A 57,671-nucleotide genomic window follows, 5' to 3' on the forward strand; every position below is an offset into this window, starting at 1 on the left:
CTTTTGATCGATTTGCCGCTTTCAAAATCGGCGGAGGCTGAAGTTAGCCAGAAATACATGACTACTTCAGACCATCCCTAGCCGCCTTGTTTATCGGTGAAGTCATGGGCAAAACCCCATGCGTGCTGTGCTGGTTCCAGCGCATCTTCATGTTTCCTTTGGGGGTAATGCTGACGGTCGCCTGTTATCGCGCGGACTTCGCCGTTTGGCTTTACGCCTTGCCCCTGGCCGTTATCGGTTGGGCAATCGCCCTGTATCACTCCCTGCTGTTCATGGGCATACTTCCAGAAAACCTCAAGCCGTGTAGCGCCGGAACCTCCTGTTCCGGGGCCGATATGCTGATCTTTGGTAGCGTGCCGCTGCCGCTGCTTTCCCTGGCGGCTTTCACCGCCATCGTCTTGCTTCTTGCCCTGATTCGCCGGAGAACCCTTGTATGAATAGACGTGCCATCGTACTGACCATCAGCGCTGTAACCATTGCCGGCTTTATCGCTGCGGCAGTGCTCTATCAGCGTTTTTCAGCACCTCAGGAGACTCAAGCAGTCACCCAGGCGAGCAGTTCGTTGGTACGTTTCCACTCGCCAACCCTTGGGCCAATCAAGGCGCCGGTCACCATCGTCGAGTTCTTCGACCCATCGTGCGAAAGCTGCCGGGCGTTCTTCCCCTACGTAAAGCAAATCATGGCGCAGTACCCACAGGACGTGCGTCTGGTCGTGCGCTATGTGTTGTTCCACAAAGGTTCAGAAGAGGCCGTGCGCCTGCTGGAGACGGCGCGAATGCAGGGGCTTTACGAGCCTGTGCTAGCAGCCGTGCTGGAGGCCCAGCCGCTGTGGCATGACGACGCGAAAGCGCAGAAGGCCTGGGAAGCCGCAGCAGCAGTTGGCCTGGATGTCGAGAAGGCCCGCGCCACGATGAACTCGCCGGCTATCGACGACATCCTGGCTAAAGACGCAGCGGACGTTAAGAAAGTGGGGATTCAAGGCACGCCAACTTTCTTCGTCAACGGCACGCTGCTGACGAAGTTCGGCCCGGAGCCGCTGCTAGAACTAGTGCAGAGCGAACTGCAAAAAGTACGCTAAACATAGCGACTGGCGCAAACGCTGTGGCTGCGTTATCGAGCACTTTTATGCGAACACTGGAAAACAGGATACCTCCGCCGATTGTGGCCAGTATTTTCGGGTTACTTATGTGGTTGGCAGCCTGCTATGTGCCAGGTCTCGCCTCGAAAACCTCTGGCCTGATCATCAAGGGCGGCCAGGAGGAGTTATCGAGGTTGGCGGTAAACGAGTACCGTTGTATGTCCGCGGCAAGGGCGGCGGGAATTGCGGTGCCGGAACTCTATCTCTCCGCCAACGCCAAGTAGTTAGTTATGCGCCGCATCGACCGAGATGAGAAGCTCAACCCCATCGGTTTCGAGGACAGGGTGGCATTGAGGGGCTGGCCGCGGAGCAAAAGTACAGCAAGAGCTATTTGGCCTTAAATGCCAGTACAAAGCCAGATGATGGCACCCGACTTGGCTAGTGCCCCTTTGATGGCAGCTTGACCACCGAGCCGCCTTTGGCAGGCTTACGAAACACTGGGCTCTCATCTAAGAATTCCGCAGGATCGATATTCTTACGGCGAGCAATCATAGAGGCGTATATGAGTCTTTCGCGCTCCCTATTTAATTGCTTCGTCAACTCCTGGACCTGTGCCTTGAGCACCTCGATCTGGTGATCTCGATCACGATCTCTGGCCGCTTTCAGTGAAACCTCTTGATCGAACTGTTTCTCACCACGAGCATAACTTTTGACAACTTCCTTAATACGTTGAAACTCTTTTTCAAATTCCTTGTTTCGCCAAAGGGTCGGCTTAGATACACCAGACTTATCGGTAATATACTTCCACCCAAAGTTTGAAGGATCTATCAGCTGTCTTTCAAATTGTTGCAATACCGAAAAAGCTTTACCCCATTGCTCAGTAGACGTAGTCACAATCAAGCTACTCCACATTGGAATACACAGTCGCTTGGAACAGAGCCATTGGTCCTAAATGGCTGATAGTCCTTACTCTTTTCAACTTGAATTTCGTTAAGCACCACCTCAGAATTATCTAAAATATAAGAAGCATTTCTAAAAATCGCCATTTGATGTTCGATATGCATTTCAACAGACTCTACCGGGATACCGGGTCTATTCAAGGCTTCAAAAAGCCGCGCCAACTCAATTTCTGATCTATTACGCTCTGACTCGACTTGCTTTATTTGAACTGGATCTAAAAGATCTACAACGAACTCTCTACAGCCTTTTCCTGAATTGCCGGTCAGACACTTCAGATGAAATTCGCAGGGCTTCAAATTAATATCACGAAAACAATGCCCAAGCGGACCGTAATGTACGGTTTGCAGCATATCAGTCAAAAAGGTCTGCACATTCTGGGTCGGAATATCATTGTCAGTCCAAGCCTTGACCTTATTCGCCAGATCACCAATAAAGCGGGACTGCTCAGAGAGCATAAGCTCACCGACTTTCTCAGCACGTTCTTTAGCAGTCTGATGATCGTAATGATCACCTTGACTATCAGATCTTCCCATCCACTTATTCACAATACTTGCAGCCAAGCCCGCCCGAAAAAGTGAATTAGTTTGCCAATGTCGTCCCTTGTGGGTCTGAAACGTACTTACAATCTCTTCATTGGCTACAACACCGTAACGGACAAACGCTGACTGCCCCTGCTTAGCTGGTTTTATCGCATATAGAACAGAAAAATAGCCAAGGATAGATGGAATGTGTTCGTTATACACACCGCCAAGATTGCTTGGGACAACAAATAAATAATCAGAGACTTTTTGATTTATCCCAAATGTAGCCGAACCAATCTCTACTCCATCCGCTAGAAGTTCCTCTTTAATTCCCTGGATTAGTTCTGACTTAACTTTTGTATTAACTGATACAAAAGCATCTACAACGGCACTTTTAATGCTGGCCTGTTCAACCAAGAACCCAGATACGGCAGAATGCTTAACTCTATTGCTTTTCGCGACTGGCCTATAAAAATTGATTCGTTCTTCCGAGACTCTAAGAAACGAGTAGAACCCAGCCGCATTTGCATTAGCAATGTAGGTCATGGTCTTCTGGTTGAACAGCTCTGGATAAAGTTCCTCAGCATCTAATATCGGAATGTAAGCGCGATAATCATACCCACCACTGACAATATTTCTTATTGCGGCAACTGCATCGTCACGACTAAGATATACTATCCTCGCACCATAAAGACACGACTCCCCCGTCAAGACAAAGGCTTCCAAAGAAGCCAGGCTTTGCGACTGCAACCTATCTTTTAGAGCGTGTACATCCTTAGACCGACTTCCTGCAGGTGGTCGTTTATGGAGCACCTCAAAAAACTCAGAATATAAAACAATATTGCGGCGAAACTCTATCAATTGAGCAAGTCGCTGCTTAACATCAGATCCTCGTACATAATAAACGCACTTTACCTTTCCGAGTGATTTTGAAGTTATCTTAAATCCGTTTTTTTTGTAGAATTTAAGGAGTGAAGTAGAGTCGTGCGAATTCGAGGCAAATGGTAAGTACTCACGCAAATTCTTGAGCTCAACAAGTTCTTCATCCGGCAGATACTTCAGGAGGCGCAACTGTCTTTCAGACGCTGAAACATTAGACTCTATTTTCTTAGATAGACAGTTTAGGGTAGACTCAATATGCCGATCAATTGCTTCTGTTCTTCCCTGAAAGCGATAATCGAGAGTCTCGGCATAGGAACCATCTTCAATGCTCAAAGCCCTTTTTCTGTAGGGTTCGCAGATGGCATCAATTCGGAGAACCGCTTCACAGAGGGCGGCTCTCCAGATAGTAGGGACATACCTGGCGATTGGCTCCGCACCTTTTTCTGTCCATACTCGACAATATAACTCACTGTTTATTGTAACTAAGCAGTTCTTAGGTAACCGCAGAACCTCCCCGATTCTTAGGCCTAATCCATATTGAAATGCCTGAGTCAGAACCGACAACATATCCATCTGAGCACGAAAGCTGCCATCCCACTGGTCTTGCACTGCCCACTTCAACGCTATGATTGCTTTGACCAATTCTGGAAGCGGCAGTTTATCTCCAAGGGCAACACGGCCATACTTATCTTTCTCTTGAAGATCCTGCGTACCGATGAGGTCAAAATTGCTAACGGTCAAGGAAGAATTAAAGATGAATCTGATAAAATAATTTAGCGATCTACATGCACTAGCAGGTGATTTATAGCGTGTTTGAATATATTTAAACGTTGTCATGTAGGAAGATTGATCAAGCCCTCTAAGGTTAACAACACCCTGAGCAGCCATATACTTTACCGCAGCCGATAAGTCCATAACGCGACCAGCTGATACCACCTTGTGGTCCGCCCTTCTGTCCCAGAGATAACTTACCAAGAAGACCTTATTAAGTAGCATTAACTCTGCATTAGTTTCTCCGCGAGCCAGCAAATAAACATTATGCCTTCCGTTATATAACCAGGAGAGATCCTCCCACTTTGACCCATTGAAACAACTGAGTTTTGAGAATCTCTCCTCGGCTTTGCTGGCAAGGCGGTTTAGCTTAATCCGAAGCTCCTCATGCAAAATATCCTGTGCCATTATATTTTGCACTCAGACTTCCTTCACATTAATTAGAACCACGTCCTGCCCTTCAGAGTAGGCGATTGCAGCACGGCAACCAGCTATGGCCTGGTCTATAACTGAAACTACATTAGCGGTGCTGACGGTTAGCAAGCGATCTTTTCGCTCTACCAAACCCTCCAAAGCACTTTCATGTGCTACAACATCTTTATTAGGACAAAATCTGTCACACGAATAGCAAGATACCGCCGGCTCCTCGAAGCATATAGATTGAGACGCACACTTTCCTATGACATTGAAATTTCTTGGTTCACATACGTGACTATATATATTATTTACAAGGTCACCTTCTCTCATCCAAGCAGCTGTGAATTGCTTCTGTTCAATGCGACTCAACGTAGCATTTTCTAGAATCTCCCACATTTCATGAGTGAATCTGAAGTAGTGTTTAATGCTATTCGTATCATTGTGATCGAGTAAATCGGCAAGCTCTTCTGGCGAACAACCGGACATTACTGCTTGCGTGCCAACCGTGTAACGAAATCTATATGCACACAAACTGAATTTCTTTCCGGTACGAGGGGAAAATGGCAGCCTATGTTCATTTCCCCAAAGGATATAATTAATTTTGCCACTCGACTTTTGGTAGAGTATGGCCCGCTTTGACTCATCTGAGAAATAGTCACTTGACAACCGCTCTGCATCTTCCCAGTAGTGACTTCCTAAGGTATTTCCGTCTCGTTCTAAATTTATCGATTTTGAGTTAATAAAAAGTGGTAGCTCTGCAGGATCAATACCATCGGGATTTTTTGCAGAATCTATGTAAGACTGAATAAGACTTGCAGTTCTTTCCGTGAGTATTCGAGAGCTGAATTGAACTCGCCGATTGCGCGAATCTTGCTTCACGCGCGGCACGTTAAGATAATACAATCCGCTCCTACTATCTTTAATAAAATCTTTTCTTTTCAATAAAGAAATTTGTATTGGTCTCAACCCAAAACACAAACACAGATCTAACACCAAGCGAAATTCCAACGGAAGTGCCTGGTTATTAACCTGACCTGACAGTACGGAAACTTCCTCTCTAGTAAATGGCCCTCTGGCATCATCCATTACAAATAGAGCTAAATAGGCATTTTCTTTACCTGAATAATTTCGAAGTTTATGGAAATCCTCATACACTTCAAGTGAAAGATCTTCATAGCCGCAAAGCAATAGAAACTTCAAAAATTCCTTACAAGCAGAGATATATGCTGCCTTTTCTTTATTTTCAAGCACAGAAAGACTTTCCAAGAAGTCATTGATATGAACTCCTTTGGACATCTCACGGGCAAACAAATCAAGAAATTTATATTTAATTCTAACAGTTGAAGCGTGATATCTCTCCAAGATATATCTTAGATAACTCCTCGCAATCTCTCTTAACTCAAAATCCAACAGATTAAGATAATGTGATGTAAGATAAACAAACTCACCCGTATCATCCGGCAATTTTATTGCAGATCGAAAGCCACCATACTCATCAAATAATTCGATGTCATAGCCCAATCGACTTTTTACAAAAGTGCCTCCCGGCAAAAAATCTGAAAGTTCATCGTTGCCGGACAACACCCTCTGACTCTGGAGTTCTTTCATTTAATCAACCAGTTGTGGCTTAAGGGCTTCTTGCTGGAGTAGGGCTTGTAACTCGGCTACTTTGGCTTGTATCGATCCTTTAGCATAATGCTCAGGCATATTACTATTCTTAGCCCAACCGCCTGCCGCTTCCTGAATAGGTGCTTTCAAAATCTTACGACTTAAACCACTTTCACCCTTAAACTTTCTATCCAGTGCCTGATTCAAAAGATCATGAAACGTATTGCGAAGGCGATGGGGGCTGAGAAGACCCACAAACTCTGGATATTGTTTTATAAGTTCATTCAGGATTGAATTAGGAGTCTGCACTGAAAGAGGACGCCCATCCCGGTAAGACAGGAAGACATAGCTTGTTGACTGCCAGCCGATGAATTCTTTTCTGACATTCACAATGTAGTGTTCAACTAATGCGGCCAGTTGATCATGCAACACCACCTGCCGACCGAGTGTTTTAACTGAGGGGGACTCAGCGCGAGGATAATCAATCACATCTTTGTTCTTGACGATGTCGTAATACTTTCGCATTCCTGTAAGCTGGAAATTATTCAGCTTCAACAGTAACGTCTCACCTTTACGATTTCCGCCCAACATCAATAGAAGCAGGAGAATATAATTTCTCCATCGCACCTTATAAATCTTCCAAGGATTTAAATTATTGCTCTCATCAGGGTCAATAATAGCAATGAACTTAGCCTGAAGTGCAGGAGTAAGGCCGATCCTGTCTTTTTTATCGCCCCTGTAAGGAGCTTTCATATACAACTTGAAGCCGGCAGTCATCCTCTCATACGAACGCTTAGCAATTTTAAGTTGCTCCAAGTTTCGAGCGCACCGCCCCTCATAGAACAGCCATAGGTAATCTATAAATTTTTTAGCGCCTCGCATGCGGGCACCATACCAATTCGGATTAACCTGCTCGCCGCTCTGTTGAGCAAAGCCGCAATACGATGAGAAAGATTCAATTTCACCGATAGTAAGCGGATTAAGATTTGCGATGCGCTCGATCAAATCTACTTTTTGAATTTCACAGAACCGATATAGGATCAGAATTGAACTCTGATCAACTCGTATGGTATTTGGCTTCGAGCCATTGTCGAATCGTTGCAAAGCATACGCGCCGGCAAATATATCAACCTGGCTACTTTCAGTTACTAACTTTAGTTTTATACCGCCCAATTTATCGAAGACGACGGTAGTGAGCGAAAAGACTGAATTCTTCAAATGAAACACCGCGCTTTTTTCACGAGCACGGAAGCCTATAGACAGGCTAAATGGGCGTCAATAATGAAACGCTACTGCTTCAATGCGGTCACTTTTTCTTTTAAATACTTAATGAAACACTGTTTCGATATTTTCACTTACCCCAGATAGTGCAAAGCCCCGATTCTCGGGGCTTTGCAGAACTTATCCACAGAAAATGAAACACTCTCTGTTTAATTTACAGCATCTTTCAGGGACTTACCCGGTTTGAAAGCGACGGTGTTGCTGGCCTTGATTTGGACCGGTTCACCCGTTTGAGGGTTTTTACCGGTGCGAGCACCGCGGTGGCGTTGCACGAATGTACCGAAGCCCACCAGAGTAACGCTGTCCTTACGGTTCAGGGCGTTGGTGATTTCTTCGAGTACCGCGTTAAGTACACGGTTTGCCTGATCTTTAGTCAGATCCGCCTTATCGGCGATGGCGGCGGCGAGTTCCGGTTTACGCATAAATGCCTCTTTACGGTTTTTTGTTGTTGTGTCCGGGCTGCTCTGCGCGAGCAGATACCAAGGCGCCGCAACAGCTCTAGGCTGCGGCAGACTGAGGGAGAATGGCATGGCATTGGGCCCTGCGCCAGTCTTGTCAGACAGTTAAGCCGCGCAACTTTATGGCATACCCGACAGAACAGCCGCCGTTTATGCCAATAGCGCCGGCAGGCGCTTATTCAAGGCCAATTTGTCCTGAACGGCCGCACCGGTGAGCGCGTAACCCAGCAGTGCGCCGCTGCTGTCATGGCACAGCGCTTTGATGTCCGCGCCACTGCCTTCAACGCTCCACTCGCCTTGCAGGCCGTGCGGTGGCGGCGACACGACCAATGGGCAAACCGGGGTTTTAACCGTTACCGGCATAGGGCCATAGCTCACTGCGCTGGGGTTACCGGCCAAGGTTTGGGCCAACGCACGGGCGCTGACCATCAGCGGCATGACGTAGAGCAGGTTGATCCCATCCACCTCGGCGCAGTCGCCCAAGGCATAGATATTGGCGTGGGAGGTGCGCAATTGGCGATCGACTACCACGCCGCGATTGGTTGCCAGCCCGGCAGCTGCCGCCAGGTTGATGCGTGGTCGTAAGCCCACCGCCGACAACACCAGATCACAGTTGATCAGCGTGCCATCGGACAGCTGCGCTGCCAGCCCATCGCCCTGGTGATTCAGGCTGGCCAGCACGGGGCCAAGGTGAAAGCGCGCGCCCAATCCCTCCAACCCGGCTTGCACGGCGGCGGCAGCAGCCGGATGCAGCAAACCGGGCATGACCTGCTCGCAGGGCGCCACCAGCTCAACCTGATAGCCGCCTAGGATCAGGTCATTGGCAAACTCGCAGCCGATCAGCCCGGCACCCAGCAGCAGCACCCGTTGCTTGCCGGCCGCAGCCGTGCGAAAGCGCGCGTAATCTTCCAAGTCATTGATCGAGAAGATCGAGTCATCAGCATCACCGGGCACCGGCACGCGAATCACCTCGGCGCCCAAGGCCAGCACCAGGTCGCGGTACGGTACGGCCTCTTCACCAATCCACAGCTGCTGGTGGCCGGGGTCGATCCCGCTGATGCGGGTGTGGGTGCGCACTTCCGCCTTGAGCTGCTCGGCCATGGCGCCCGGCTCAGCCATGCTCAGGCCATCGGCGTCCTTGTTTTTGGCAAAGCCGGTGGACAGCATCGGTTTGGAATACGAGCGGCCATCATCGGCAGTGATCAGCAGCAGCGGGGTTTCGCTGTCCAGCTTGCGAAATTCACGGGCCAGGTTGTAGCCGGCCAGGCCGGTACCGACGATGACGACAGGTGCGCTCATGTTGCATTCCTCACACGGGCCGGCGCAGGGCGGCGGCCATAATTGATTTTCGGACGTGCCGATCAAACTCTGCTCATGATCTGGCGAGCGAGAGTCCTGCAAGTTCGTTGTTAAGGCCGCGGGCTGACGCGCCGCGGATCATGCACGGGCTATCAGGCGATTTCGATCATCTCGAAATCCTGCTTGCCGACGCCGCAATCGGGGCACAGCCAATCGGCGGGAATATCTTCCCAGGCGGTGCCAGGGGCGATGCCTTCTGCGGGTAAACCGAGGGCTTCGTCATAGATAAAACCGCACACCACACACTGCCACTTACGCATAACCACCTCGCCGCTCATCCAGCTCGTTCGGGGTAATCAGTATGGGCACTCACTAAACAAAACGGCGACCCTTAGGTCGCCGACGCGCAGCCTTAACTTAGAACCTGCTTCAGATTTCGCGAACCCGCGCGAGGCCATTCCTAACGCTGCAGCGCCGACGCGCATCAGATCGGAGAGGGCTCTTAGCCGATTTCGATCATTTCAAAATCCAGCTTACCGACGCCGCAGTCAGGGCACAGCCAGTCTTCGGGGACATCCTGCCACAACGTACCGGCGGCGATGCCGTCATCCGGCCAACCCTGGCTCTCGTCGTAAATCAGTCCACAGACCACACATTGCCACTTCTTCATAACTACCTCAGGAGATCACACGGCTATCGCGCTGCGGAAACTACCGTATATACGCAGGTGCGCCAAGCCGCAGGACGAGAAAGGCCGCCTCGTGGGCGGCCAATCAAAATAAGCGTCTGCCCGCCACATGACGGGCAGAACATGGGGTATTAACCCGCCGCGTGCATCAGCGGATCACCAATCCCCATGCCGTACATGGCAATCATGGTGATGCTACCAGCCGCTACGAGGTAGTAGAGGGTCGGCAGAATGGTTTTGCGCAGGGTGATCCCTTCGCGACCCAGCAGACCCACAGTGGCCGAAGCCGCTACCACGTTGTGAATGGCAATCATGTTACCTGCCGCCGCACCCACCGACTGCGCGGCCACCATCATCGCGCCCGAAACCCCAAGCAAGCCTGCCGCGTTGAACTGGAACTGCGACAGCATCAGGTTGGACACGGTGTTGGAGCCGGCGATAAAGGCACCCAAGGCACCCACAGCCGGCGCGAAGAACGGATAAACCCCGCCCACGCTGTCTGCCACCAGCTGCGCCATAGCCACTGGCATGGACACCAGGTCCGCACCGTTGACGCCGGAGTTGATCAGAATCCGCACCATCGGAATGGTGAAGATCAGCACGAAGCCCGCGCCCAGCAAGGTACGGCTCGACTCATTGATCGCAGCACCCAGCTCGGACAGACGCATGCGGTGCAGCAGTGCGGTCACCAGCACCACCATGCACAGGATGCCGCCCGGCAGGTACAACGGCTCAAGTTTGCCGGAAATACCCGTCTCACCGAGGATGTCGATCCAGCCGATGCTGACCGACAGCAGGGCCGCCTTCAGCTCAGGGAAGACCCGCGACGCCACCAGGAAGATCGCCAGCAGCACGTAAGGTGCCCAGGCCATGCGCACGGAGATCGGCGTTTTACCGGCGATGTCTTCGAGCTTCATCTCGATCTTGCCCATCCACTCGGCTGGCCACTCGCTGGCCGGCGCAAAGTCCCAGGCGGTCTTAGGCAGCAGGAAGCCTGCCTTGGCGGCAGGGATGACAATCGCCAGGCCGACCATCGCACCGATCATCGACGGGAATTCCGGACCGAGGAAGACGCCGGCGGCGATGTAAGGAATGACGAAAGCCAAGCCAGTGAAAATGGCAAACGGGGCCATTTCCAAGCCTTCTTTCCACGACTGATTCTTGCCGAAGAAGCGCGTCATGATCGACAGCATGATCAGTGGCATAAAGATGCCGATCAAACCGTGAGTAATCGCCACGCGCGAGAAGATCAGGTGGAAGAACACCTCCCAGCTACTGCCCACTGTGGCCAGTTGCGCACTCATACCGGCCTGATCCAGACCGCCGGCAACGCCGACCAGGATCGGTGTACCCACCGCGCCGAAAGACACCGGCGTGGATTGCACCATCATGCCCAGTACCACTGCCGCCAGCGCTGGGAACCCCAAGGCCACCAACAGTGGCGCCGCAACGGCAGCCGGCGTACCAAAGCCCGAGGCGCCCTCGATAAAGCAGCCGAACAACCAGGCCACGATCAGCGCCTGGACCCGACGGTCCGGGGTGATGGTAGCGAAGCCACGACGGATGGCGGCAATGCCACCGGAATGTTTAAGGGTGTTGAGCAACAGGATCGCGCCGAAGATGATCCAGAGGATCGCGGCGGTGAGAATCAGGCCTTGCAGGCTGGACGCCAGCACCCGATTGAAGGACATATCCCAGGCCGTCAGGCCAATGATTGCGGTGAGCAGAAAGACCACCGGCATGGCGTACTTGGCTGGCCAGCGAAAGCCGATCAGCAGCACACCCGCCAGCACCAAAGGCACAAAGGCCAGTATCGACAGCAGTGTTTGACTCATGTGTTGGTTCCTATTTTTTATTGTGAACCAGAATATCCCGGGAAGACCCGGCGCCACGCACGTAGACCTGCCGAGTTGGTCGAGCAACACTCAGCCAACCCTAAGCAGCCCCCCTGATGCCGGTACGCAGTAACTCGTACCTGCATCAATGCTCAATCGCCCCGGCAGGTTGAGCCTGACGGGGCGGTTTATTAATCGAGTCTAGCCAGCCCTCTTATTGCTTGAAACGCAGACGCCACGCATGCAGCAGTGGTTCGGTGTAGCCACTCGGCTGCTCACGCCCTTTGAATACCAAATCACTGGCGGCCTGGAAGGCTGCAGACTGAGCATAGTTGGTTGCCATCGGCCGGTAAGCCGCATCGCCGCTATTCTGCTGATCGACCACCTTGGCCATCCGCGCCAGACTCTCACGCACCTGAGCCTCGTCGATAACCCCATGGTGCAACCAGTTGGCAATGTGCTGGCTGGAGATGCGCAGCGTCGCACGGTCTTCCATCAGGCCCACGTTGTGAATATCCGGCACTTTGGAGCAACCCACGCCCTGCTCCACCCAACGCACCACATAACCGAGGATGCCCTGGCAGTTGTTGTCCAGCTCTTCCTGAATCTCGCTGGCGCTCCAGTTACGCTCGGCGGCCACCGGCACGCTGAGTAGATCATTCAGCAGGCTGTCACGCTGGCTGTTGAGGTCGATGGCTTCCAGTTCACGCTGCACCGCTTGTACATCCACCTGGTGGTAGTGCATGGCATGCAGGGTGGCGGCTGTCGGCGACGGTACCCAGGCGGTGTTGGCACCGGCTTTGGGGTGGCCGATCTTCTGCTCCAGCATGGCGGCCATTAGGTCCGGCATGGCCCACATGCCCTTACCGATCTGTGCACGGCCACGCAGGCCGCAGCTCAAACCCACCAGCACGTTGTTGCGCTCATAGGCCTGAATCCAGGCGCTGTTTTTCATGTCGCCCTTGCGCAACATGGCGCCCGCTTCCATCGCGGTGTGCATCTCGTCACCGGTACGGTCGAGGAAGCCGGTGTTGATAAACGCGACCCGCGCGCTGGCAGCGCCGATGCAGGCTTTAAGGTTGATACTGGTGCGCCGCTCTTCGTCCATGATGCCCATTTTCAGGGTGTGACGCGGCAGCTGCAGCAGGTCTTCAATACGCCCGAACAGCTGATCGGCAAAGGCCACTTCGGCCGGGCCGTGCATCTTCGGCTTAACGATGTAGACGCTGCCGGTACGCGAGTTGCCCTTACGCTGCAGGTCATGCAGCGCGCACAGGCTGGTCATCACGCCATCGAGAATGCCCTCGGGGATCTCGTTACCCTCGCCATCGAGAATCGCCGGGTTGCTCATCAGGTGGCCGACGTTACGCACGAACAGCAACGAACGACCGTGCAGCGTCAACTCGCCACCATCGGCGGCGGTGTAGGTGCGGTCCGGGTTGAGGCGACGGACGATGCGCTTGCCGCCCTTCTCCAATTCTTCGCTGAGGTCGCCCTTCATCAGGCCGAGCCAGTTGCGGTAAATCACCACCTTATCGTCGGCGTCGACCGCTGCCACGGAGTCTTCACAGTCGAGAATGGTCGACAGCGCCGACTCGATCAGCAGGTCTTTGACCCCTGCGGCGTCGGTGGCGCCAATCTGGCTGCTGGCATCGATCTGGATTTCCACATGCAGGCCGTTGTTCTTCAGCAACACGGCGGTCGGCGCGCTGGCCTCGCCCTGATAGCCGATAAACTTAGCAGCCTGGGCCAGGCCCGTTTGGCTACCGTCTTTCAGGCTGACGTGCAGCTGACCAGCAACCACTTGATAGCCGGTCGAGTCGACGTGCGAGCCCTTGGCCAACGGCGCAGCCTGATCGAGGAAGGCACGGGCAAAGGCAATCACCTTGTCACCACGCACCTGGTTGTAGCCTGAGCCCTTCTGCGCGCCGCCGTCTTCGCTGATCGCATCGGTGCCGTACAGGGCGTCATACAGCGAACCCCAGCGCGCGTTGGCGGCGTTCAGCGCGTAGCGGGCATTCATTACCGGCACCACCAGCTGCGGGCCGGCCTGGCTGCTGATCTCGCTGTCGACGTTGGCGGTGCTGGCTTGCACGCTGTCGGGTTGCGGCAACAGGTAGCCGATGGATTCGAGGAAGGTGCGATACGCCGGCATGTCGCTAATCGGCCCTGGATGCTCGCGGTGCCAGGTGTCCAGCTGGACTTGCAGGGCATCACGCTCGGCCAGCAGTGCACGGTTCTTCGGCGCCAGGTCATGTACCAGGGCGTCGAAACCCGCCCAGAACGCCTCGCGCTCAATACCGCTGCCCGGCAGCACTTCCTCGTCGACAAAACGTTGCAGATTGGTGGCCACTTGCAGGCGCTGGCAGTTCACGCGATCGGTCATTTTCCCACTCTCCAAAAATCAGTACAGGTGAGGCGCTAGGCGCCTGGCGGCTCACTGAGGAACCGCCTCGCGAGGCGAATCAGCTCAGTGCGGCAACGCCGGCTTTGGCCACTTGTGCATCCTGGTCAGCCTTGACCCCAGACACACCGATTGCGCCAACCACTTGGCCGTCAACAATCACCGGCACGCCGCCTTCCAGCGAGGTCACCAGTGGTGCGGACAGAAAAGCCGTGCGCCCGCCATTGACCATGTCTTCAAAGCCCTTGGTCTCACGACGACCGAGGGCGGCGCTGCGGGCTTTTTCGCTGGCAATGTAGGCACCAATCGGCGCGCAACCATCGAGGCGCTCCAGGGCCAGCGGGTGACCGCCGTCATCGACCACGCTGATGGTCACGGCCCACTGGTTCTTCTCGGCCTCGCTGCGGGCAGCAGCGAGCATGCGGCTGACTTCGGTTTGGCTCAATATAGCTTTGCTAAGCATGCTGTTCTCCAATTAATTCAGGGCTTCTTCGACGAGTTCGATCCAGTGCCGCACAGGCGTGCGACCGGCGCCGTCGAGGTGGGTTTGGCAGCCGATGTTGGCGGTGACGATCACCTCCGGCTTGCCGCTTTCCAGGGCATTTAATTTGTTGTCACGCAGCTGCTTGGACAGCTCCGGCTGGGTCAGCGAGTAGCTGCCGGCAGAACCGCAGCACAGGTGGCTGTCGGGCACGGCCGTCAAGTTGAAGCCCAGGCGCGCGAGCACGCCCTCGACCGCACCGCCGAGCTTCTGCGCATGCTGCAGCGTGCAGGGGCAATGGAAGGCCAAACGCTTGTCAGCCTGCACATTGAGCTGTTCCAGGGGCTCGGCGCTGAAGACCTCAATCAGGTCCTTGGCCAGTTCACTGACGCGCTGGGCCTTCTCGGCATAGGCCGGATCCTGCGCCAGCAGGTGCCCATAATCCTTGACGAAGGCACCGCAACCGCTGGCCGTTTGCACGATGGCCTCGGCGCCCTGCTCGATGGCAGGCCACCAGGCGTCGATGTTCTGTCGGGCACGTTGCAGCCCCTGCTCTTGGGCATTCAAGTGGTAGTCCACCGCGCCGCAGCAACCGGCTTCATTGATCGGCGTAACGCTAATGCCCAAGCGATCCAGCACCCGCGCCGTGGCGGCATTGGTGTTGGGCGCCAGGCCAGGCTGTACGCAGCCTTCGAGCATCAGCACACGGCGCTCATGGCGCGGCGCAGGGCGTGGCTTCGCGGCATTTACGATGCGCGGCAGCTTGCTCTTGAGACTCGCCGGCAACATCGGACGGAACACCTGGCCGATCTGCACCAGCCCCTTGAACAGAGCCGCGTTCGGCACCACGGCGCGCAAGCTTTCACGCAGCGCGCGCTGGGCCAACGGGCGCGGTACGGCGGCATCCACCACGGCGCGGCCGATATCCAGCAGGTTGTGGTACTGCACACCCGACGGGCAGGTGGTTTCACAGTTACGGCAGGTCAGGCAGCGGTCCAGGTGCAGCTGGGTCTTGGCGGTAACTTCGTTGCCTTCCAGCACTTGCTTGATCAAGTAGATGCGCCCGCGCGGGCCGTCCAGCTCATCACCAAGCAATTGGTAAGTCGGGCAGGTGGCGTTGCAGAAACCACAATGCACGCAGCTGCGCAGGATGCGTTCGGCTTCCTCGGCGCGCGGCAGACTTTTGGCGTGTTCACTCAGATTAGTCTGCACGGCTATACCTCGGCATACATGCGGCCAGGATTGAAAATGCCCTGGGGGTCGAGCTGGGTTTTCAGCTGGCGGTGGTAGCGCAGCAACGGCGCGGCCAGCGGCTGGAAGGGGCTGTCGCAGTGACCGGCGGTAAAGCAGGTGGCATGGCCACCGACTGCGGCGACGGTCTGGCGGATCAGCGCCGCATCAGCATCGGATTTCAGCCAGCGCTGTGCGCCGCCCCAATCGATCAACTGCTCGCCAGGCAACGTCAGCACGCCAGTGCTGCTCGGCACCGACAACCGCCACAGCGGCCGTGGATCGGCGAAGAAGCTCAAACGCTGCTCGCGCAGGCCGGCCCAGTAAGCGCTGTCGAGCAGCTCACCACCCAGGCGTTCACGCGCGGCGGCGACTGAGCCTTCCCCGCCTTCCAGGCGCAGATGCAGCGCCCGGCCGTCGTGGCTGGCGGCACTCAGCGGAATCGGCTGCTGGCCCCACTCAGCGAGTTTTTGCAGGGCCAAGGCGGCGTCCATGTCCAGGCGCAGGCTGAGGCACTGGCGCGGCTTGGGCAGCACCTTGAGCGATACTTCGGTGATCACCCCCAGGCAGCCGAAGCTGCCGGCGAGCAAGCGCGACAGGTCGTAGCCGGCGACGTTCTTCATCACCTCGCCACCAAAGCGCAGGTGTTTGCCCATGCCGGTGATCAGGCGCGCACCCAGCACCAGGTCGCGTACCGCGCCGGACCAGGGCCGACGTGGCCCCGACAGGCCGGCGGCAACCATGCCGCCCAGGGTCGCCGCACCGCCGAATTGCGCAGGCTCACAGGTGAGCATCTGCCCGGCCTCGTCGAGTGCTGCTTCCAACTCAGCCAGCGGTGTGCCGGCGCGCGCGGTGATCACCAGCTCGGTCGGGTCGTAGCTGACGATGCCACGGTGGACGCGGGTATCGAGCACTTCGCCCTCAACCTTACGGCCGAGAAACGCCTTGCTGTTGCCGCCCTGAATGCGCAGTGCAGTCGAGCTGTTGAGGCTGTGATTGACTTGTTCCAGCAGCGCCGCACTGGCATCTGCGTCATGCCGCATAACCATTAAAAACGCTCCAGTTCAGGGAAAGGCAACTTGCCGTGGTGCACGTGCATGGAACCGAATTCGGCGCAGCGGTGCAGGGTCGGAATGTTCTTACCGGGGTTGAGCAGGCCGCGTGGATCAAAGGCCGCTTTCACCGCGTGGAACAACGTCAGCTCGTCACTGTTGAACTGGGAGCACATCTGGTTGATCTTCTCGCGGCCCACGCCGTGCTCGCCGGTGATGCTGCCGCCGACCTTGACGCAGAGTTCGAGAATCTTGCCGCCCAAGGTCTCGGCGCGCTCTAGCTCGCCGGGCTGGTTGGCATCAAACAGGATCAGTGGGTGCATGTTACCGTCACCGGCATGGAACACGTTGGCCACCCGCAGACCGAACTCTTCAGAGAGGTCGCTGATGCCCTTGAGCACACCCGGCAGCTCGCGGCGCGGGATGGTGCCATCCATGCAGTAGTAGTCCGGCGACAGGCGTCCCACCGCGGGGAAGGCGTTCTTGCGCCCGGCCCAGAATCGGATGCGCTCCGCCTCGTCGCGGGCCAGGCGCACTTCGGTGGCGCCGGCCTGGGTCAGCACAGCTTCAACGCGCACGCACTCGTCATGCACATCGGCTTCCACGCCATCCAGCTCACACAGCAGAATGGCCTCGGCCTCTACCGGGTAGCCGGCGTGGATAAAGTCTTCAGCGGCGCGAATCGCCAGGTTGTCCATCATTTCCAGGCCGCCGGGGATGATCCCTGCCGCGATGATTTCACCCACCGCGCGACCGGCTTTCTCCACCGAGTCGAAGCTGGCGAGCAACACTTTGGCCACCTGCGGCTTGGGCAGCAGCTTGACCGTCACCTCGGTGATGATGCCGAGCATGCCTTCGGAGCCGGTGAACAGCGCGAGCAGGTCGAAACCCGGTGAATCCAGGGCATCGCTGCCCAGGGTCATGCGCTCACCCTCGACGGTGAGAATCTCCACCTTGAGCAGGTTGTGCACGGTCAGGCCGTATTTAAGGCAGTGCACACCCCCCGCGTTCTCGGCGACGTTGCCGCCGATCGAGCAGGCGATTTGCGAGGACGGGTCCGGTGCGTAGTAGAGGTCATACGGCGCGGCGGCCTGGGAGATGGCCAGGTTGCGCACACCAGGCTGGACACGGGCAAAACGCCCCTCGGGATTCACTTCGAGGATGTGCTTGAAGCGCGCCATCACCAGCAGAATGCCTTGCGACAGCGGCAACGCACCGCCCGACAGACCGGTGCCCGCACCGCGTGCAACCACGGGTACATTGCGTTGGTAGCAGAGTTTGAGCAGCTGCTCGACCTGCTCAATGCGCTCAGGCAAGACCACCAGCATCGGCGTGGTGGTATAGGCCGAAAGGCCATCGCATTCGTAGGGTTTGAGGTCTTCTGCGATGTGCAGCACCTCCATATCGGGGAGCTGCTCACGCAATGCAGCCAGCAAAGCTGGCTTATCGACGTTGGGCAGCGGCCCATCGACGCGCTCGTCGTACAGAATACTCATGGCAGGCGTTCTCGCGTGACGTTGTCTTTTGTTTGCGCGCAGCACCGGTAGCGACCCGGTCTGCTTGTTGTGCACTAGTTGTAGAGGCCTGCACGCCCAACGTCTATCGTTCAACACGCTGGTATGACCAGTTTCTTAAGTTCGCAGCCGAGCTAAAACTGCCTAATAGGCTTACATATAGGGCGCTTTACACCTATATTGAGACGCACAGGGTTGACCCGAACCAACTGGTACTACCAGTTACTAGAGGCGCTTAGCATGCTCGAAAAGACACCTGATATTCGCCGCCAGGTCAGTGATGTGGTCGCTGAACGCATCGAGCGGTTGATCGTCGATGGCGTGCTCAAGGTCGGCCAAGCGCTGCCTTCGGAGCGCCGCCTGTGCGAGAAACTGGGGATCTCCCGTTCCGCCCTGCGCGAAGGGCTCAAGGTGCTGCGCGGTCGCGGCATCATCGAGACCGCGCAGGGCCGCGACTCGCGGGTGGCCACGCTAAACGGCCCCCGCGACGCCAGCCCGCTGATGCACCTGTTCAACTCACAGCCGCGTACCCTCTTCGACCTGCTTGAAGTGCGCGCCCTGCTCGAAGCCGAGTCGGCGCGACTGGCCGCCTTGCGCGGCACCGAGGCGGATTTCGTCCTGCTCACCCGGCGCTATGAAGAAATGCTCGCCGCCCACAGCCAGGCCGTGCCGGTCGATCCGCGCGAGCATGCGCGCCTCGACCACGCCTTCCACCTGGCGGTTTGCGAGGCGTCACACAACCCGGTGTTGCTGCACACGCTGCAATCGTTGACCGACTTGATGCTCAGCACGGTGTTTGCCTCGGTTAACAACCTCTACCACCGGCCCATGCAGAAACGCCAAATCGACCGCCAGCACACACGGCTCTACCAGGCGGTGATCGAGCGTCTGCCCGAACAAGCGCAGCGCGCGGCACGCGAGCACATTCACAGCATTCGCGACAACCTCAAGGAGATTGAAGAAGAAGAACAACGCCTGGTTCGAGCGACCATGCGCCTTGAAGGCTGGGCGTAGGAGCCGGCTCCAACAACCCCGCCAGCGCCATCAAGCCAAGCCGCTGATGACGGCCCTCTGGATGATCACTGGCATTTGCTACACTCGCGCGCTTTGATTTGTGGTGACTTCCCTACCGTGCCCGATGCCTCTCTCGCTTTTCCGCCGCACTGGCTCACCGCCAGCCAATTGCAACCGACCCCGGCGGCGGGCGTTTACGGCTGGCTGTTCGTCAACCAGGACTCACTCACCCAGCGCCTGGTCGAACTGTCGGCCAAACACTTCAGCGTCTTGCCGCTGAACGAAGGCTGGCAGACCCTGCGCAGTGATGAATGCGCCGCCTTGAATGTTGCAGAAGGCAGCCAAGGCTGGGTGCGCGAGGTGTTTCTGCGCGGCCACCAACAGCCGTGGGTGTTTGCCCGCAGCGTGGCCGCGCGCCGCGCGCTGGAAGATTCCGGGATGGGCCTCGACCAGCTTGGCAGCCGCTCCCTCGGCGAGTTGCTGTTCAGCGACCGCGCCTTCGCCCGCGGACCGCTGCAAGCCTGCCACTACCCGGCCGCCTGGTTGCCGCAGCAGGTGCGCGAAGAAAACCTATGGGCGCGCCGCTCGTGCTTTAGCCGTGGCGCGCTGAACGTGCTGGTGGCCGAGGTGTTCTTGCCGGCCTTCTGGGCGGCAGCAGCCATCGAGCCGTAGGATCGATGGGGCCGCCTAGGTCGGGCCGCAGGCGTAAACTATCAATAAACAGCGTCAGCCCTCCTACAGCTCAACCCTGGCCCCATCCCGCGCGCCGACTCCGTATAATCCGCCGCAACCCGCACGGAGACGCGCTCGATGTATACCCAGTTGCTGCACTCACTCAACCGCCTGCACCCACGCGCCTGGGACTTTATCCAGCTAATGCGCCTGGAAAAACCCATCGGCATGTACCTGCTGCTGTGGCCAACGCTGTGGGCACTCTGGGTAGCGGCTGAAGGTGTGCCGAGCGCAAAAAACCTGGTTATTTTCATCGCCGGTGTATTCCTTATGCGCGCCGCCGGCTGCGTGATCAACGACTACGCCGACCGCAACTTCGACGGCCATGTCAGCCGTACCCAGGCGCGGCCCCTGGCCAGTGGCAAGGTCAAACCGCGCGAGGCGCTGATCCTCTTCGTCGTCCTGGTGGCGGCCAGCTTTGTTTTGGTGCTGTTTACCAATGCCACCACCATCTGGCTGTCGTTTGGCGGCCTGGCACTGGCGGCCTGCTACCCCTTTATGAAGCGCTACACCTTCTATCCACAGGTGGTATTGGGGGCGGCGTTTTCCTGGGGCATGCCGATGGCGTTCAGCGCGGTGACTGGGGAGATGCCGCCGCCCGAGGCCTGGCTGTTGTACATCGCCAACCTGCTGTGGACGGTGGCCTATGACACCTACTACGCCATGGCCGACCGCGAAGACGACCTGAAAATTGGGGTGAAATCCACCGCCATTCTGTTCGGCGATGCCGACCGTTTGATCATCCTCACCCTGCAAGGCCTGGCGCTGCTTTGCCTGCTCTTGGCGGCGGCGCGCTTTGAGCTGGGGCTGTACTTCCATATCGGTTTAGTGGTGGCGGCGGGCTGCTTTGCCTGGCAATTCCACGTGACCCGCAACCGCCAACCCATGGTCTGTTTCAATGCTTTTTTGCATAACCACTGGGCCGGACTGGCGATCTTTCTTGGCCTAGTGCTCGACTACGCCTTGCGCGGCTAGGAGGCGTGTTACAAGGCAGTGCCGCGCGACTGTCATATGGCTGCAATAATTCCGTTATCTAATGCAGGCCATTACAGCGAGATGACTTGAGGTTTGATCCATGGTTGGCAAGAACATCCTGATCGTCGATGACGAAGCACCGATCCGTGAAATGATCGCCGTGGCCCTGGAGATGGCCGGCTACGAGTGCCTGGAAGCGGAGAACACCCAGCAGGCCCACGCAATCATTGTCGACCGCAAGCCCGACCTGATTCTGCTCGACTGGATGTTGCCCGGCACCAGCGGCATCGAGCTGGCGCGGCGGCTCAAGCGCGATGAGCTGACCAACGATATTCCGATCATCATGCTCACCGCCAAGGGCGAAGAGGACAACAAGATCCAGGGCCTGGAAGTCGGTGCAGATGACTACATCACCAAGCCGTTTTCCCCGCGCGAACTGGTCGCGCGCCTGAAAGCCGTGCTGCGCCGCGCCGGCCCCGTTGACAGTGAAGGGCCGATCGAAGTTGGCGGCCTGCTGCTCGACCCAATCAGCCATCGCGTGACCATCGACGGCAAACCGGCGGAAATGGGCCCCACCGAATACCGCTTGCTGCAATTTTTTATGACCCACCAAGAGCGCGCCTACACCCGCGGCCAATTGCTTGATCAGGTGTGGGGCGGCAACGTCTATGTTGAAGAACGCACGGTCGATGTGCACATTCGGCGCCTGCGCAAAGCCCTCGGCGAGGTCTACGAGAATTTGGTGCAGACTGTACGTGGCACGGGTTACCGTTTTTCCACCAAAAGCTAGGCCGCTTTTGCTACTCGCACCTGGCAACCATGGATTGATTGGCGGATGAGTTTGAATTGAATCAAGACTGGCGCGGCTCCCTGATACGTCAATTGTTAGTGCTCGGCGGTGTTTGCCTGCTGCTGGGCTTGATCACCGGCGAATACGCTTGGCCCCTGGTAATCGGCCTGGCCGGCTACCTCGGCTGGCATCTGCAGCAACTGCTGCGTCTGCACAAATGGCTGCGCACCCGCGAGGGGGATGAGGCACCGCCGGAAGGCTACGGCCTGTGGGGCGAGGTACTCGACAGCATTTATCACCTGCAGCGCCGCGACCAGAAAGTCCGCGCACGCTTGCAGGCGGTGATCGACCGCGTGCAGGAGTCCACGGCCGCGCTAAAAGACGCGGTGGTCATGCTCGACCGCGACGGCAACCTGGAGTGGTGGAACATCGCCGCCGAGAAACTCCTGGGCCTGCAAACGCCCCAGGACAGCGGCCAGCAAATCACCAATCTGCTGCGCGACCCGCGCTTTATCGACTATTTCGACAACCACAATTACAACGAGCCGCTGGAGCTGCCTTCGCCGGTGAATAACCACCTGCGCCTGCAATTTCACATCACCCGCTACGGCAACCGCGAGCACCTGATGCTGGTGCGTGATATCACCCGGCTGCATCAGCTGGAGCAAATGCGCAAAGACTTCGTGGCCAACGTTTCCCATGAACTGCGCACCCCGCTCACGGTGATCAGCGGCTATCTGGAAACCCTGTTGGATAACGTCGAAAACGTTAATCCACGCTGGCTGCGCGCCCTGCAACAGATGCAACAGCAAGGCGGGCGCATGCAAAACCTGCTCAACGACCTGCTGTTACTGGCCAAGCTGGAAGCCACCGATTACCCCTCGGATAACCAACCAGTAGCGGTTGACCTGCTGCTGCTGAGCATCAAGAACGATGCCCAGGCGCTGTCCGGCGAGCGCCACCACCGCATCAGCCTGGAGGCAGACCCGCACCTCAAGCTCAAAGGCAGCGAGGCCGAGTTGCGTAGCGCGTTCTCCAACCTGGTGTTCAACGCGGTGAAATACACCCCGGACGAAGGTGAAATCCATGTGCGTTGGTGGAGTGATGAACAGGGCGCGCACCTCAGCGTGCAGGACACCGGCCTGGGCATCGAAGCCAAACACCTGCCGCGCCTGACCGAGCGCTTCTACCGCGTCGACTCCAGCCGCGCCAGCAACACCGGCGGCACCGGCCTGGGCCTGGCCATCGTCAAGCATGTGCTGCTGCGCCACCGCGCCCGCTTGGAGATTGCCAGCCAGCTGGGCAAGGGCAGCACCTTTACCTGCCACTTCCCGCCCTTGCAGATGGTGCGCCGCGGTCAGTAGCCGCGCCCTACTTGCAAAGCCGGCAATCAACCCCCACCTTGTAGCGCTCATCCACTACCCGAACCCTGTATGGACCCCTCCCCGAGTTACACCGCTGCCACTTACTTCGCCGATTTCGGCCTGGTTTTATTTGCCCTGTTTCTGGTCTTGCTCAACGGCTTCTTCGTCGCCGCTGAGTTCGCCATCGTCAAGCTGCGAGCCACCAAGGTCGAAGCCTTGGCCGCCAAGAATGGCTGGCGCGGGCATATCCTGCGCACTGTGCACAACCAGCTCGACGCCTACCTCTCCGCCTGCCAGCTGGGTATTACCCTGGCCTCCCTCGGCCTTGGCTGGGTGGGCGAACCGGCCTTTGCTCACCTGCTCGAACCGCTGCTGGCCGCTATCGGCATCGAGTCGCCGAAGCTGGTGCATGGCATCGCCTTCTTCACCGCGTTCTTTATCATTTCCTACCTGCATATCGTGATTGGCGAACTCGCGCCCAAGTCGTGGGCCATCCGCAAACCCGAGCTGCTGTCGCTGTGGACGGCTGCGCCGCTGTACCTGTTTTACTGGGCGATGTACCCGGCGATCTTCCTGCTTAACGCCAGCGCCAACGCCATCCTGCGCGTGGCCGGTCAGGGCGAGCCAGGGCCGCACCATGAGCACCACTACAGCCGTGATGAACTCAAGCTGATCCTGCATTCCCGACGCGCCAGCGACCCTAACGATCAGGACATGCGCGTTCTCGCCTCGGCCGTCGAACTGGGCGAACTGGAAGTGGTGGACTGGGCCAACTCCCGCGAGGATCTGGTGTCCCTACCGCTAACAGCCGCGCTGGATGAGGTGTTCAGCGTGTTCCGCCGGCACAAGTACAGCCGCTACCCGATCTATGACGACACCAGCGGCGAATTTGTCGGCGTTCTGCACATCAAGGACCTGCTGCTGCACCTGTCCCTGCTGGAAATGCTGCCCTCGGCGCTGAAGCTGGCCGACCTCATGCACCCAATCGAACGTGTCGGCCGGCACATGCCGCTGTCCAACCTGCTGGAGCAGTTTCGTCAGGGCGGCTCGCACTTCGCGCTGGTCGAGGAAGCCGACGGCAAGGTGATCGGCTACCTGACCATGGAAGACGTGCTGGAAGCCCTGGTCGGCGATATTCAGGACGAACACCGCAAGGCCGAACGCGGCATCCTCGCCTACCAACCGGGCAAGCTGCTGGTGCGCGGCGACACGCCGCTGGCCAAGGTCGAGCGCCTACTCGGGGTCGACCTCGACCATGTCGAGGCAGAAACCCTGGCAGGCTTGATCTACGAAACCCTCAAGCGCATGCCTGAAGAAGAGGAAGTGCTGGAAGTCGACGGCCTGCGCATCATCGTGAAAAAGATGAAAGGCCCGAAGGTCGTGCTGGCCAAGGTGCTCAAGCTGGATTGAGGCGCAGATCATGGGTCGCGCGGCATTTAACCGACGCTGCGCGACCTGGCCTTCCGTTAGCGCGCAGAGCCAACGGCAATAAAAACCTGTTTCCACTCGACTATAAGCGGACCGGCAACAGGTTGTTTATTCGCCGCCTACCGCAAAGTTGGGCAGGCTGTTAACCGGTTTGGCGAAGTCGAAGGGGATCGATTCCAGTGCTAATCCGACGTTGCGCTGCACCACGAAGTGCAGGTGCGGGCCGGTGCTGTTGCCGGTGTTGCCGGAGCGCGCGAGCAGGCTGCCAACATTGACTCGGCTGCCCTCGCGCACGACGACCGAACCTTGCATCAAGTGTAGGTAGACGCCCATGGTGCCGTCGTCGTGCAGGATGCGCACATAGTTGCCGGACGGATTATTGCCGCGCCCACTCTGCCGATTCTCGGTTTTCACTACCATTCCGCCGCGCGCCGCGACAATTGGCGTGCCTTCAGGCATGGCGATATCCATGGCGTAACGGCCTTTGGGGGTGAAATGGCTGTACTTACCGTTAGCGCCCTGGGTCAGACGGAACGGTCCGCCGCGCCACGGCAGCGGGTAATGCTGCTGGGTCGGTAACAAGCGCGGATCGCCCATGGCGTAACGCAGCTTGGGGGTATAACGCATGGGTTTGCGGGCATCACGCGGTGCCAGAGTCACCAAGCGAATTTTACTGCGCGGCGGCAGCACCCAACTGATCGGCTCGTCCGGTATACCGGTGATGTTGTCAGTGGCTTGCAGGCGTAACTCGATCTGCACGGGGGCGAACAAGTCGTTGCGCACCAACAGCGTTTCACCGGCTTCGTGTTTCTTGGTTTCCAGCTTTACCTGGTTATCCAGGCGCTCAACCATGCGGTCGCGAAACACAAACACTTGCGCACCGGGCGCGGCCTGGTCGCTGTAAGTGACCACACCGTTGGCATCGGTGTACTTATAAATAGTTAACGCGCTGGCCTGACTGGCAAACAGCAACGCCCAAAGGATCAATAAACGCCCCAACATAACGACTCGATTTTAATTTTTGTACAATGGCAGACCTAACGAGACTAGCAGTCCAGCCTGTTCTCCGCGAGCGTCGCTGAAATGGTCTGTGGCCTAGGCCGCAGAAGCGGCCTTCGGTCTAAGCCGAGGTCCAACTGAAGTGCTCAATCAAGCACTATACGACCTTAGTCGAACTGGCCTCACGCGGTTCAGCGCCTAAACTCTTGCGCCGCTCTACACCCCCTTCCCGAGGTTCCCCATGTACCGTGATCGCATTCGCCTGCCTGCTTTACTGGGCAAAGTCATGAGTGCTGCCGACGCTGCGGCCCTGATCGAAGACGGCATGACCGTCGGCATGAGCGGTTTCACCCGCGCCGGCGAAGCCAAAGCTGTACCCCGCGCCTTGGCCGAGCGCGCCAAGACCCAACCGCTGCAGATCAGCCTGATGACTGGCGCCAGCCTGGGCAACGACCTCGACAAGCAGCTGACCGAAGCCGGTGTACTGGCGCGGCGCATGCCATTCCAGGTCGATAGCACCCTGCGCAAGGCGATCAACGCCGGCGACGTGATGTTTATCGACCAGCACCTGTCCGATACCGTCGAGCAGATCCGCAATCTGCAACTGAAGAAACCGGACATCGCGGTGATTGAAGCCGTTGCCATCACCGAAGAAGGCCACATCGTGCCGACTACCTCGGTGGGCAACTCCGCCAGTTTCGCGATCTTCGCCGACCGCGTGATCGTCGAGATCAACCTGGCACACAACCCTAATCTGGAAGGGCTGCACGACATCTATATCCCGACCTATCGGCCGACCCGCACGCCTATCCCGCTGGTTCAGACCGATCAGCGCATTGGCAGCGGCGCCATCCCGATCCCGCCGGAGAAGATTGCGGCCATCGTCATCACCAACCAGCCGGACTCCTACTCCACGGTCACCCCGCCGGACAGTGAGACCCAGGGGATTGCCGACCATCTGATCGCCTTCTTCGAGAACGAAGTGCTGCTGGGTCGCCTGCCGAAGAACCTTGGTCCGCTGCAAGCGGGCATCGGTTCGATTGCCAACGCGGTGATGTGCGGCCTGCTCAACTCGCCGTTCGAAGACCTGGTGATGTACTCCGAAGTGCTGCAGGACTCGACCTTTGATCTGATAGACGCGGGCAAGATGCGCTTCGCCTCGGGCTGCTCCATCACCCTTTCGGAGCGCTGCAACGAACGCGTGTTCGGCAACCTGGAGCATTACAAAGACAAGCTGGTCCTACGCCCGCAGGAGATTTCCAACCACCCGGAAATCGTCCGTCGCCTGGGCATCATCGGCGTCAACACGGCGCTGGAGTTCGATATCTACGGCAACGTCAACTCGACTCACGTGGGTGGCAGCAAGATGATGAACGGCATCGGTGGTTCCGGTGACTTTGCCCGCAACGCGCACCTGGCGATCTTCGTCACCAAGTCGATCGCCAAGGGCGGGGCGATTTCCAGCGTGGTGCCGATGGTCAGCCACGTCGACCACACCGAGCATGACGTTGACATCCTGGTCACCGAAATCGGCCTCGCCGACCTGCGCGGTCTGGCGCCGCGCGAACGTGCTCGGGCGGTGATCGACAACTGCGTCCACCCGGACTTCCGCGCCGAACTGAATGACTACTTCGAGCGCGCCTGTGCCAAAGGCGGCCATACCCCGCATATCCTGCGCGAAGCCATGCAGTGGCATATCAACCTGGAAGAGTGTGGGCGCATGTTGGCGAGCTGAGCAGCACCCCGGAATGCACAACGGCGCCCTAAGGCGCCGTTGTCGTTATGGCGAAGCGCTCAAGCCCCCGGGACGAAGTGCTTCTGTACGGTGCCATGAGCAATCAGCCGCGAGAGGTAATCGAGCTTCTGCGGGTCGCGGTCGACAAACTTGAAGGTCAGCTGTAGCCACTCACTGTCTGGCTTTGGCTCAAATGCAGCGACCGCATGTAAATAACCGTTGAGCCGGGCAGTTTCCGCCGCTTCGCCCTGCTCCAGATCGAGCACCGCGCTTTCCAATACCTGCGGCAGTACCTCGGTGCGCTTCACCACCAGCAGGGCCTCTTTAAGGCTAAGCGCCTTGATCACGCAACTCATGGTGCCGCTCGGCAAGCGCAACTGGCCCTGACCACGGCCACTGCTCGCGCTTGGCGCTGCGGTTTTACTGGCTGCCGGCGTGGGCACAGCTTGGGCGGCGGGGGCTGACGCAGGCTTGGGCGCATCGGCCTTGCCCCCTGTCAGAGCCGATAGAGAGTCGTTGGCGTAAGCGCCAGTACTGAGCATTTTCGGCGGTGCGCTGGCGGCAAGTGCTTGCAGTTTACCGGCGCGGCTCAGGGCCTTTTTTACCTTGGTGATCAGCTGTTCGTTGGAAAATGGCTTGCCGATAAAGTCAGAGACACCAGCCTGAATCGCCTGCACGACATTTTCCTTATCGCCACGGCTGGTGACCATGATAAACGGGACGATTTTCAGGCTGTCTTGTTCGCGGCACCAACTGAGCAGTTCCAGGCCGGACATTTCCGGCATTTCCCAGTCGCAGAGAATCAGGTCTACCGGCTTGCGTGTCAGCATTTGCAGGGCTTTGCGCCCGTTAATGGCTTCCTCGATCTGGATGCCAGGGAAGTGGTCGCGCAACCCCTTTTTCACCAGATCACGGATAAAAGTTGCGTCGTCCACTACCAGCACACTGACTTTGCTCATCGGCCACTCCCATTCTGATGCCTTTAAGCATAGTCATGGCAACTGGCCAAAGGCCAACCCAAATACAACTAATGTCGCACCAACTTGGATTGTTCAGCGCGGGCGCACCCACGCTACCCAGCGCCGCTGCACTCAGTCGTCTTTTTTAGTGCCCTGTACTTCTTCCTTCATCCGCGTCAGGCCGATGTGCTTCACGTCGGTGCCACGTACCAGGTAGATCACCAGTTCGGCGATATTGCGCGCATGGTCGCCGATGCGCTCCAGTGAGCGCAGGGCCCAGATGATGTTGAGCACGCGCGAGATCGAGCGCGGGTCTTCCATCATAAAGGTCACCAGCTCACGCAGCGCGGTCTTGTATTCGCGGTCGACGGTCTTGTCGTACTGCGCCACGGACAGCGCCAGGTCGGCGTCAAAGCGTGCGAAGGCATCCAGCGCCTCGCGCACCATGCGGCGCACCTGATCACCGATATGCCGCACTTCCACATAACCACGCGGGGCCTCGCCTTCTTCGCACAGCAGGATGGCGCGCTTGGCTATCTTGGTTGCTTCGTCGCCGATGCGCTCAAGGTCGATGACTGACTTGGAAATGCTGATGATCAAGCGCAGGTCGGACGCGGCTGGCTGACGACGAGCCAGAATGCGCACGCACTCTTCGTCGATATTGCGCTCCATTTGATTGATCTGATCATCAATCTCACGCACCTGCTGAGCCAGACCGGAGTCGGCATCGATCAGCGCGGTCACCGCGTCGTTCACCTGCTTCTCGACCAGGCCGCCCATGGCCAGCAGATGGCTGCGCACCTCCTCCAGCTCAGCGTTGAACTGTTGGGAAATGTGCTGGGTGAGGTTTTCTTTGTTGATCATGATTCGCTCCGCGAAAGCTGCCGGCTTAGGTGGCCATGGTGCGCACAGCGCACCCTACTAATTTTCAGGTGGATGGACTTTGGCGGAGGGTGCTGGCCAAGGAGGCGGAACGCAGACAGTACATATCAGTACGGCAAGTTCCGCCGACACAGGCCAGCGCACTCCGACATGGCCATCAGCCGTAACGACCGGTGATGTAGTCCTCAGTCTGCTTCTTCGCTGGGTTGGTGAACAACGTATCGGTATCACCGAACTCGATCAGCTTGCCCATGTACATAAACGCCGTGTAGTCCGAGACCCGCGCCGCCTGTTGCATGTTGTGGGTCACGATGACGATGGTGTACTTGGATTTCAGCTCGTAGATCAGCTCTTCGACCTTCAGCGTGGAAATCGGGTCGAGTGCCGAGCACGGCTCATCGAGCAGCAACACTTCCGGCTGAACCGCCACGGTACGGGCGATCACCAGGCGCTGCTGCTGACCACCGGACAGGCCGAGGGCTGAATCGTGCAGGCGGTCCTTAACTTCGTCCCACAACGCCGCGCTTTTCAGCGCCCATTCTACGGCTTCATCGAGCACACGCTTCTGGTTGATGCCCTGAATGCGCAGGCCATACACCACGTTCTCGTAGATGCTCTTGGGAAACGGGTTGGGCTTCTGGAACACCATGCCGACGCGGCGACGCAGCTCGGCGACGTCTTCGCCCTTGCGATAGATGTTCTTGCCGTCGAGGTTGATTTCGCCTTCTACGCGGCAGCCATCGACCAGGTCGTTCATGCGGTTGAAGGTGCGCAGCAGGGTCGACTTACCGCACCCGGACGGACCAATAAACGCCGTTACGCGCTGGTTGGGAATGCTCATTTTGACGTCGAACAACGCCTGTTTGTCGCCGTAAAACAGGTTCAGGCCGGGCACATCGATGGCCACCTGCTCATTGGCCATGCTCAGGCCCTGGCGCTCGCGGCCCAGGGCCGCCATGTCGATACCGTGTGTATGTGCTTCGTGCTGCATGGGATGCTCCCTACGCTAACAATTCGTACCTGCCCGCCCGGCAATGACCGGGCGGGCACAAGTGATTAATGATCCAGCGCTTTGTACTTCTCGCGCAGGTGGTTGCGGATATAAACCGCAGCGAAGTTCAGCACCACGATGACCAGCACCAGCAGCAGCGCGGTGGCGTACACCAGCGGCCGCGCAGCCTCGACGTTGGGGCTCTGGAAGCCGACGTCGTAGATATGGAAGCCCAGGTGCATGATCTTCTGGTCCAGGTGCAGGTACGGGTAGTTACCATCCAACGGCAGGCTCGGCGCCAGCTTGACTACGCCCACCAGCATCAGCGGCGCCACTTCGCCGGCCGCGCGGGCTACGGCGAGGATCAGGCCAGTCATCATCGCCGGGCTAGCCATGGGCAGCACCACACGCCAGAGAGTTTCCACCTTGGTGGCACCGAGGGCGAGCGAGCCTTCACGCACCGCACGCGGAATCCGTGCCAGGCCTTCTTCGGTGGCGACAATCACCACCGGCAACGTGAGAATCGCCAGGGTCAGCGAGGCCCACAGCAGGCCCGGCGTACCGAAGGTCGGCGCCGGGGCCGATTCCGGGAAGAACATGCGATCCAGCGAGCCGCCAAGCACATAGACAAAGAAGCCCAGACCGAACACCCCGTAAACGATGGCCGGAACACCCGCCAGGTTGTTCACCGCAATGCGGATCACCCGGGTCAACGGACCCTGCTTGGCGTATTCACGCAGATAGATGGCTGCGACCACGCCGAACGGGGTGACGATCACGGCCATGATCAGGGTCATCATCACGGTGCCGAAGATAGCCGGGAAGATGCCGCCTTCGGTGTTGGCTTCGCGCGGGTCGTCGCTGACAAATTCCCACAGCTTGGCGAAGTAGAAGCCGAGCTTGTCGCCCGTGCCCATGGCATTCGGCTGGAAGGCCCGCACCACCTTGCCGAGGCTGATAGTCACTTCGCGACCGTCGACGGTTTTCAGCGTGACGCTGTCGCGGTTGAATGCCTGATTAAGGGCAATCAGCTCGGTTTCCAGCACCTTGTACTCGGCATCCCACTGCGCGCGCTCGGCGTCCAGCTCAGCCTGGGCAACATCATCTAGCTTGCCCTGCAGCTCCAGCTTGCGGGTTTGCAGACGAATACGTTCCAGACCGGCGTTGATCCGGCCGATGTCTTTCTTCTCCAGGCGTACCAGGTTCTTGTGCAGCTGCTCGACGCGCTCAAGGCGCTCCTGCAGTGCAGGCCAGCTGGCATCGCCTTCGGCGACCAGTTCGCCGGCTTCCTTGACGTTGACCAGGTAGCCGTAGAAGTTGCCCCACTCGCGGCGCTCCAGCGCCGTAAGGTTTTCCGGGGTGCGCAGGTTGCTCAGCCATTCGCCGACCACCCAGGTGAAGTCCGCGCCATACACGTCACGGTTACCCACCTTGAACAGCTCGCGGGTCATAAACTCGCCGCCTTCAGCCTCCACCGGCAAGCCGGAAGCCGCCAGACGCGCACGCGGCACTTCTTCGATCTGGGTGACCTCGCCAGCCATCACCTTGGCTTGCTGGCCAGGGATCTGGTAGTCGGCCTCAACGATATCCGCCGGCCAAAAGTGGCCAAGGCCGCGCACGGCGATGACCATCATCAGGCCCAGGGTCATGATCACGGCGATCGACACCGCGCCGGCGTTCATCCAGATCCACGGCGTACCGCTCTTGAACCAGGTTTTCAGGTTGTTCTGTTTCACGGACATATACCTTCCCAAGCCTTAGAGCGAGGCGTACTTGACGCGCAGACGCTGGCGCACCAGTTCTGCCAGGGTGTTCATGACAAAGGTGAAGCCGAGCAGCACCAGCGCCGAGAGGAACAACACACGGTAGTGAGTACCACCGACTTCCGACTCGGGCATTTCTACCGCCACGTTGGCGGCCAGGGTGCGCAGACCTTCAAAGATGTTCATGTCCATGATGGCGGTGTTACCGGTGGCCATCAGCACGATCATGGTTTCACCAACGGCGCGACCCATGCCGATCATCACCGCCGAGAAGATGCCAGGGCTCGCAGTGAGGATGACCACGCGGGTCAGGGTCTGCCAGGGCGTGGCACCAAGGGCCAGGGAGCCGAAGGTCAGGCTCTTCGGCACGCTGAACACGGCGTCTTCGGCAATCGAGTAAATAGTCGGGATTACCGCAAAACCCATGGCCAAGCCGACCACCAGGGCGTTGCGCTGGTCGAACGGAATGCCCAGATCATTGCTCAGCCACATGCGCATGTTGCCGTCGAACAGCCAGTTTTCCAGATGCCCACTCATGGCCAGCGAGACATAGCCCACCAGCAGGATCACCGGCACCAGCAGCGCTGATTCCCAGCCATCCGGCACGCTCAGGCGGATCGATTCAGGCAGGCGGCTCCACAGGTAGCCGGCCAACATGATGCCAATCGGGGTAAAGATCAGCAGGCTGAAGATGCCGGGTAGGTGCCCTTCGACATAAGGCGCGAGGAACAGGCCGGCGAAGAAACCGAGAATCACCGTCGGCAACGCTTCCATCAGTTCAATCACCGGCTTGACCTTGCGCCGCAGCGACGGGGCCATGAAATAGGCGGTGTACAGTGCGGCGGCAATGGCCAGCGGAGCAGCCAGGAGCATCGCGTAGAACGCCGCTTTCAGGGTACCGAAGGCCAGCGGCGCGAGGCTTAGCTTGGGTTCGTTGTCGGTGCTGGCAGAGGTCGACTGCCAGACGTGGCCAGGCGCGTCATAGTTCTCGTACCAAACCTTGCCCCACAACGAGCTCCAGGAAATTTCCGGGTGCGGGTTGTCGATGATCAAACGCTGCAGCTGGCCATCGCTCTCCACCAGCAGGCGGTTGGCGCGCGGCGACAGGGCCGCCAGAGCCTGACCTTCGGCTACTGGCTTAACCAGCAGGGTGCGGTGCGCGGTGCTGTGGAAGATACCCAGGTTGCCTTTGGCGTCCAGGGCGAAGAAGCCCTTGCGGCGCTCTTCCGGGAGAGTCTGCACGATCGGACTATCGGCCAGCTGGAAGCTGCGAATAGAGGTCAGTGAGGCCTTGCCATCTTCCTGACGCACCATAAACCACTGGGCGATGCCGCCGCTGCTATCGCCGATCATCAGCGAGATACCACCGAGCAGCGAGGTGGCGTTGCTAACTTCCAGCTTGGCATCAGCGAGCAGCTTGTAGCGGCCGTTGAGACTGTTGCTACGCATGTCGAAGACATCGGCCGTGGCGCGGCCATTGACGACATAAAGCCACAGGTGGCGAGGGTCGATGATCAGCGCCTTGATTGGCTCGGCGATCTGCGGCAGGGTAACGCGCTCTTCGCTGAGGGTTACCTCGCCGGTCATCATGTTTTCTTCACGACCGAGCTTCAGCACATGCAGCTCGGTGCCGGTGGAACCAGTGAGCATCAAGGTACCGCTGTTCAGACTGACGCCCACGTGATCCAGTTCGCGGCCCTGCGGGTCGAGTTCAATTGGCGCTTCGCCGAACGGATACTCGATGCTCGGCGTGATGGTTTGCACATCATTCGGGTAGCTGAGCTTGTAAACATGCTGGAACACCAGCACCTGGCCGTTGGATAGGCCCAGAGCGACGCGGTTGCTGCCGGGCTGGTCCTGGCCGACTGAAGCAATCCGCACATCCGCCGGGATTGGCAGCTGCACGCTGCTCAGCGGCTGCATCTTCTTCGCGTCGAAGAACTGCACCTTACCGCTCTGGTCCAGGCGCATGGCCATCTGGTTCTGCTCTTCCAGGGTCAACAAGAGCGGCGCGGCGGCTTCATTCAGCCAGGCAACCTGCACGGGCTTGCGAGTGTCCAGGCTGGCGCCCTGGAACATTGGCAGCACCACATAGGCCAGGTAGAAGAAGATCAGGGTGATGGCGCCGAGCACGGCCATACCACCGATGGAAACCGCCCAGCGGGCGAAACGATCTTTCAGCGCGCGGATACGGCGCTTACGTTGCAAGGCCGGAGTATTGAAGTCCAGCCCAAGGGATTTGGAGGTGGCGGTCATGGTTTCACTAGCCAAGTCATTCATAGGTAAGAGCGTCTCTGCGCAGCCATGAGCGCGCCATAGTGAGTTCTGTCGCTATACGAGGCGCCAACTCTAACGCCACTGTATGACAGAAAAGTTACAGCGCTTTGACAAAGCAACGCCCACCTGCCGTAAACGAAGGTGGGCGTGCGAATTACTTAATGGTCTGCCATCCCTGGCGATCACCCTTCGGGCCGTCGCTGCGCGACGTTAAAAAGGGTTTGCGACCATTTGTTGGCGTCCTTGCCAGTTAAGCGGTCCTTACAGACCCAGTTCCTTCATGGTTTTCGCCGCCACTTTGCTCGGCAGCGGGATGTAGCCGTCTTTTACGACAACGTCCTGGCCTTGCTTGGACAGCACCAGCTTGATGAACTCAGCGTCCAGCGGGCTCAGCGGCTTGTTCGGAGCCTTGTTAACGTAAACATAGAAGAAGCGAGCCAGCGGGAACTTGCCAGCCAGGGCATTTTCTTCGTTGGCGTCAAAAGCTTCGCCGCCTTTCTTCGACAGTGGCACAGTCTTCACGCTGGAAGTCTTGTAGCCGATGCCCGAGTAACCGATGGCGTTGATGGTGCTGGAGATCGACTGCACCACGGAAGCCGAACCTGGCTGCTCGTTGACGTTGGCCTTGAAGTCACCTTTGCACAGGGCTTCTTCTTTGAAGTAACCGTAGGTACCGGATACCGAGTTACGACCGAACAGCTGGATCGGCTTGGTCGCCCACTCGCCAGTCATGCCCACATCGCCCCAGGTTTTGATATCGGTAGCGCCACCGCACAGACGGGTGCTGGAGAAGATGGCGTCAACCTGAGCCATGTCCAGGGACTTGATCGGGTTGTCTTTGTGCACGAAGACCGCCAGGGCATCGATGGCCACCGGTACGGCAGTCGGCTTGTAACCGTACTTTTCTTCGAACGCCTGGATCTCGGCATCCTTCATCGCACGGCTCATCGGACCCATGCTGGCGGTGCCTTCAGTCAACGCAGGTGGCGCGGTAGAGGAGCCGGCAGCCTGAATCTGGATGTTGACGTTCGGGTATTCCTTTTTGAACTCTTCAGCCCACAGCGTCATCAGGTTGGCCAAGGAGTCGGAACCGACGCTGGACAAGTTGCCCGATACGCCGGAAGTCTTGGTGTAGCTCGGCAGAGCCGGGTCGACAGCAGCAACCGCAGTGGCAGTAGCCACGCCAGCGGCGACAAAAGTCATGGCCGCCATCAAACGCTTAAGTTTCATGCCTTACTCCTGAAAAACTAGTGTTGGATTGAACGGGGCCAAGTATCTGTAGGCCGCATGACGACTGTATGTAATCAATATGACAGTTAGATGAACAACACGATGTTTTATCCGCGCCGATGAAAAGACCGGATACCCAATAGCAAAGCGCGATGGTCGCCCTGCGACTGCTGAGTCGTTATACTCGCTGCGCCCGCAGTCCCGCGGGCCTGCGGGCGACCCCGCGATAGCCGCAGAGCCTGACTCGCCGCCACCGCCAAGCCCCGCACCGCGCCAATAACAACAACCGCGCCGTGAGCCTATCTGATGCACGATTTCGAACAGGAAGACCCTATCCCGCAAGGCGACCTGGCTTTGCAAATCACTGCTCTGCCGCGTGAAACCAACGGCTTTGGCGATATCTATGGCGGCTGGCTGGTCTCGCAAATGGACCTGGCCGGCACTGCCATGGCCTGCAAAGTGGCAGGCGGACGCGTGGCCACCGTGGCCATTGACCGCATGGCCTTCCTGGTGCCGGTGGCGGTGGGTGCGCAATTGTCCTTCTATACGCAAACCGTGGAAGTAGGCCGCAGCTCGATCCAGATGCTCGTTGAAGTGTGGAGCGATGACCCGCTGTCCAGTGAATGGCGCAAGGTCACCGAGGCGGTGTTCGTGTTTGTCGCCATCGATGGCAGTGGCCGTACCCGTCCGGTTCCGGCGCGGCGCTGAGCGCAGATGACAAACAAAAACGCCGGCTATTAAGCCGGCGTTTTGCTGTGCGCTAAGAATCAGCCACGAATGTTGTAAATATCCTTCTCGTTCGACTCGGCGTAGTCGTAAAGACGCTGCAGATAAGCCTTCTGCTGCGCCCACACCTTGCTCGCCACTGGATCGGCTGCGGCGCTGGCGTCGACCACTTCGGCGGCGACCACTTTAAGTTTGGCCAACACTTCATCCGGCAGGCGGCGCACCTCTACGCCCTCACTCTTGAGCTGCTCCATGGCTTCCATGTTCTTGGCGTTGTAATCATCGAGCATGTCACCGTTCACATCGCGCGCAGCAGCACGGACGATGGCCTGCAAGTCAGCCGGCAGGGTTTCCCAGGCCTTGATGTTGATATCCAGCTCGAAGGTCACGTTCGGCTCTTGCCAGCCCGGGGTGTAGTAGTACTTGGCGGCTTTGTGCAGGCCCAGCGCCTGGTCGTTGTAGGGGCCAATCCACTCGGTGGCATCAATCGCACCGGTTTGCAGCGCAGTGAAGATTTCACCCGCCGGCATGTTAACTACGGTGCCGCCCATCTTGGTCAACACTTCGCCGCCCAGCCCTGGGGTGCGCATCTTCAGGCCATTGAAGTCGTCAACGCCGTTGATTTCCTTATTGAACCAACCAGCGGTCTGCACGCCTGTCGCACCACAAGCCATCGGCAGCACACCGAAAGGCTTGTAGGTTTCTTCCCACAACTGCATACCACCGCCCTTGTGCAGCCAGGCGTTCATTTCCTGGGCATTCGGGCCAAATGGCAGGGCGCAGAAAAACTGTGCGGCCGGGACTTTGCCCTTCCAATAATAAGGTGCACCGTGACCCATCTCGGCCGTACCGCGACTGACCGCATCGAACACTTCCAGCGCCGGCACCAGCTCACCCGCGGCATACACCTTGACCTTCAAGCGGCCATTACTCATTTCATTGACCAGCGTGGCGAAACGCTCGGCACCCACACCCACGCCAGGGAAATTCTTCGGCCAGGACGTGACCATTTTCCAGTTAAACGTTTCAGTGTCAGCGCCTGCCTGGGGCTTACCAGCAGTTTCAGCTTCTTGCTTGCAGCCAGCCAGGGCGGTGGCTGCGAGGCCTACGCCTGCTGCTGCGAGAATTTGACGACGTTTCATGCAATGCTCCTTTATTGTTGTATTGGTTTGACCACAGGATCACTGCGGACCCACCACGCTTGACTAAAATAGGCCTAAGAACCTCTCAAGCCTAGCGGATACGACTAAAGTTGCAGGGCCATTGCCGCACATACCCGGGCCTGCCTAAAATCGCCGCCCCGCCTGCTTAAACAGCTCATAACCATAAGGACTTATGATGTCCGACAAACCGCCTCTGCTGCTCGGCCTTGCTCGTCTGATCGATTCACTCAATGCCAATTTAGGTAAAGCCTGCGCCTGGCTGACCCTGTTTTTGGTACTCGGCACCGCCATCGTGGTGGTGTTGCGTTACGGTTTTGGCATCGGTGCAACCGCACTGCAAGAAGCCGTGCTGTATGCCCACGCCTTGGTCTTTATGGGCGCCGCCGCCTGGGTGTTGCAGCGCAACGGCCATGTGCGTGTCGATATCTTCTATCAAAACTTCAGCCCACGCCGTAAAGCCCTGGTCGATAGCCTCGGCACGCTGTTATTTCTGCTGCCGGTCTGCCTGTTTCTGGGCTGGGCCAGCTGGGATTACGTCAGCAATTCGTGGGCGACCTTAGAAGGCTCCAGCGAATCTGGCGGCCTGAAATTCGTCTATTTGCAGAAGAGCATCATCTTGCTCCTCATCATCAGCCTGGTCTTGCAAGGCATTTCAGATTTGATCAAATTCGCCAATATCCTCCTCGGCCGCCTACCTACCGAGGAGCTGACCCATGGCTGAATTAATGGCAATTCTGCTGTTTATCAGCATCTGCGCAGCCTTGATGGCGGGCTACCCGGTAGCCTTCACCCTCGGCGGCGTCTCGCTGCTGTTTGCCGGCATCGGCATCCTCATCGGCGCCTTCGATGGCAGCTACCTGAGCGCGCTGCCCAACCGGCTGTTCGGCATCATGAACAACCAGACGATGCTGGCGGTGCCGCTGTTCGTGTTTATGGGCGTGATGCTGGAGAAGTCCAGGGTCGCCGAAGACCTGCTGGAGTCCATGTCGCGGCTATTCGGCACCTTGCGCGGCGGCCTGGCCATTTCCGTCTGCGTGGTAGGCGCCCTGCTCGCCGCCAGTACCGGCATTGTCGGCGCCACCGTAGTAACCATGGGCCTGCTGGCCCTGCCAACCATGCTGCGGCGCGGTTATGACCCGGCGATTGCCACCGGCACCCTGGCGGCTACCGGCACATTAGGGCAGATCATTCCACCGTCTATCGTGCTGGTACTGCTGGGTGATGTGATGTCCAGCGCCTACTCCCAAGCCCAGCTGAAGATGGGTATTTTCTCGCCGAAGACCGTCTCGGTGGGCGACCTGTTTGTCGGTGCGCTGCTGCCCGGCTTGCTGCTGGTGGGGCTGTATATTGTGTACATCATCGGTGTCGCGATCTTCCAGCCGAAAAAGCTGCCCGCCTTGCCGCAGGAGGAGCTGGGGCCGATTGAGTGGGGCAAGCTGATCAACGCATTGGTACCGCCACTGCTGCTGATCGGTGCGGTACTCGGCTCGATCCTCGCCGGTTACGCCACCCCGACCGAAGCCGCCGCTCTGGGCGCATTGGGCGCAATGGTGCTGGCGTTCTGCAAGGGCAAGCTGAACTTCGGCCAACTGCGTGAAGTGGCCTCTGGCACCACGGAAATCAGCGCCATGGTCTTTATGATCCTGATTGGTGCGTCGCTGTTTTCTCTGGTGTTCCGCGGCTTCGGCGGCGAGGCGATGATCGAAGATGTATTCGCCCAATTACCCGGCGGCGTGCTCGGCGCGTTCTTCCTGGTGATGGTGGTGATCTTCCTGCTCGGCTTTATCCTCGACTTTATCGAGATCACCTTTGTGGTGGTGCCGATTGTCGGCCCGGTATTGCTGGCCATGGGCCTGGACCCAGTCTGGCTGGGCGTGATGATCGCGCTGAACCTGCAGACCTCCTTCCTTACCCCACCGTTCGGCTTCGCGCTGTTCTACCTGCGTGGCGTCACCCCGGCCTCCGTACCAACCAGCACCATCTATAAGGGTGTGCTGCCATTTATCCTGATCCAGATCTTTCTGCTCGTGCTCGCCTACCAGTTCCCAGGGTTGATCACCTGGCTGCCAGAGCAGGTCTACGGTAAGTAATCTATGCGCCACCACAAAACGCCCGTCGCTGACGGGCGTTTTGCTTTCTGCGCGCAAGCTGGGCTCCAATAGCCGTCTTTATTTCTTCTAATGCGAGTATGCCAATGGCCAGGTCCCACGTTGAACGCCTCGAACTGGATGAGCTGACCGGCTGGCGCGCGCGCTACGCGGGTACCGAACTACTGATCAGCCAGCAAGGCGCGCAGATCCTCAGCTACCAGGAGGATGATCAACCACCGCTGATCTGGCTCAGTGAGCGAGCCGCTTATAAGCGCGGCCAGGGCGTACGCGGCGGCGTGCCCGTTTGCTGGCCATGGTTTGGCAGCCTGCAACGCAATCCACAAGCCGTACAGAGCATGCACTGCCAACCTGCACACGCACCCGCCCACGGCCTGGTACGAGGCCTCGACTGGCAGCTACAGGGGATTGATAGCGACGATAACGGCATCTGCCTCGACTTTGTCTTCAACACTGCAGATCAGCCGCTGACTGACTGGCCCCACGCAGCTGAACTGCACCTGCGTATTCGCCTGGATGGCCGCCTGCACCTCGAACTCACTAGCCGCAACCTGAGCGACACACCGCTGGCCATCAGCCAGGCGCTGCACAGCTATTTTGCCGTCAGCGATATTCGTCAGGTCAGCGTCGAGGGCCTGCACGGCTGCCGCTACATTGAAACCCTGGAAGACTGGCAGACTCGCCAGCAAGAAGGGCCACTGCAGTTCAACGGCGAAACCGACCGCATCTACCTGGACACACCCGCATCACTGAGCATCCTCGACCCCGCCTGGCAGCGGCGCATCCAACTGCATAGCCACGGCTCGCAATCTGCGGTGCTGTGGAACCCCTGGATCGACAAGGCACAACGCCTCTCACAATTTTCCGCCGATGCCTGGCAAAGCATGCTGTGCATCGAACACGCCAATGTCATGGACGACATCCGCCTACTGGCCGCAGGCGCACAGCATCAGCTCAACGTCAGTATCTGGGCTGAACCACTGCAGCGCTAAAGCAATCGCCTACATGACACGCCAAAGGCCACCCGCGCTTACTGCGGCGCTACAGCTTCAAGCGCCTGCGTCAACTCGCTGGCATCGGTAAAGCTGCGCTGCCCCTGCAGCTTGCCGTCTCGCAGGTCGAGCCACAGCACGCTGGTGGCGTCTACCGGGTAACGCGGGGTGATGCGGGCGTCGCGGTCGAGGAGGATGCGGTAGTTGTAGTCGCGCATTTTGGGGAGGGCGAACAAGGTGGCTATCACCTTGGGCATGCGGCTGATATCGGCGAGAAAAACCGCGTGGCGCTGTTCCAGGTAGCCCTTGGGCTTGTCTTGCAGGGCGGCGTCGACCAGTTTGGCGGCGTCCATGCTTTGGGCCACCAGCAGCACCTGCAGTTGATTGTCGAGGGTGTAGGCCTGGTCGTGCTGGTCCAATAGGGTCCAGGGCGCTAGGCGCTCACCGGTTTCAAGGGCCAGGGCGCTGGCGGAGATCAGACACAACAGCAGTAGGCAGGCAGCTTTCATGGATGAAACTCCAGGCTTATAGGTCGTCATCGGTGACCACTCTGACTGCATCCGCCTGCATGGCATACGCGGCGTCCGCCAGTTCATTGTTGACCTGTTCGACCTTCAGCGTGCCGCTGACCCACAGCGGTGCGTAGATGTCGTCCAACTCAATGCCTTGGGGGTAGCGAACGAGTACCAGCTGGTTCGGGGGGGGTGGCGGGACGTGGATGCAAGCGCCGGGATAGGGCACCAGAAAGAACAACGTACTGCGGCCTTCTCGGTCGGTTTCCAGCGGCACGGGGTAGCCGCCAAGGCGCAGCGTTTTGCCATTCAGGGCGGCGACGGTGCTGGTCGAGTACATCACCACCGGTAGGTTGTTATCTTGCTGTTTGAGACCGCCGGGGTTATAGAACGCGCTGTCTTGCTCGGCGCCCTGATGGTCGATCTCCGGCATGGCTTCCAGTGCCGCCCGATCTTGCGGCGGCATCAGCTCCAGCCAATCGGTTTCCGGCAGCTCGGCACAGGCCAAGGTGCTGACAAGCAGCAAGGGTAACAACAGATAACGCATCGATGGGCTCACAGGGCGGCGGAGTGAAAGGGCATCAGCCCTTTTTGACTGCGCCGTAGATTACCAGCAACACCACTGCACCGATCACCGCGCCGATAAAGCCGGCAGACTCACCGACTTTGTATACCCCCAACGCCTGGCCGCCATAGGTCGCAGCGATTGAGCCGCAGACACCCAGCAGGATGGTCATGATCCAGCCCATGCTGTCGTTGCCAGGTTTGATAAAGCGCGCGATCAAGCCGACGATCAGGCCGATAAAGATAATGCCGAGAATGCTCATGGCGCTGTACTCCACGTCTGTTGCAGGGATGCCAATAATGGCGTTAGGCAATCAGACGTAAATCATCCGCCAAGGTTCCATCTGGCGGCGCCAGACGGACTCAGCCCTTGGTGATCAACGCCTCGACAGCAGCAATTTGCTTGTCCAGGGTGGCGCGATCCGCGCAGCGCAGGGTGGCGTGGCCAACCTTGCGCCCGGCCTTGAAGGCCTTGCCGTAGTGGTGCAAGCGGCAGCCATCGATGGCGATAACCTGCTCAACCGGCGGTACGCTGCCGAGGAAGTTGAGCATCGCACTCTCGCCAACCTTGGCGGTCGAGCCCAGCGGCAGGCCGGCGACGGCGCGCAGGTGGTTCTCGAACTGGCTGCACTCGGCGCCTTCGATGGTCCAATGCCCGGAGTTGTGTACGCGCGGGGCGATTTCGTTGGCTTTCAGGCCACCATCGACTTCAAAGAACTCGAACGCCAGCACACCAACGTAGTCGAGCTTGCTCAGCACGCGGCCGACGTAATCTTCTGCCAGCGCCTGCAACGGGTGATCGGTGCTGGCGATCGACAAGGCCAGCACGCCGCTGTCGTGGCGGTTGTGCACCAACGGGTAGAAGCGCGTTTCACCATCGCGGGCACGCACGGCGACCAGCGACACTTCACCGGTGAAGGGGACGAAACCTTCAAGAATGCACGGCACGCTGCCCAGTTCGGCAAAGGCGCCGGTGACGTCCTCAGGCTTACGCAGAACCTTCTGGCCCTTGCCGTCGTAACCCAGGGTGCGGGTCTTCATCACCGCTGGTAAACCGATAGCCGCGACAGCAGCATCCAGGTCGGCTTGCGACTGGATATCGGCGAAGTCCGGGGTGGGAATGCCCAGGTCCTTGAACATGGACTTTTCAAACCAGCGATCGCGGGCGATGCGCAAGGCTTCGGCGCTCGGGTAGACCGGGACGAACTGGGAGAGGAAGGCCACGGTTTCGGCCGGAACGCTCTCGAACTCGAAGGTCACCAGGTCGACTTCGTCAGCCAGCTGGCGCAGATGATCCTGATCGCCATAATCGGCGCGGATATGCTCACCCAACGCTTGCGCGCAGGCGTCCGGCGCGGGGTCGAGGAAGGCGAAGTTCATCCCTAGTGGGGTACCTGCCAGCGCCATCATACGGCCCAGTTGGCCGCCACCGATTATGCCGATCTTCATGGGTTAGGCCTCACGCGGGTCCGGGTTGTCCAATACGGTTTCGGTCTGATCCTGACGGAACTGCTTGAGCGCCGCGTGGAACTGCGGGTGCTGGTGACCGAGAATGCTCGCCGCGAGCAGCGCAGCGTTCACCGCACCGGCCTTGCCGATAGCGAGAGTGGCAACCGGAATACCGGCTGGCATCTGCACGATCGACAGCAGCGAGTCGACACCCGAGAGCACAGCGCTTTGCACTGGCACACCGAGTACCGGCAGGTGGGTCTTGGCCGCACACATGCCCGGCAGGTGCGCCGCGCCGCCGGCACCGGCGATGATCACCTGAATGCCACGCTCGTCTGCTTGCTCGGCATACTGGAACAGCAGGTCCGGGGTGCGGTGGGCGGAAACCACCTTCACTTCGTACGGAATGCCTAGCTTATCCAGCATCTCGGCGGTGTGGCTAAGGGTGGACCAATCGGACTTGGAGCCCATGATCACGCCAACCAGTGCGCTCATCGTCGTGCCTCTTCTCAAAATGCGCCCGCAGGCGCGGCAAAAACCAACAAGCCACGCGGGAAAACCGGCGTGGCTTGTGTGCGAATTCCGGCCGGTGCGACCGGCCAAAGGCCGCGCAGTATACCGTAAAGCCCCAGCAGGCGCGCACCCCTGCCAACCGTTTGTCGAAGCACACGCCGAGCCCCATCACAGGGCACCAAACCAGCCGTTTGCAGGCAGCACGAGCAGACTCCGCGCACAAATCGACAGCACGACTCTGGCTATACTGGGCGCCCTTTTCATCCAACAAGGACGCCACCATGACAAGGCTGTCACTGCTACTCAGCGCATCACTGCTCACCCTCAACGCCAGCGCGCTGGAACTGGCCAAGTACCCGCAGGCCTTCGATGCCGGCAACGGTATCAGCGTCATCGTGGCACCCAGCAGCGACAACACGCAGGCCCTGGTTCAGGTCAGCGGCATCAATCACCCCCTCGATGAAGTGGTCATCCTCACCACCCTCAAGGACCGCGGTAACGATGACCGCGACTACAGCACCACCCTCAATGGCAGCGCTTACAACATGCTGGTCAAACGCCAAGACTGGGGTGGCGAGCGCGTCAAACTCTACCTGCCGAATACCGACGGTTTCGAGCTGGGCTTCGATGCAGACAAGAGCAAGACAGCCAAGCCGGCCAGCCTATTGGCGCTCTATGAGCAGCAGAAAAAACAAGGCGTTCAGGAGCAGCTGAGCCGCTTTGACCGTGAACAACGCGTGGCCGACTTCACCGCGCAATTGCAACAGATCGATCAGCACGCCTCAAAAACCTGCGGCACGACGCTGCACACCCAGGTTGACTGGCAGGCGCTTGATGACGAGAAACTCAAACGCCTCAGCGTGCCGAGCTTCTGCGGTGAAGTCGTGCGGCAGATCGCGTACCTGTGCGAAGACAATGCTGATTACAAAACCCAAGCCAAACAGCTGAGCAGCGTGCAGTGCAGCTTTGCTGACGCGTTAAAGTTGCGCGAGAAGGATGCAAACCTGGTGTTTACCACCCATGAAAAAGCCCCCAACCAGGGCGATTTTATCAACGCGTTCCTGCGCAACCGCTAGGCCTTCCCCGGCAGTGGCCTGCCCCACGGGCCACTGCCAGTCCACGGCATAATTCTTGCGTCGTTCTGAGCATTCTGAACCGCTACGGTCGTACTGATGTTGCATGCCCACCTGACCACCCTGCATGTGGTCTCACAAATTCTCGAGATCTTTGCCGAGCAACCCGAGCTAACCGAGCAACTGCTGGCTAGCAGCGCCATTGCAGCCAGTGATCTGGCGTGCGCCGATACACGCATCACCCGCACCCAGGAGTTGCAAGTCTGTGCCAATGCCCTGCACCTGCGCAGTGATCTGGGCCTGGAGCTGGGCCGGCGCATGCATGTATCAGCCTACGGCATGGTCGGTTACGCCGCCCTGTCGAGTGCCACCTTTGGTGACGCCTGGCGACTTATGCTGCAGTACCCAGCACTGCTCGGCACCTACTTCAAGCTGGACTTGTGCATCGAAGGCGAACTGGCCTGGGTCTGCGCCAGCGATTACCAGCACAGCCCTGAGCTGGAGATGTTCAACCTGGAGATGTGCCTGGCCTCGCTCAAACTGATCAGTGATGACCTACTCGGCCAGCCGCTGCAGCTGAGTGCCGCGCAGTTTTGCTACAGCGAGCCGCATTACAGCGACCGTTACCCGCACAGTTTCGCCTGCCCCCTGCAGTTCAATGCCGCGCGCAACGCGTTCGCCTTCCCCGCGCATCTGCTACAGCAGCCTTTGCCATTGGCCGACGCGGTCACTCACCGGGAAATGCTCAGCCGTTGCCGCAAGCAGAATACCGAGTTCACCACCCGCCAGGCCTGGCTCGGGCGCATCCGCCAATTGCTGGCGGAACAAGTCACAGCACCGCCCGGCTTAGAACAGCTGTCGCAGCAGATGCATTGCTCGCCGCGCACTCTGCGCCGGCACCTGCAGGCGCAAGGCACGCACTATCAGGAACTGCTTGATGAGCTGCGCTTCGAGCGGGCAAAAACCTTGTTAAGCGAGGAAGACTGGCCAATCTGCCGCATCGCCGAACACCTCGGTTTCAGCGAAACCGCCAGCTTCCGCCATGCCTTCCAGCGCTGGAGCGGTGTGCCACCAAGCCGTTTCCGCGCCTGACTCTGAGCCGCGCAGTGATAGGGATTTGTGGGAGGGGCTTTAGCCGCAACAACCACGATCAAACAGCTCGCCGCTAAAGTGCCTCCCACGAAATGCCAAGGCGGCCGCGTAACTTGGCCACTTCGATCCCCTTTTGGCCGTTGTCAGCGTTTTTTCACAACCCACGAGCGGCGAACAATGGTGACTAGAACAACAAGCCTGGGAGCCACCTGCATGCTGACCTTTTACAGCGACGACCATCACCTGCACCACGGCAGCTGCGAGCTGATCGATGGCCAGCTGATGCCCTGTTTCGAGAAGCCACAACGCGCCGACCATATCCTGCAGCGGGTTGAGGCTCGCCAGCTTGGCGAGGTGCACCCACCGCAGGATTTCGGCCGTGCGCCAATTGAGCGTATTCACAGCGCCGCTTATCTGGACTTCTTTCAGGGTGCCTGGAGCCGCTGGCAGGCACAGAACGGCACGGGCGACCTCCTGCCCTTTACCTGGCCAGCCCGCACCCTGCGCGCGGTCATCCCCAAGGACCTGCACGGCCAGCTGGGTTATTACAGCTTCGACGGTGGCGCGCCGATTACCGCTGGTACCTGGCAGGCCGCCTACAGCGCCGCACAAGTAGCACTCAGTGCCCAGCAAACCATCGCAAACGGCGCACACAGCGCCTTCGCCCTGTGCCGGCCGCCGGGCCACCACGCCGCCGGCGAGCTGATGGGCGGTTACTGCTACCTGAACAATGCCGCCATCGCCGCCCAGGCCTTTATCGACCAGGGCAAACAACGCGTGGCTATCCTCGATGTCGACTACCACCACGGCAACGGCACCCAGGACATCTTCTATACCCGCAATGACGTGCTGTTCGCCTCGATCCACGGCGACCCGGCCGAGGAGTTCCCGTTCTTCCTCGGCTATGCCGATGAGTGCGGCGAAGGCGCCGGTGAAGGCTGCAACTTCAACTACCCGCTGGCCATGGGCAGCCCTTGGGCAGTGTGGAGCGCGGCGCTGGATGAGGCCTGCCAACGCATCGCCGAATTTGATGCCGAGGTGATTGTGGTGTCGCTGGGCGTGGACACCTTCAAGGACGACCCGATTTCCCAGTTCAAACTCGACAGTCCGGACTACCTGGCCATGGGCAAGCGCATCGCCGCCCTTGGCAAGCCGACCCTGTTTGTCATGGAAGGCGGCTATGCCGTCGAAGCCATCGGCGTGAATGCAGTGAATGTTCTGGAAGGTTTCGAGGGCGCGTAAGCCCTCTTTTAATTGCTCAAGGTGAAGAACGATGAAAACAATCAAACACCTACTCGCCACCGCCATCTGCGGTGCAACGCTATTGGCCAGCGCCGCGCAGGCCGAAACCGCAACGCCGCAACGTGAACTGCGCGTATACAACTGGGCTGACTACATGCTGCCCTCGGTGCCCAAGGACTTTGCCGCCAACACCGGCATCAAACTGACCTGGGACATCTTCGACACCAACGAAGGTCTGGAAGCCAAGCTGCTGACCGGCAACTCGGGGTACGACCTGGTGGTGCCGACCAACACATTCCTTGAGAACGAAATCAAAGCCGGGGTATTCCAGAAGCTGGACAAGAGCAAGCTGCCGAATTGGCAGAACCTCGACCCCGGCCTGCTCGAACTGATGACCGCCAACGACCCCGGTAACCAGTACGCCGTACCCTATATGTACGGCACCGTGCTGATCGGCTTCAACGTAGACAAAGTCAAAGAAGCGCTGGGCGCCGATGCACCGGTTAACAGCTGGGACCTGATCTTCAAGGAAGAGAACATCAGCAAGCTCAAGCAGTGCGGCGTGGCCATGCTCGACTCGCCCGGCGACATTCTGCCGATTGCCCTGCACTACCTGGGCCTGGACCCGAATAGCACAAACCCGGATGACTACAAAAAAGCCACCGAGCTGATGCTGAAAATTCGCCCCAACATCGCCTACTTCCACTCCGCCAAGTACATGACCGATATCGCCAACGGCAACATCTGCGTGGCCATCGGTTACTCAGGCAGCTTCTACCAGTTCGCCAACCGCGCCAAAGAGGCTGGCAACGGCGTGGTGGTCGACTGGCGCTTGCCGAAAGAAGGCGCACCGTTGTGGTACGACTCCTTCGCCATTCCGAAAAGCGCGCAGAACGTTGCCGAGGCCCACGAGTTCCTCAACAACCTGCTTGACCCCAAAGTCGTCGCGCCGATCAGCGATTTCCTCGGCTACCCCAACCCGAACAAAGCCGCCATGCCATTGGTGGGCGCAGAAATCCGCGACAACCCTGGCCTGACGCCAACCGCCGCCGCACAAAAGACCCTTTACGTACTGCAGCCGCTGCCGCAAAAGGTTGAGCGCGTACGCACCCGCGCCTGGAACACCATTAAGTCCGGCACCTGAGGTCATCACGGCGCAGCGGCTAATCGGCTGCGCGACGATCTTCAACACACGGCGTTAACCACCGACCTCGCCGGTTTCCAGCTTGCGCCAGAGCAGGCGTACCGACGCCTTGCGCACCAAGGCGCAGCGGTACAGGCGGATTTCCAGCGGCACCTGCCACTGCTCATTACCGCACACCACCAGCTCACCACGGGCCAGCTCGCCACTGACCGACAAGCGCGGCACCCACGCCACGCCCATGCCCTGCAAGGCCATGCTTTTCAGGCTGTCGGCCATTGCCGTTTCATACACGGTGGTGGAACGCAGCGCGCGCTGACGCAGCAACAGATTCACCGAGCGACCGAGAAACGCGCCGGCACTGTAGGCCAGCAGCGGCACGCTCTGACCATTGTCGAGGTCGAACAGCGGCGTACCGTCTTCGCTCACCGCACACACCGGCAGCATTTCCGTACGGCCCAGGTGCAGTGAGGGGAAAATCTCCGGGTCCATTTGCAGGGCTGCGTCCGGGTCGTAAAAGGCCAGAATCAAATCGCAGGCGCCGTCACGCAGCGCATGCACCGCTTCGCCGACGTTGGTGGCGACCAAGCGGGTGTTCAGCGGCAGCCCTTCCCGCCGCAGGCGGGCGATCCACTGGGGGAAAAAGCCCAGGGTCAGCGAGTGCGCGGCGGCAATCTGCATCACCTCACCCTGCTGGCCTTCGAGGTTGTGCAGATGGCGCACCACCTCACCCAGCTGCTCGACGATGCTGCGCGCCGTCACCAGAAACAGCTGACCGGACTCAGTCAACTCGATCGGCGTGCAGCTGCGGTCCACCAGGGTCAACCCGAGCATGCTCTCCAGGCTACGAATCCGCCGACTAAAGGCCGGCTGGGTGACGAAGCGCTTTTGCGCCGCCTGGGAAAAGCTGCGGGTGGCCGCCAGGGTGACAAAATCTTCCAGCCATTTACTTTCTAGATTCATCGCTCATTCCGCCATCCAGATTTAATCGCGTAAACGCTTGCTAATTCAGGGGATTTTCTCGATAACCGCTGCGCGGCCTCAGGTATCTAGTTTTAGGCTGCTCATGCGCCGAGCACGCCTAAGAGTCACACCTACATTATGCCGATTATGCATGACCCAGCGATTAACAGCATTGGCCAGCATCAGGCTACAGCCCCTAACCTACGGGGCATCGCGGCCTATACCGCACATCCAGAGATAGTAACCATCATGTCCGCTGCTGCATCAACCCGCCTTGAAAAAGACCTGCTCGGCACCCTCGACGTTCCCGCTGAGGCCTATTACGGCATTCAGACCCTGCGCGCCGTGCAGAACTTCCGCCTGTCCGGCGTGACGCTGTCGCACTACCCGAAACTGGTGATTGCGCTGGCCATGGTCAAGCAGGCAGCAGCCGACGCCAACCGCGAGCTGGGCCACCTGTCTGCCGCCAAGCACACGGCCATTAGCACCGCTTGCGCACGCATCATTCAGGGCGAGTTCCACGATCAGTTCGTGGTCGACATGATTCAAGGCGGCGCCGGCACCTCGACCAACATGAATGCCAACGAGGTGATCGCCAACATCGCCCTGGAAGCCATGGGTTTCGAGAAAGGTGACTACAAGCAGCTGCACCCGAACAACGACGTGAACATGGCGCAGTCGACCAACGACGCCTATCCCACCGCCATTCGTCTCGGCCTGTTGCTCGGCCACGAAAGCCTGCTGACCGCACTGGATAAGCTGATCCAGTCGCTGTCGAAAAAGCACCTGGAGTTCAACCACGTGTTGAAGATGGGTCGCACCCAGCTGCAAGACGCCGTGCCGATGACCCTCGGCCAGGAATTCCGCGCCTTCGCCACCACCCTCGGCGAAGACCTGCAGCACCTCAAGCTGCTGGCGCCAACCCTGCTCACCGAAGTCAACCTGGGTGGCACCGCGATTGGCACCGGCATTAACGCCGACCCGCAGTACCAGCTGCTGGCCGTTAAGCGCCTGGCGATCATCAGCGGCCAGCCGCTGACCCCTGCCGCTGACTTGATCGAAGCCACCTCGGACATGGGCGCGTTCGTGCTGTTCTCCGGCATGCTCAAGCGCACCGCAGTCAAACTGTCGAAGATGTGCAACGACCTGCGCCTGCTCTCCAGCGGCCCACGCACCGGCATCAACGAGATCAACTTGCCGGCGCGTCAGCCGGGCAGCTCGATCATGCCGGGCAAGGTCAACCCAGTAATCCCGGAAGCGGTTAACCAGGTGGCCTTTGAAGTGATCGGCAACGACCTGGCCCTGACCATGGCGGCCGAAGGCGGCCAGTTGCAGCTCAACGTCATGGAGCCGCTGATCGCCTACAAGATCTTCGATTCGATCCGCCTGCTGACCCGCGCCATGGATATGTTGCGTGAGCTGTGCATCGACGGCATCACCGCCAACGAAGAACGCTGCCGTGAGTTGATGGAAAACTCCATCGGTCTGATCACCGCACTCAACCCCTACATCGGCTACGAAAACGCCACGCGCATCGCCAAGGTGGCGCTGGAAAGTGGTCGCAGCGTGCTGGAGTTGGTGCGTGAAGAGAAGCTGCTGGGCGACGCTGAGCTGGCCGACATCCTGCGCCCGGAAAACATGATTGCCCCACGTCTCGTCCCGCTGCAGCCTTGAGCAAGGAGCGTCGTCATGCATCAGCAACCTGCGCCCACCGGCTTTCTCGCTATTCATCCGCCGCGCCGCCTGTGGCCTAGCGTGCCGGTGTTCTATAGCCAGAACCTGCCCGGCACAACGCAACAGTCGCCACAGCCAGCAAAACCTGTGACCATTGCACCACAGGTACCGCTAACCACCTGACACACAGAGCAGCACAACGCGCCGCATCCGTAAGGATGCGGCGCGTTTTTTTGGCCATAGATCAGGCCTTTACGCCCCAGCCAGCCGGACGGCATCGCTCAAGGCCGTAACAAACGGCCCCACAACAACGACAATCCGGGTAACCACCATGAGTCAGAGCACCACCTTCTCCCTAGGCTTCCTAGGGCGCATGCCGCTGTGGCAACAAATCCTTATCGGCCTAGGCCTTGGCGTGCTCACCGGCGTGCTGTTCAAGAGCAACGCCCTGCTGCTCGCGCCAATTGGTACGCTGTTCCTCAACGCCATCAAGATGCTCATCGTGCCGCTGGTATTCGTCTCCCTGGTGGCCGGTATTACTGCCATGAGCGACAGCGCCAAGCTCGGCCGCATCAGCGTTAAAACCATCGCCATTTACCTGCTCACCACCGCCTTTGCGGTGAGCATTGGCCTGCTCTTCGGCGCCCTGTTCAGCCCCGGCGAAGGCATGAATATGGTCGCCAGCGGCGTCCAGGAAGCCAAGCAGGCGCCCTCGCTGGTACAGATTCTGGTCGGCCTGGTACCGACCAATCCAGTCGCCGCCTTTGCCGAAGGCAATATCCTGCAGATCATTGTGTTCGCCATTGCCCTGGGCGTGAGCATGAACCTGATTGGCGAAAAGGCGGCGCCGACCGTCAAGCTGTTCAACAGCCTGGCCGAGGTGTTCTACAAGCTCACCGACCTGGTGATGCGTTGTGCGCCCATTGGCGTGTTCGCGCTGATCGCCAGCGTGGTGGCCTCCCACGGCATCGAAGTGCTGCTGCCGTTGGCCGAGGTGATCGGGGTCATTTACCTGGCCAGCATCGCCCACATGCTTCTGGTCTATGGCGGCCTGCTGGCATTGCTCGCACGGCTCAGCCCGCTGCGTTTCTTCAAGGGCGTGGCGCCAGCGCTGGCCGTGGCCTTCAGCACCTCCAGCAGCGCCGGCACCCTGCCGGTATCGATTGAATGCGCACGGAAAAACCTCGGTGTGTCGCAAGGTGTGGCGGGCTTCGTACTGCCGGTAGGCGCCACCATCAACATGGATGGCACAGCCATCTACCAAGGTGTGTTGGCCCTGTTTATTGCCCAGGCCTTCGGGGTTGAGCTGAATGGCGCGCAGTACCTAATGATTATCCTCACCGCCACCCTGGCGTCGGTGGGCACTGCCGGTGTACCAGGCGCCGGGCTGATCATGCTGGGTTTGGTGCTGACCTCGGTCGGTCTGCCGCTGGAAGGCGTGGCGCTGATCGCCGGCATTGATCGCATCCTCGACATGGCGCGCACTACGGTCAACGTCGCCGGCGACCTGATGACCACCACTCTGGTCGGACGCAGCGAGAACGAACTGGATCAGGCCATCTATAACAGCGACAACCCGCAGTAAAGCGGCCAGCGCTGCCCTCCACAACGCCCCGTGAACCGCGTGTTCACGGGGCGTTGTGCTATTGGCTTACCGCCGTCCCATCGTCCCGCCGTGCATGGGGTCAGTCCGCGTTTGGCCCATCCGTGTAGGCTAGTGTTTCTACTGCCGCCTTATTTCGGAGCCGCCTGCGATGACGTTCTCAACCCAGCCCTCGCGCAATACGCTGCTGGCATTGGCGCTGCTAACTGCTTTATTACCGGCCCAGGTGGCCTGGGCGCAAAGCGAAGACGCGAGCCTTTCCGCGCCCGTCGCCGCGGTGGCCATCGAAGCAGAGGCGACGCAGAGCGATGAGACGATTCAGGCACGCATCGAGAATATTTTTGCCGAACTGGAGCCGCTGCGCGGCGTCACGGTGTATGTCGGTGGCGGCGTGGTCATTCTGCGGGGCGAGGTGGCCAATGAAATGGCGGCGCAGCAAGCCCAGCGTTTGGCAAGCCGGCTCGCCGGGGTGGTCACGGTCACCGACGAGATGAACAGAACCCTGGCCGTGGCCGACAACGTGCGGCCGGTGCTTGAGCGCCTGCGCACGCAAAGCGTGAACGTAATAAAAGCATTGCCGCTGATTGGCCTGGCGCTGCTGGTTTTAACCGCCTTTGTTGTGCTGGGGAACTTCATCGCCGGTCGGCAGTTTTTATGGCGAAAAATAGCGCCCAATCCCTTTCTCGCCGACCTGATGGCTCAGGCCACGCGCGTGGTCATCCTGTTGCTGGGGATTATCCTGGCGCTGAATTTATTGGGCGCTGCAGCGGTTATCACCACCTTACTCGGCGGCGCTGGGGTCATCGGCCTGGCCATCGGTTTTGCCGTGCGCGATACGGTGGAGAATTACATCTCCAGCGTGATGCTCAGCCTGCGCCAGCCGTTCCGCGCCAAGGATCACGTGATCATCAATGACATCGAGGGCATCGTCGTGCGCCTGACCTCACGCGCCACGATTTTAATGACCCTCGACGGCAACCATATGCGCATCCCCAATGCGGCGGTGTTCAAGGGCATCATCCTCAATTACTCGACCAACCCGGAACGGCGCTTTGAGTTCGAACTCGGCGTGGATGCCGACGACGACCCGGTGGCCGCGATGCAGGCGGGCCTGGACGCCGTCAGCAGCCTCGACTTTATCCTGCAAGAGCCCGAGCCCGACGCGCTGATCAACACGGTGGGCGACTCCAATATCGTGCTGACCTTCTACGCCTGGATCGATCAACGCCAAACCAATTTTGGCAAAGCTCGCAGCCTGGCCATTCGCGCCGCCATGCGGGCGCTGCAAGCACAGGGCTTCACCTTGCCGGAGCCGATTTATCGCTTGCGCTTCGATCCCGAGGTCAACACCGCGCTGTTTAGCGCGCTGGATGCCAAGCCTGTCGGCAGCCCGCCGGCTGCAAATCGTTCAGCCAAAGAAGGGCGCCCGGCCAGCCGCGCTGAGCCAGCGGATGGCGTGCTGGATGTCACCCCAGACAAACACCTGGAGCAGAAGGTAGACGCGGAAATCCAATCCGACCCAGGCAATGACCTGCTCGACAAAGACGTGCCGCATGAATAAAAGCGCCCATGGCTAGAGACCTGCCTTAGAGCCGCCGGCGGCCAAGCCAAGGCGCGACACAGACTGTGCCGGTCAAAGTCGCCGCAACTGGCGCTTATCCGGCCCGGCACCGCGCGCTAGGATGGGGCCTCGCCGCCGGAGTCCAGCCATGTACACGCCACCCGCGTTCCGCCAAAACGACCTCGCCCAGCTGCATCAGCAGATCAACGCCTGCCCACTGGCAACGCTGGTAAACCAGGGTGCAAACGGCCTACAGGCCAGCCACCTGCCGCTCCTGCTGGCAACCGACGAAGGCGAATTCGGCACCCTCTACGGCCACTTTGCCCGTGCCAACCCACACTGGCGTGAGCTGCTGCAGGGCGAAACCCTGGCCATCTTCCAGGGGCCACAGGCCTACATCAGCCCCGCGTGGTATCCGAGCAAGGCCGAACACGGTAAAGCCGTGCCCACCTGGAACTACATCGCCGTGCACGCACGCGGTCAGGCGCAGCTGATTGAAGACCGCGAGGGGCTGCTGCAGTTGGTCAGCCGTCTCAGTGCCCAGCATGAGGCCGGACGCGAGCAGCCCTGGGCGGTCAGTGAGGCGCCCACGGACTATATCGACACGATGCTGCGCGCGATTGTCGGCTTCGCCCTGCCGATCCAGCGCCTTGAAGGCCAATGGAAACTCAGCCAGAACCGCACGGCCGCTGATCGCGACGGCGTGCACAAAGGCCTCAGTGCCAGCCCTGTCGCCGCAGACCAGGCGCTCGCGGCACGCTTGAGCTGAGCGGCTGCGCCTTACTCGATCTCAAACAGGCCGTTACGGATCTGCGCACCGGCCAGACGCTGCCGAATATCAGCGTCGATGCGCGGGTCATCCGGGCTGTAGAGCATCACCTGGCGGTAGGCGTTGACCCGGTTGATGTCGTTACCAAGAAACTCCCAGACCACCCGCGTACAGGCCGGGGTGCGTAAGTCGCCGCTGGACACCCCGGTTTTCAGGCCGTTGAGGCGGCTGATGCGGCTCTTGAAACTGGGGATCAGGATGGTCTGGCTCATCTCGTTGCCGGTCAGCGACTCGTAGTCGATCAGAAACAGCCGATCCTGCAGGTAGAAGGCCGCGCCCAGGTAGCGGCAACGCACCCAATCCTCGGCCTTGCCATTGTCGGCGCGCGACGGTTCCTGACGCTCCTGACGCTCAAACAGGTAGCTGCCGCGCTCCTCGCGCAAGTGCACCAGCGACAGCAGAATCTGCCCTGGCACCGACATGCAGTTGGCGTATTCAAAGTAGTAGCCGCAGTAACGCGACAGGCTGCTGGAATGCGCGCCGAGGGGCTGGAACAACTCCAGCAAGGGATCGGTGACAACTCGCGCCTCCTGACTGCCGCTGCGCGCGCCGATCAGGTCGGCAAACTGCTCACTCGGCAGGCTTAGCTCGTAGCCCTCGACCCCGAAAAAATCACAAATGCGCTTGAGGTTGTAGGCCGTCGGGCGACTCTGCCCGCTGAGGTATTTGTTGAACTGGGCACGGTTAATCGCCAGCTTGCGGCACACCTCGGCAATCGACCGGTAATGGCTGCACAACAGCTTGAGATTGAGCCCTAGATGGTCGGACATGGTGGATTTTCCGGTGATGCGAGCGGCGCGATTCTAGCATCAACTCGCGTCATCTCGCCGCCACCTGCGAAATTGCATGACGAACGCGCCTGCTGAACTATTCCGCCCCTAGCAAATTCCCCTCACACAACAACAAGAGAGACTGCCCTGCCATGCTCGATATTCTCAACGACCTGATCTGGAGCAAGCTCCTGATCGTAATGCTGATCGGCCTGGGTCTGTACTTCACCATCGCCTCGCGTTTCGTCCAGTTTCGTTACTTTGGCAGCATGTTCCGCATCTTCGCCGAAGCCTTCCAGCGCCAGCCAGGCCAGCTCAGCTCGTTCCAGGCACTGATGCTTTCAGTCGCTGGCCGCGTGGGTGCCGGCAACATCGCCGGTGTCTCGGTGGCCATCATGCTCGGTGGCCCAGGCGCGATCTTCTGGATGTGGGTCGTAGCCCTGGTCGGCATGGCCACCAGCTACTTCGAATGCTCCATCGCTCAGCTGTACAAGCGCCGCGAAGACGACGGCACCTACCGCGGTGGCCCGGCCTTCTACATCCAGCACGGCCTCGGCCAGCGCTGGTTGGGCATCGTGGTGTCGATCCTACTGCTGGTGACCTTCGGCTTCGGCTTCAACGCGGTGCAGTCCTACACCGTCGCCAGTTCGATGCATGACACCTTTGGCATGCCGACTTATGTCAGCGGCCTGATCCTGACCGTGGTCATCGGCCTGATCATCTTCGGCGGCATCAAGCGCATCGCTAAGTTCGCCGACGTATTGGTGCCCGTGATGGCCTTCTCGTACATCGCCATGGCGGTATTCGTGATTGGCAGCAACGTTGAGGCGATCCCCGCCACGCTCAAACTGATCTTCAACAGCGCCTTCGGCCTGGAGCCGGCGTTTGCCGGTGGCATTGGCGCGGCGATCATCATGGGTGTGAAGCGCGGCCTGTTCTCCAACGAAGCCGGCTTGGGCAGTGCGCCGAACGTCGCCGCCGTGGCCGAGGTCAAGCACCCGGTTGCACAGGGCATCGTGCAGTCGCTCAGCGTGTTTATCGACACCATCATCCTGTGCAGCTGCACCGCGCTGATCATCCTGCTGTCGGGCGTCTATCAGCCAGGCATGGACATCGCCGGTGTAGTCCTGACCCAGACGGCCGTAGCCAGCGTGGTGGGCGAATGGGGCCGGGTGTTCGTCACCATCGCCCTGCTGCTGTTCGTCTTCACCACCCTGATCTACAACTACTACCTCGGTGAAAACGCCCTGGGCTTCTTCAGCAAGAAACGTGCTCCAGTGATGGTCTACCGCGTACTGGTCATCGCTCTGGTACTGTGGGGCTCGGTACAGGATTTGGGCACCGTATTCGCCTTTGCGGATGTGACCATGGGCTTGCTGGCCATTTGCAACCTGGTTGCCCTGGCGCTGCTGTTCAAGGTCGGCCTGCGTCTGATGCGCGATTACGACAGCCAGATCAAGGCAGGCGTGGAGTCGCCGGTACTGGACGCGAAAAACTTCGCCGACCTGGACCTCGACCCAGCCGTTTGGGCGGCTAACGCGCACACCGCGACGTCGCCAGCCAAACAAGCCGAAATCGGCAACAGCGTGCATCAGCGCTAACACGCTGCGCAGGCTATGAAAAACAGGGGGCTTAGCCCCCTGTTTTCTTATAAGAACAAGGAAAACGGAGACCCCTGATGGGCTGTAAAAAACTCCTGGTGCTGTACACCGGCGGCACCATCGGTATGCAAATGAGCGCCAATGGCCTGGCCCCCGCGTCCGGCTTCGAAGCGCGCTTGCGCAGCCAGCAAGCGCTGGAAGCCCAACCACTGCCGCAATGGTCGTTTGCCGAGCTGCTACCCCCCATCGACAGCGCCAATATGAACCAGCACAACTGGCTGGCGATGGTCGCGGCGATTCGCACCGGTATCGAGCGCGACGGTTGCGACGGCGTATTGCTGCTGCACGGCACCGATACCCTGGCCTACAGCGCCGCCGCCCTGAGCTTTCTCCTGCTCGGCCTGCCGGTGCCGGTGATGCTCAGCGGCTCGATGCTGCCGGCCGGGGCCGAAGGCAGCGATGCCTGGGGCAACCTGT

Annotated in this window: 53 protein-coding genes and 2 pseudogenes (1 of these 55 running past the window's edge); 26 read left to right on the forward strand and 29 right to left on the reverse strand. The window is 59.1% G+C overall.

Annotation, left to right across the window (positions count from 1 at the left end; translation table 11 throughout):
- The first annotated feature begins 53 nt into the window (after window positions 1-53).
- The 3 genes and pseudogenes from N1078_RS09905 to N1078_RS09915 form a co-directional block, all read left to right on the forward strand.
- Window positions 54-437, forward strand: coding sequence for a disulfide bond formation protein B (locus N1078_RS09905; protein ID WP_274088101.1), 384 nt, complete (start codon window positions 54-56; stop codon window positions 435-437).
- Window positions 434-1,078: a DsbA family protein gene (locus N1078_RS09910; RefSeq protein WP_167143970.1), complete on the forward strand. Its 645-nt coding sequence runs from the start codon at window positions 434-436 to the stop codon at window positions 1,076-1,078. The genes N1078_RS09905 and N1078_RS09910 overlap by 4 nt, the downstream gene beginning before the upstream one ends.
- Before the next feature lie 143 nt (window positions 1,079-1,221).
- Window positions 1,222-1,478 (forward strand): annotated as a pseudogene (locus N1078_RS09915) (HipA domain-containing protein); the annotation flags it as partial.
- Between the two features lie 38 nt (window positions 1,479-1,516).
- Here the strand turns inward: N1078_RS09915 and N1078_RS09920 are convergent.
- The 14 genes from N1078_RS09920 to glcD all read right to left on the reverse strand — a co-directional run bounded on the left by N1078_RS09920 (window position 1,517) and on the right by glcD (window position 18,461).
- Window positions 1,517-1,972 (reverse strand): hypothetical protein, encoded by a 456-nt coding sequence (locus N1078_RS09920; protein ID WP_167143973.1) that lies wholly within the window; start codon window positions 1,970-1,972, stop codon window positions 1,517-1,519.
- A 2-nt stretch (window positions 1,973-1,974) separates the two neighbouring features.
- Entirely contained in the window at window positions 1,975-4,632 is a 2,658-nt protein-coding gene (locus N1078_RS09925; RefSeq protein ID WP_167143976.1) for a hypothetical protein, read from the reverse strand.
- Window positions 4,633-6,237 carry a site-specific integrase gene (locus N1078_RS09930; RefSeq protein WP_167143979.1) on the reverse strand — a complete coding sequence of 535 codons (1,605 nt, stop codon included), beginning with the start codon at window positions 6,235-6,237 and terminating at the stop codon, window positions 4,633-4,635.
- On the reverse strand, window positions 6,238-7,455 hold the full coding sequence (locus N1078_RS09935; protein ID WP_143003809.1) for a tyrosine-type recombinase/integrase: 1,218 nt from the start codon (window positions 7,453-7,455) through the stop codon (window positions 6,238-6,240).
- Between the two features lie 212 nt (window positions 7,456-7,667).
- Entirely contained in the window at window positions 7,668-7,940 is a 273-nt protein-coding gene (locus tag N1078_RS09940; RefSeq protein WP_136663630.1) for an HU family DNA-binding protein, read from the reverse strand.
- A 186-nt stretch (window positions 7,941-8,126) separates the two neighbouring features.
- Window positions 8,127-9,275: an NAD(P)/FAD-dependent oxidoreductase gene (locus tag N1078_RS09945; RefSeq protein ID WP_274088014.1), complete on the reverse strand. Its 1,149-nt coding sequence runs from the start codon at window positions 9,273-9,275 to the stop codon at window positions 8,127-8,129.
- A 152-nt stretch (window positions 9,276-9,427) separates the two neighbouring features.
- Window positions 9,428-9,595, reverse strand: a complete 168-nt coding sequence (locus N1078_RS09950) for a rubredoxin (protein ID WP_274088015.1) — start codon at window positions 9,593-9,595, stop codon at window positions 9,428-9,430.
- A 182-nt stretch (window positions 9,596-9,777) separates the two neighbouring features.
- Window positions 9,778-9,945, reverse strand: a complete 168-nt coding sequence (locus tag N1078_RS09955; protein ID WP_090250760.1) for a rubredoxin — start codon at window positions 9,943-9,945, stop codon at window positions 9,778-9,780.
- A gap of 149 nt (window positions 9,946-10,094) precedes the next feature.
- Window positions 10,095-11,798, reverse strand: a complete 1,704-nt coding sequence (locus N1078_RS09960) for an L-lactate permease (protein WP_274088016.1) — start codon at window positions 11,796-11,798, stop codon at window positions 10,095-10,097.
- 214 nt (window positions 11,799-12,012) lie between these two features.
- On the reverse strand, window positions 12,013-14,184 hold the full coding sequence (locus N1078_RS09965; protein ID WP_274088017.1) for a malate synthase G: 2,172 nt from the start codon (window positions 14,182-14,184) through the stop codon (window positions 12,013-12,015).
- Window positions 14,185-14,263: 79 nt separating this feature from the next.
- Window positions 14,264-14,665, reverse strand: coding sequence for a heme-binding protein (locus N1078_RS09970; protein WP_274088018.1), 402 nt, complete (start codon window positions 14,663-14,665; stop codon window positions 14,264-14,266).
- A 12-nt stretch (window positions 14,666-14,677) separates the two neighbouring features.
- Complete coding sequence (gene glcF, locus N1078_RS09975; protein ID WP_274088019.1) at window positions 14,678-15,895, reverse strand: glycolate oxidase subunit GlcF; 1,218 nt, start codon at window positions 15,893-15,895, stop codon at window positions 14,678-14,680.
- A 2-nt stretch (window positions 15,896-15,897) separates the two neighbouring features.
- Window positions 15,898-16,956: a glycolate oxidase subunit GlcE gene (gene glcE, locus N1078_RS09980; protein ID WP_274088102.1), complete on the reverse strand. Its 1,059-nt coding sequence runs from the start codon at window positions 16,954-16,956 to the stop codon at window positions 15,898-15,900.
- Window positions 16,957-16,961: 5 nt separating this feature from the next.
- On the reverse strand, window positions 16,962-18,461 hold the full coding sequence (glcD, locus tag N1078_RS09985; protein WP_274088020.1) for a glycolate oxidase subunit GlcD: 1,500 nt from the start codon (window positions 18,459-18,461) through the stop codon (window positions 16,962-16,964).
- Between the two features lie 258 nt (window positions 18,462-18,719).
- Between glcD and glcC the strand changes: the two genes are divergently transcribed.
- The 6 genes from glcC to N1078_RS10015 all read left to right on the forward strand — a co-directional run bounded on the left by glcC (window position 18,720) and on the right by N1078_RS10015 (window position 24,764).
- Complete coding sequence (gene glcC, locus N1078_RS09990) at window positions 18,720-19,493, forward strand: transcriptional regulator GlcC (protein ID WP_274088021.1); 774 nt, start codon at window positions 18,720-18,722, stop codon at window positions 19,491-19,493.
- A gap of 117 nt (window positions 19,494-19,610) precedes the next feature.
- Window positions 19,611-20,165 carry a chorismate--pyruvate lyase family protein gene (locus N1078_RS09995; protein ID WP_274088022.1) on the forward strand — a complete coding sequence of 185 codons (555 nt, stop codon included), beginning with the start codon at window positions 19,611-19,613 and terminating at the stop codon, window positions 20,163-20,165.
- A gap of 138 nt (window positions 20,166-20,303) precedes the next feature.
- On the forward strand, window positions 20,304-21,200 hold the full coding sequence (ubiA, locus tag N1078_RS10000) for a 4-hydroxybenzoate octaprenyltransferase (protein WP_274088023.1): 897 nt from the start codon (window positions 20,304-20,306) through the stop codon (window positions 21,198-21,200).
- A 100-nt stretch (window positions 21,201-21,300) separates the two neighbouring features.
- Window positions 21,301-21,990, forward strand: coding sequence for a phosphate regulon transcriptional regulator PhoB (phoB, locus tag N1078_RS10005; protein ID WP_274088024.1), 690 nt, complete (start codon window positions 21,301-21,303; stop codon window positions 21,988-21,990).
- Between the two features lie 56 nt (window positions 21,991-22,046).
- Window positions 22,047-23,354 (forward strand): phosphate regulon sensor histidine kinase PhoR, encoded by a 1,308-nt coding sequence (gene phoR, locus N1078_RS10010; protein ID WP_274088025.1) that lies wholly within the window; start codon window positions 22,047-22,049, stop codon window positions 23,352-23,354.
- A 69-nt stretch (window positions 23,355-23,423) separates the two neighbouring features.
- The gene (locus tag N1078_RS10015) at window positions 23,424-24,764 is read left to right on the forward strand and encodes a hemolysin family protein (RefSeq protein WP_274088026.1); all 1,341 of its coding nucleotides are present in this window, start codon (window positions 23,424-23,426) and stop codon (window positions 24,762-24,764) included.
- Between the two features lie 126 nt (window positions 24,765-24,890).
- Here N1078_RS10015 and N1078_RS10020 read toward each other — a convergent pair whose 3' ends face one another.
- Window positions 24,891-25,784: a peptidoglycan DD-metalloendopeptidase family protein gene (locus tag N1078_RS10020; RefSeq protein ID WP_274088027.1), complete on the reverse strand. Its 894-nt coding sequence runs from the start codon at window positions 25,782-25,784 to the stop codon at window positions 24,891-24,893.
- Window positions 25,785-26,022: 238 nt separating this feature from the next.
- On the opposite strand from N1078_RS10020, the gene N1078_RS10025 reads away from it, so the two are divergent.
- Window positions 26,023-27,516, forward strand: coding sequence for an acetyl-CoA hydrolase/transferase family protein (locus tag N1078_RS10025; protein ID WP_274088028.1), 1,494 nt, complete (start codon window positions 26,023-26,025; stop codon window positions 27,514-27,516).
- 59 nt (window positions 27,517-27,575) lie between these two features.
- Here the strand turns inward: N1078_RS10025 and N1078_RS10030 are convergent, their stop codons facing one another.
- The 4 genes from N1078_RS10030 to pstA form a co-directional block, all read right to left on the reverse strand.
- Window positions 27,576-28,475: a response regulator gene (locus tag N1078_RS10030; protein ID WP_274088029.1), complete on the reverse strand. Its 900-nt coding sequence runs from the start codon at window positions 28,473-28,475 to the stop codon at window positions 27,576-27,578.
- A gap of 132 nt (window positions 28,476-28,607) precedes the next feature.
- Window positions 28,608-29,339: a phosphate signaling complex protein PhoU gene (gene phoU / locus N1078_RS10035; protein ID WP_274088030.1), complete on the reverse strand. Its 732-nt coding sequence runs from the start codon at window positions 29,337-29,339 to the stop codon at window positions 28,608-28,610.
- A 175-nt stretch (window positions 29,340-29,514) separates the two neighbouring features.
- Window positions 29,515-30,348: a phosphate ABC transporter ATP-binding protein PstB gene (gene pstB / locus N1078_RS10040; protein WP_274088031.1), complete on the reverse strand. Its 834-nt coding sequence runs from the start codon at window positions 30,346-30,348 to the stop codon at window positions 29,515-29,517.
- Between the two features lie 65 nt (window positions 30,349-30,413).
- Window positions 30,414-31,265, reverse strand: coding sequence for a phosphate ABC transporter permease PstA (gene pstA, locus N1078_RS19660; RefSeq protein ID WP_411912053.1), 852 nt, complete (start codon window positions 31,263-31,265; stop codon window positions 30,414-30,416).
- Window positions 31,266-31,556: 291 nt separating this feature from the next.
- Between pstA and N1078_RS19665 the strand changes: the two are divergent.
- Window positions 31,557-31,847, forward strand: a pseudogene (locus tag N1078_RS19665) (hypothetical protein); the annotation flags it as partial.
- Window positions 31,848-32,105: 258 nt separating this feature from the next.
- Here the strand turns inward: N1078_RS19665 and N1078_RS10050 are convergent.
- Together N1078_RS10050 and N1078_RS10055 are read right to left on the reverse strand one after the other, a co-directional pair.
- Entirely contained in the window at window positions 32,106-34,391 is a 2,286-nt protein-coding gene (locus N1078_RS10050) for an ABC transporter permease subunit (RefSeq protein WP_274088033.1), read from the reverse strand.
- A 258-nt stretch (window positions 34,392-34,649) separates the two neighbouring features.
- Complete coding sequence (locus N1078_RS10055; RefSeq protein ID WP_274088034.1) at window positions 34,650-35,618, reverse strand: PstS family phosphate ABC transporter substrate-binding protein; 969 nt, start codon at window positions 35,616-35,618, stop codon at window positions 34,650-34,652.
- 306 nt (window positions 35,619-35,924) lie between these two features.
- On the opposite strand from N1078_RS10055, the gene N1078_RS10060 reads away from it, so the two are divergent.
- Window positions 35,925-36,326, forward strand: a complete 402-nt coding sequence (locus N1078_RS10060; RefSeq protein WP_090250791.1) for an acyl-CoA thioesterase — start codon at window positions 35,925-35,927, stop codon at window positions 36,324-36,326.
- Between the two features lie 59 nt (window positions 36,327-36,385).
- On the opposite strand, the gene N1078_RS10065 is transcribed toward N1078_RS10060, so the two are convergent.
- The gene (locus N1078_RS10065; protein WP_274088035.1) at window positions 36,386-37,486 is read right to left on the reverse strand and encodes a TRAP transporter substrate-binding protein; all 1,101 of its coding nucleotides are present in this window, start codon (window positions 37,484-37,486) and stop codon (window positions 36,386-36,388) included.
- Between the two features lie 196 nt (window positions 37,487-37,682).
- Between N1078_RS10065 and N1078_RS10070 the strand changes: the two genes are divergently transcribed.
- From N1078_RS10070 to N1078_RS10080, 3 genes are all read left to right on the forward strand, one after another.
- Window positions 37,683-38,228, forward strand: coding sequence for a TRAP transporter small permease subunit (locus N1078_RS10070; RefSeq protein ID WP_274088036.1), 546 nt, complete (start codon window positions 37,683-37,685; stop codon window positions 38,226-38,228).
- A complete protein-coding gene (locus N1078_RS10075) occupies window positions 38,221-39,597 on the forward strand; it encodes a TRAP transporter large permease (RefSeq protein ID WP_274088037.1) in 1,377 nt (458 codons plus the stop codon). Before N1078_RS10070 ends, N1078_RS10075 begins: the two co-directional genes overlap by 8 nt.
- Window positions 39,598-39,701: 104 nt before the next feature.
- Window positions 39,702-40,607 carry a D-hexose-6-phosphate mutarotase gene (locus N1078_RS10080; protein WP_274088038.1) on the forward strand — a complete coding sequence of 302 codons (906 nt, stop codon included), beginning with the start codon at window positions 39,702-39,704 and terminating at the stop codon, window positions 40,605-40,607.
- A gap of 38 nt (window positions 40,608-40,645) precedes the next feature.
- Here the strand turns inward: N1078_RS10080 and N1078_RS10085 are convergent, their stop codons facing one another.
- The 5 genes from N1078_RS10085 to purE form a co-directional block, all read right to left on the reverse strand.
- The gene (locus N1078_RS10085) at window positions 40,646-41,116 is read right to left on the reverse strand and encodes an FAD/FMN-containing dehydrogenase (RefSeq protein WP_274088039.1); all 471 of its coding nucleotides are present in this window, start codon (window positions 41,114-41,116) and stop codon (window positions 40,646-40,648) included.
- A 16-nt stretch (window positions 41,117-41,132) separates the two neighbouring features.
- Window positions 41,133-41,666, reverse strand: a complete 534-nt coding sequence (locus N1078_RS10090; RefSeq protein ID WP_274088040.1) for a DUF3299 domain-containing protein — start codon at window positions 41,664-41,666, stop codon at window positions 41,133-41,135.
- A gap of 34 nt (window positions 41,667-41,700) precedes the next feature.
- The gene (locus N1078_RS10095; RefSeq protein WP_274088041.1) at window positions 41,701-41,946 is read right to left on the reverse strand and encodes a GlsB/YeaQ/YmgE family stress response membrane protein; all 246 of its coding nucleotides are present in this window, start codon (window positions 41,944-41,946) and stop codon (window positions 41,701-41,703) included.
- Window positions 41,947-42,046: 100 nt separating this feature from the next.
- Window positions 42,047-43,132: a 5-(carboxyamino)imidazole ribonucleotide synthase gene (locus N1078_RS10100; protein ID WP_274088042.1), complete on the reverse strand. Its 1,086-nt coding sequence runs from the start codon at window positions 43,130-43,132 to the stop codon at window positions 42,047-42,049.
- Between the two features lie 3 nt (window positions 43,133-43,135).
- Window positions 43,136-43,627 (reverse strand): 5-(carboxyamino)imidazole ribonucleotide mutase, encoded by a 492-nt coding sequence (purE, locus tag N1078_RS10105; RefSeq protein ID WP_274088043.1) that lies wholly within the window; start codon window positions 43,625-43,627, stop codon window positions 43,136-43,138.
- A 299-nt stretch (window positions 43,628-43,926) separates the two neighbouring features.
- On the opposite strand from purE, the gene N1078_RS10110 reads away from it, so the two are divergent.
- From N1078_RS10110 to N1078_RS10125, 4 genes are all read left to right on the forward strand, one after another.
- Entirely contained in the window at window positions 43,927-44,721 is a 795-nt protein-coding gene (locus N1078_RS10110; protein ID WP_274088044.1) for a hypothetical protein, read from the forward strand.
- A gap of 96 nt (window positions 44,722-44,817) precedes the next feature.
- Window positions 44,818-45,810, forward strand: coding sequence for an AraC family transcriptional regulator (locus N1078_RS10115; protein WP_274088045.1), 993 nt, complete (start codon window positions 44,818-44,820; stop codon window positions 45,808-45,810).
- Window positions 45,811-46,023: 213 nt separating this feature from the next.
- A complete protein-coding gene (locus tag N1078_RS10120) occupies window positions 46,024-47,052 on the forward strand; it encodes a histone deacetylase family protein (RefSeq protein ID WP_274088046.1) in 1,029 nt (342 codons plus the stop codon).
- A gap of 31 nt (window positions 47,053-47,083) precedes the next feature.
- Entirely contained in the window at window positions 47,084-48,196 is a 1,113-nt protein-coding gene (locus N1078_RS10125; RefSeq protein WP_274088047.1) for a polyamine ABC transporter substrate-binding protein, read from the forward strand.
- Window positions 48,197-48,250: 54 nt separating this feature from the next.
- On the opposite strand, the gene N1078_RS10130 is transcribed toward N1078_RS10125, so the two are convergent.
- Complete coding sequence (locus N1078_RS10130) at window positions 48,251-49,156, reverse strand: LysR substrate-binding domain-containing protein (RefSeq protein WP_274088048.1); 906 nt, start codon at window positions 49,154-49,156, stop codon at window positions 48,251-48,253.
- A 249-nt stretch (window positions 49,157-49,405) separates the two neighbouring features.
- Between N1078_RS10130 and aspA the strand changes: the two genes are divergently transcribed.
- The 5 genes from aspA (at window position 49,406) to N1078_RS10155 (ending at window position 54,763) form a co-directional block, all read left to right on the forward strand.
- Complete coding sequence (gene aspA, locus N1078_RS10135; RefSeq protein WP_274088049.1) at window positions 49,406-50,830, forward strand: aspartate ammonia-lyase; 1,425 nt, start codon at window positions 49,406-49,408, stop codon at window positions 50,828-50,830.
- 15 nt (window positions 50,831-50,845) lie between these two features.
- Window positions 50,846-51,013: a hypothetical protein gene (locus N1078_RS10140; RefSeq protein ID WP_274088050.1), complete on the forward strand. Its 168-nt coding sequence runs from the start codon at window positions 50,846-50,848 to the stop codon at window positions 51,011-51,013.
- 148 nt (window positions 51,014-51,161) lie between these two features.
- Window positions 51,162-52,415: a dicarboxylate/amino acid:cation symporter gene (locus tag N1078_RS10145; RefSeq protein WP_274088051.1), complete on the forward strand. Its 1,254-nt coding sequence runs from the start codon at window positions 51,162-51,164 to the stop codon at window positions 52,413-52,415.
- A 169-nt stretch (window positions 52,416-52,584) separates the two neighbouring features.
- Window positions 52,585-53,994: a mechanosensitive ion channel family protein gene (locus N1078_RS10150; RefSeq protein WP_274088052.1), complete on the forward strand. Its 1,410-nt coding sequence runs from the start codon at window positions 52,585-52,587 to the stop codon at window positions 53,992-53,994.
- A gap of 148 nt (window positions 53,995-54,142) precedes the next feature.
- Window positions 54,143-54,763, forward strand: a complete 621-nt coding sequence (locus N1078_RS10155; RefSeq protein WP_274088053.1) for an FMN-binding negative transcriptional regulator — start codon at window positions 54,143-54,145, stop codon at window positions 54,761-54,763.
- Between the two features lie 11 nt (window positions 54,764-54,774).
- Here N1078_RS10155 and N1078_RS10160 read toward each other — a convergent pair whose 3' ends face one another.
- Entirely contained in the window at window positions 54,775-55,593 is an 819-nt protein-coding gene (locus tag N1078_RS10160; RefSeq protein WP_274088054.1) for a helix-turn-helix domain-containing protein, read from the reverse strand.
- A 152-nt stretch (window positions 55,594-55,745) separates the two neighbouring features.
- Between N1078_RS10160 and N1078_RS10165 the strand changes: the two genes are divergently transcribed.
- Both N1078_RS10165 and N1078_RS10170 read left to right on the forward strand, forming a co-directional pair.
- Window positions 55,746-57,194, forward strand: coding sequence for an alanine/glycine:cation symporter family protein (locus tag N1078_RS10165; RefSeq protein ID WP_274088055.1), 1,449 nt, complete (start codon window positions 55,746-55,748; stop codon window positions 57,192-57,194).
- 77 nt (window positions 57,195-57,271) lie between these two features.
- On the forward strand, window positions 57,272-57,671 hold the 5' end (the start) of the coding sequence (locus tag N1078_RS10170; RefSeq protein WP_443218106.1) for an asparaginase. It continues 587 nt past the right edge of the window; 400 of the gene's 987 nt are visible here — the first part of the coding sequence; the start codon lies at window positions 57,272-57,274; its stop codon lies off the right edge, out of view.

The organism is Pseudomonas sp. MIL19, assembly GCF_028680365.1.
GTDB lineage: Bacteria > Pseudomonadota > Gammaproteobacteria > Pseudomonadales > Pseudomonadaceae > Aquipseudomonas > Aquipseudomonas spirodelae.

Bases quoted from the DNA above. Each gene is read 5' to 3' on its own strand.
- N1078_RS09910 (WP_167143970.1), top strand. From the start codon at position 434: ATGAATAGACGTGCCATCGTACTGACCATCAGCGCTGTAACCATTGCC.
- N1078_RS09930 (WP_167143979.1), bottom strand. From the start codon at position 6,237: ATGAAAGAACTCCAGAGTCAGAGGGTGTTGTCCGGCAACGATGAACTT.
- N1078_RS09940 (WP_136663630.1), bottom strand. From the start codon at position 7,940: ATGCGTAAACCGGAACTCGCCGCCGCCATCGCCGATAAGGCGGATCTG.
- N1078_RS09945 (WP_274088014.1), bottom strand. From the start codon at position 9,275: ATGAGCGCACCTGTCGTCATCGTCGGTACCGGCCTGGCCGGCTACAAC.
- N1078_RS09950 (WP_274088015.1), bottom strand. From the start codon at position 9,595: ATGCGTAAGTGGCAGTGTGTGGTGTGCGGTTTTATCTATGACGAAGCC.
- N1078_RS09955 (WP_090250760.1), bottom strand. From the start codon at position 9,945: ATGAAGAAGTGGCAATGTGTGGTCTGTGGACTGATTTACGACGAGAGC.
- N1078_RS09960 (WP_274088016.1), bottom strand. From the start codon at position 11,798: ATGAGTCAAACACTGCTGTCGATACTGGCCTTTGTGCCTTTGGTGCTG.
- N1078_RS09965 (WP_274088017.1), bottom strand. From the start codon at position 14,184: ATGACCGATCGCGTGAACTGCCAGCGCCTGCAAGTGGCCACCAATCTG.
- N1078_RS09970 (WP_274088018.1), bottom strand. From the start codon at position 14,665: ATGCTTAGCAAAGCTATATTGAGCCAAACCGAAGTCAGCCGCATGCTC.
- glcE (WP_274088102.1), bottom strand. From the start codon at position 16,956: ATGCGGCATGACGCAGATGCCAGTGCGGCGCTGCTGGAACAAGTCAAT.
- glcD (WP_274088020.1), bottom strand. From the start codon at position 18,461: ATGAGTATTCTGTACGACGAGCGCGTCGATGGGCCGCTGCCCAACGTC.
- glcC (WP_274088021.1), top strand. From the start codon at position 18,720: ATGCTCGAAAAGACACCTGATATTCGCCGCCAGGTCAGTGATGTGGTC.
- ubiA (WP_274088023.1), top strand. From the start codon at position 20,304: ATGTATACCCAGTTGCTGCACTCACTCAACCGCCTGCACCCACGCGCC.
- phoB (WP_274088024.1), top strand. From the start codon at position 21,301: ATGGTTGGCAAGAACATCCTGATCGTCGATGACGAAGCACCGATCCGT.
- N1078_RS10015 (WP_274088026.1), top strand. From the start codon at position 23,424: ATGGACCCCTCCCCGAGTTACACCGCTGCCACTTACTTCGCCGATTTC.
- N1078_RS10020 (WP_274088027.1), bottom strand. From the start codon at position 25,784: ATGTTGGGGCGTTTATTGATCCTTTGGGCGTTGCTGTTTGCCAGTCAG.
- N1078_RS10025 (WP_274088028.1), top strand. From the start codon at position 26,023: ATGTACCGTGATCGCATTCGCCTGCCTGCTTTACTGGGCAAAGTCATG.
- N1078_RS10030 (WP_274088029.1), bottom strand. From the start codon at position 28,475: ATGAGCAAAGTCAGTGTGCTGGTAGTGGACGACGCAACTTTTATCCGT.
- phoU (WP_274088030.1), bottom strand. From the start codon at position 29,339: ATGATCAACAAAGAAAACCTCACCCAGCACATTTCCCAACAGTTCAAC.
- pstB (WP_274088031.1), bottom strand. From the start codon at position 30,348: ATGCAGCACGAAGCACATACACACGGTATCGACATGGCGGCCCTGGGC.
- pstA (WP_411912053.1), bottom strand. From the start codon at position 31,265: ATGGGCACGGGCGACAAGCTCGGCTTCTACTTCGCCAAGCTGTGGGAA.
- N1078_RS10050 (WP_274088033.1), bottom strand. From the start codon at position 34,391: ATGAATGACTTGGCTAGTGAAACCATGACCGCCACCTCCAAATCCCTT.
- N1078_RS10055 (WP_274088034.1), bottom strand. From the start codon at position 35,618: ATGAAACTTAAGCGTTTGATGGCGGCCATGACTTTTGTCGCCGCTGGC.
- N1078_RS10060 (WP_090250791.1), top strand. From the start codon at position 35,925: ATGCACGATTTCGAACAGGAAGACCCTATCCCGCAAGGCGACCTGGCT.
- N1078_RS10065 (WP_274088035.1), bottom strand. From the start codon at position 37,486: ATGAAACGTCGTCAAATTCTCGCAGCAGCAGGCGTAGGCCTCGCAGCC.
- N1078_RS10070 (WP_274088036.1), top strand. From the start codon at position 37,683: ATGTCCGACAAACCGCCTCTGCTGCTCGGCCTTGCTCGTCTGATCGAT.
- N1078_RS10075 (WP_274088037.1), top strand. From the start codon at position 38,221: ATGGCTGAATTAATGGCAATTCTGCTGTTTATCAGCATCTGCGCAGCC.
- N1078_RS10080 (WP_274088038.1), top strand. From the start codon at position 39,702: ATGGCCAGGTCCCACGTTGAACGCCTCGAACTGGATGAGCTGACCGGC.
- N1078_RS10085 (WP_274088039.1), bottom strand. From the start codon at position 41,116: ATGAAAGCTGCCTGCCTACTGCTGTTGTGTCTGATCTCCGCCAGCGCC.
- N1078_RS10090 (WP_274088040.1), bottom strand. From the start codon at position 41,666: ATGCGTTATCTGTTGTTACCCTTGCTGCTTGTCAGCACCTTGGCCTGT.
- N1078_RS10095 (WP_274088041.1), bottom strand. From the start codon at position 41,946: ATGAGCATTCTCGGCATTATCTTTATCGGCCTGATCGTCGGCTTGATC.
- N1078_RS10100 (WP_274088042.1), bottom strand. From the start codon at position 43,132: ATGAAGATCGGCATAATCGGTGGCGGCCAACTGGGCCGTATGATGGCG.
- purE (WP_274088043.1), bottom strand. From the start codon at position 43,627: ATGAGCGCACTGGTTGGCGTGATCATGGGCTCCAAGTCCGATTGGTCC.
- N1078_RS10110 (WP_274088044.1), top strand. From the start codon at position 43,927: ATGACAAGGCTGTCACTGCTACTCAGCGCATCACTGCTCACCCTCAAC.
- N1078_RS10115 (WP_274088045.1), top strand. From the start codon at position 44,818: ATGTTGCATGCCCACCTGACCACCCTGCATGTGGTCTCACAAATTCTC.
- N1078_RS10120 (WP_274088046.1), top strand. From the start codon at position 46,024: ATGCTGACCTTTTACAGCGACGACCATCACCTGCACCACGGCAGCTGC.
- N1078_RS10125 (WP_274088047.1), top strand. From the start codon at position 47,084: ATGAAAACAATCAAACACCTACTCGCCACCGCCATCTGCGGTGCAACG.
- N1078_RS10130 (WP_274088048.1), bottom strand. From the start codon at position 49,156: ATGAATCTAGAAAGTAAATGGCTGGAAGATTTTGTCACCCTGGCGGCC.
- aspA (WP_274088049.1), top strand. From the start codon at position 49,406: ATGTCCGCTGCTGCATCAACCCGCCTTGAAAAAGACCTGCTCGGCACC.
- N1078_RS10140 (WP_274088050.1), top strand. From the start codon at position 50,846: ATGCATCAGCAACCTGCGCCCACCGGCTTTCTCGCTATTCATCCGCCG.
- N1078_RS10145 (WP_274088051.1), top strand. From the start codon at position 51,162: ATGAGTCAGAGCACCACCTTCTCCCTAGGCTTCCTAGGGCGCATGCCG.
- N1078_RS10150 (WP_274088052.1), top strand. From the start codon at position 52,585: ATGACGTTCTCAACCCAGCCCTCGCGCAATACGCTGCTGGCATTGGCG.
- N1078_RS10155 (WP_274088053.1), top strand. From the start codon at position 54,143: ATGTACACGCCACCCGCGTTCCGCCAAAACGACCTCGCCCAGCTGCAT.
- N1078_RS10160 (WP_274088054.1), bottom strand. From the start codon at position 55,593: ATGTCCGACCATCTAGGGCTCAATCTCAAGCTGTTGTGCAGCCATTAC.
- N1078_RS10165 (WP_274088055.1), top strand. From the start codon at position 55,746: ATGCTCGATATTCTCAACGACCTGATCTGGAGCAAGCTCCTGATCGTA.